52 protein-coding genes and 1 pseudogene (2 of these 53 running past the window's edge) are annotated in these 55,801 nt (G+C 70.1%); 24 read left to right on the forward strand and 29 right to left on the reverse strand.

The genetic code is table 11. The features are described from left to right. From C6Y14_RS14250 to C6Y14_RS14260, 3 genes are all read right to left on the reverse strand, one after another. On the reverse strand, positions 1-484 hold the 5' portion of the coding sequence (locus C6Y14_RS14250; RefSeq protein WP_107017025.1) for a sugar ABC transporter permease. Its footprint begins 797 nt before the window's first position; only the first 484 of its 1,281 coding nucleotides appear in the window; the start codon lies at positions 482-484; its stop codon lies off the left edge, out of view. Beyond that, positions 481-1,266 (reverse strand): ATP-binding cassette domain-containing protein, encoded by a 786-nt coding sequence (locus C6Y14_RS14255; protein WP_107017026.1) that lies wholly within the window; start codon positions 1,264-1,266, stop codon positions 481-483. Before C6Y14_RS14255 ends, C6Y14_RS14250 begins: the two co-directional genes overlap by 4 nt. A 150-nt stretch (positions 1,267-1,416) precedes the next feature. Beyond that, positions 1,417-2,523: a sugar ABC transporter substrate-binding protein gene (locus tag C6Y14_RS14260; protein ID WP_107017027.1), complete on the reverse strand. Its 1,107-nt coding sequence runs from the start codon at positions 2,521-2,523 to the stop codon at positions 1,417-1,419. Between the two features lie 422 nt (positions 2,524-2,945). On the opposite strand from C6Y14_RS14260, the gene C6Y14_RS14270 reads away from it, so the two are divergent. After that, complete coding sequence (locus C6Y14_RS14270; protein WP_107017029.1) at positions 2,946-3,470, forward strand: AAA family ATPase; 525 nt, start codon at positions 2,946-2,948, stop codon at positions 3,468-3,470. 538 nt (positions 3,471-4,008) lie between these two features. Here C6Y14_RS14270 and C6Y14_RS14275 read toward each other — a convergent pair. Then, complete coding sequence (locus C6Y14_RS14275) at positions 4,009-5,166, reverse strand: hypothetical protein (RefSeq protein WP_159074245.1); 1,158 nt, start codon at positions 5,164-5,166, stop codon at positions 4,009-4,011. A gap of 553 nt (positions 5,167-5,719) precedes the next feature. On the opposite strand from C6Y14_RS14275, the gene C6Y14_RS44510 reads away from it, so the two are divergent. Both C6Y14_RS44510 and C6Y14_RS14280 read left to right on the forward strand, forming a co-directional pair. Further along, positions 5,720-5,905, forward strand: coding sequence for a hypothetical protein (locus C6Y14_RS44510; protein WP_199854732.1), 186 nt, complete (start codon positions 5,720-5,722; stop codon positions 5,903-5,905). After that, positions 5,902-6,657, forward strand: a complete 756-nt coding sequence (locus C6Y14_RS14280; protein WP_199854733.1) for an ABC transporter permease — start codon at positions 5,902-5,904, stop codon at positions 6,655-6,657. Before C6Y14_RS44510 ends, C6Y14_RS14280 begins: the two co-directional genes overlap by 4 nt. A 24-nt stretch (positions 6,658-6,681) precedes the next feature. Here the strand turns inward: C6Y14_RS14280 and C6Y14_RS14285 are convergent, their stop codons facing one another. Next, entirely contained in the window at positions 6,682-7,719 is a 1,038-nt protein-coding gene (locus tag C6Y14_RS14285; protein ID WP_107017031.1) for an aldo/keto reductase, read from the reverse strand. 221 nt (positions 7,720-7,940) lie between these two features. Here C6Y14_RS14285 and C6Y14_RS14290 point away from each other — a divergent pair, with 221 nt between their 5' ends. After that, a complete protein-coding gene (locus C6Y14_RS14290) occupies positions 7,941-8,720 on the forward strand; it encodes a sulfurtransferase (protein ID WP_225891069.1) in 780 nt (259 codons plus the stop codon). A 122-nt stretch (positions 8,721-8,842) separates the two neighbouring features. On the opposite strand, the gene C6Y14_RS14295 is transcribed toward C6Y14_RS14290, so the two are convergent. The 7 genes from C6Y14_RS14295 to C6Y14_RS14325 are packed head-to-tail and all read right to left on the reverse strand — an operon-like array spanning position 8,843 to position 18,014. After that, on the reverse strand, positions 8,843-9,856 hold the full coding sequence (locus C6Y14_RS14295) for an aldo/keto reductase (protein ID WP_107017033.1): 1,014 nt from the start codon (positions 9,854-9,856) through the stop codon (positions 8,843-8,845). A 15-nt stretch (positions 9,857-9,871) separates the two neighbouring features. Further along, on the reverse strand, positions 9,872-11,239 hold the full coding sequence (locus C6Y14_RS14300; protein WP_107017034.1) for an NtaA/DmoA family FMN-dependent monooxygenase: 1,368 nt from the start codon (positions 11,237-11,239) through the stop codon (positions 9,872-9,874). Further along, positions 11,236-12,693: an NtaA/DmoA family FMN-dependent monooxygenase gene (locus C6Y14_RS14305; protein WP_107017035.1), complete on the reverse strand. Its 1,458-nt coding sequence runs from the start codon at positions 12,691-12,693 to the stop codon at positions 11,236-11,238. Before C6Y14_RS14305 ends, C6Y14_RS14300 begins: the two co-directional genes overlap by 4 nt. Then, positions 12,693-14,519, reverse strand: a complete 1,827-nt coding sequence (locus C6Y14_RS14310) for a dipeptide ABC transporter ATP-binding protein (protein ID WP_225891070.1) — start codon at positions 14,517-14,519, stop codon at positions 12,693-12,695. The genes C6Y14_RS14305 and C6Y14_RS14310 overlap by 1 nt, the downstream gene beginning before the upstream one ends. Beyond that, positions 14,506-15,450, reverse strand: coding sequence for an ABC transporter permease (locus tag C6Y14_RS14315; protein WP_107017036.1), 945 nt, complete (start codon positions 15,448-15,450; stop codon positions 14,506-14,508). The genes C6Y14_RS14310 and C6Y14_RS14315 overlap by 14 nt, the downstream gene beginning before the upstream one ends. Before the next feature lies 1 nt (position 15,451). After that, positions 15,452-16,381: an ABC transporter permease gene (locus tag C6Y14_RS14320; RefSeq protein ID WP_159074246.1), complete on the reverse strand. Its 930-nt coding sequence runs from the start codon at positions 16,379-16,381 to the stop codon at positions 15,452-15,454. 4 nt (positions 16,382-16,385) lie between these two features. Next, positions 16,386-18,014, reverse strand: coding sequence for an ABC transporter substrate-binding protein (locus C6Y14_RS14325; RefSeq protein WP_159074247.1), 1,629 nt, complete (start codon positions 18,012-18,014; stop codon positions 16,386-16,388). A gap of 267 nt (positions 18,015-18,281) precedes the next feature. Here C6Y14_RS14325 and C6Y14_RS14330 point away from each other — a divergent pair, with 267 nt between their 5' ends. Genes C6Y14_RS14330 through C6Y14_RS14340 form a run of 3 tightly spaced genes read left to right on the forward strand, consistent with a single transcriptional unit; the run spans position 18,282 to position 20,192 of the window. Beyond that, positions 18,282-18,815 carry a hypothetical protein gene (locus C6Y14_RS14330; RefSeq protein WP_107017039.1) on the forward strand — a complete coding sequence of 178 codons (534 nt, stop codon included), beginning with the start codon at positions 18,282-18,284 and terminating at the stop codon, positions 18,813-18,815. A gap of 10 nt (positions 18,816-18,825) precedes the next feature. Continuing rightward, on the forward strand, positions 18,826-19,272 hold the full coding sequence (locus tag C6Y14_RS14335) for an OsmC family protein (RefSeq protein ID WP_159074248.1): 447 nt from the start codon (positions 18,826-18,828) through the stop codon (positions 19,270-19,272). Then, on the forward strand, positions 19,269-20,192 hold the full coding sequence (locus C6Y14_RS14340) for a sulfurtransferase (RefSeq protein ID WP_107017041.1): 924 nt from the start codon (positions 19,269-19,271) through the stop codon (positions 20,190-20,192). Before C6Y14_RS14335 ends, C6Y14_RS14340 begins: the two co-directional genes overlap by 4 nt. Before the next feature lie 45 nt (positions 20,193-20,237). Here C6Y14_RS14340 and C6Y14_RS14345 read toward each other — a convergent pair whose 3' ends face one another. Continuing rightward, positions 20,238-20,657, reverse strand: a complete 420-nt coding sequence (locus tag C6Y14_RS14345; protein ID WP_107017042.1) for a winged helix-turn-helix transcriptional regulator — start codon at positions 20,655-20,657, stop codon at positions 20,238-20,240. A 112-nt stretch (positions 20,658-20,769) separates the two neighbouring features. On the opposite strand from C6Y14_RS14345, the gene C6Y14_RS14350 reads away from it, so the two are divergent. From C6Y14_RS14350 to C6Y14_RS14370, 5 genes are all read left to right on the forward strand, one after another. Continuing rightward, positions 20,770-21,120 carry a DoxX family protein gene (locus C6Y14_RS14350; protein ID WP_107017043.1) on the forward strand — a complete coding sequence of 117 codons (351 nt, stop codon included), beginning with the start codon at positions 20,770-20,772 and terminating at the stop codon, positions 21,118-21,120. A gap of 177 nt (positions 21,121-21,297) precedes the next feature. Continuing rightward, positions 21,298-24,438 (forward strand): discoidin domain-containing protein, encoded by a 3,141-nt coding sequence (locus C6Y14_RS14355; protein ID WP_107017044.1) that lies wholly within the window; start codon positions 21,298-21,300, stop codon positions 24,436-24,438. A gap of 60 nt (positions 24,439-24,498) precedes the next feature. Continuing rightward, positions 24,499-25,299 (forward strand): alpha/beta fold hydrolase, encoded by an 801-nt coding sequence (locus C6Y14_RS14360; RefSeq protein WP_107017045.1) that lies wholly within the window; start codon positions 24,499-24,501, stop codon positions 25,297-25,299. Positions 25,300-25,301: 2 nt separating this feature from the next. Further along, positions 25,302-26,588: a PP2C family protein-serine/threonine phosphatase gene (locus C6Y14_RS14365; protein WP_107017046.1), complete on the forward strand. Its 1,287-nt coding sequence runs from the start codon at positions 25,302-25,304 to the stop codon at positions 26,586-26,588. Further along, positions 26,585-26,938, forward strand: a complete 354-nt coding sequence (locus C6Y14_RS14370) for an STAS domain-containing protein (protein WP_107017047.1) — start codon at positions 26,585-26,587, stop codon at positions 26,936-26,938. The genes C6Y14_RS14365 and C6Y14_RS14370 overlap by 4 nt, the downstream gene beginning before the upstream one ends. Positions 26,939-27,034: 96 nt before the next feature. Here C6Y14_RS14370 and C6Y14_RS14375 read toward each other — a convergent pair whose 3' ends face one another. The 3 genes and pseudogenes from C6Y14_RS14375 to C6Y14_RS14385 all read right to left on the reverse strand — a co-directional run bounded on the left by C6Y14_RS14375 (position 27,035) and on the right by C6Y14_RS14385 (position 29,588). Then, positions 27,035-27,811 (reverse strand): polysaccharide lyase family 7 protein, encoded by a 777-nt coding sequence (locus C6Y14_RS14375; RefSeq protein WP_404828789.1) that lies wholly within the window; start codon positions 27,809-27,811, stop codon positions 27,035-27,037. A gap of 48 nt (positions 27,812-27,859) precedes the next feature. Further along, positions 27,860-28,723, reverse strand: a pseudogene (locus C6Y14_RS14380) (chitinase); the annotation flags it as partial. Between the two features lie 430 nt (positions 28,724-29,153). After that, positions 29,154-29,588, reverse strand: a complete 435-nt coding sequence (locus tag C6Y14_RS14385; protein ID WP_107017049.1) for a Rid family hydrolase — start codon at positions 29,586-29,588, stop codon at positions 29,154-29,156. Between the two features lie 148 nt (positions 29,589-29,736). Between C6Y14_RS14385 and C6Y14_RS14390 the strand changes: the two genes are divergently transcribed. Beyond that, the gene (locus C6Y14_RS14390) at positions 29,737-30,225 is read left to right on the forward strand and encodes a MarR family winged helix-turn-helix transcriptional regulator (protein ID WP_225891071.1); all 489 of its coding nucleotides are present in this window, start codon (positions 29,737-29,739) and stop codon (positions 30,223-30,225) included. 364 nt (positions 30,226-30,589) lie between these two features. Here the strand turns inward: C6Y14_RS14390 and C6Y14_RS14395 are convergent, their stop codons facing one another. The 5 genes from C6Y14_RS14395 to C6Y14_RS14415 all read right to left on the reverse strand — a co-directional run bounded on the left by C6Y14_RS14395 (position 30,590) and on the right by C6Y14_RS14415 (position 36,626). Beyond that, positions 30,590-31,351: an isocitrate lyase/PEP mutase family protein gene (locus tag C6Y14_RS14395; RefSeq protein WP_107017051.1), complete on the reverse strand. Its 762-nt coding sequence runs from the start codon at positions 31,349-31,351 to the stop codon at positions 30,590-30,592. Positions 31,352-31,402: 51 nt separating this feature from the next. After that, on the reverse strand, positions 31,403-32,731 hold the full coding sequence (locus C6Y14_RS14400; protein ID WP_107017052.1) for a glycoside hydrolase family 125 protein: 1,329 nt from the start codon (positions 32,729-32,731) through the stop codon (positions 31,403-31,405). A 115-nt stretch (positions 32,732-32,846) separates the two neighbouring features. Then, positions 32,847-33,890 carry a LacI family DNA-binding transcriptional regulator gene (locus tag C6Y14_RS14405; protein WP_107017053.1) on the reverse strand — a complete coding sequence of 348 codons (1,044 nt, stop codon included), beginning with the start codon at positions 33,888-33,890 and terminating at the stop codon, positions 32,847-32,849. A gap of 55 nt (positions 33,891-33,945) precedes the next feature. Next, positions 33,946-34,908, reverse strand: a complete 963-nt coding sequence (locus C6Y14_RS14410; RefSeq protein WP_225891072.1) for an ROK family protein — start codon at positions 34,906-34,908, stop codon at positions 33,946-33,948. Continuing rightward, positions 34,905-36,626 (reverse strand): class I mannose-6-phosphate isomerase, encoded by a 1,722-nt coding sequence (locus tag C6Y14_RS14415; protein ID WP_107017054.1) that lies wholly within the window; start codon positions 36,624-36,626, stop codon positions 34,905-34,907. Before C6Y14_RS14415 ends, C6Y14_RS14410 begins: the two co-directional genes overlap by 4 nt. Before the next feature lie 292 nt (positions 36,627-36,918). Here C6Y14_RS14415 and C6Y14_RS14420 point away from each other — a divergent pair, with 292 nt between their 5' ends. From C6Y14_RS14420 to C6Y14_RS14440, 5 genes are all read left to right on the forward strand, one after another. Further along, complete coding sequence (locus tag C6Y14_RS14420) at positions 36,919-38,232, forward strand: ABC transporter substrate-binding protein (protein WP_107017055.1); 1,314 nt, start codon at positions 36,919-36,921, stop codon at positions 38,230-38,232. Then, complete coding sequence (locus tag C6Y14_RS14425; protein WP_107017380.1) at positions 38,229-39,185, forward strand: carbohydrate ABC transporter permease; 957 nt, start codon at positions 38,229-38,231, stop codon at positions 39,183-39,185. The genes C6Y14_RS14420 and C6Y14_RS14425 overlap by 4 nt, the downstream gene beginning before the upstream one ends. Then, positions 39,182-40,003, forward strand: coding sequence for a carbohydrate ABC transporter permease (locus tag C6Y14_RS14430; protein ID WP_107017056.1), 822 nt, complete (start codon positions 39,182-39,184; stop codon positions 40,001-40,003). The genes C6Y14_RS14425 and C6Y14_RS14430 overlap by 4 nt, the downstream gene beginning before the upstream one ends. Before the next feature lie 89 nt (positions 40,004-40,092). Continuing rightward, the gene (locus tag C6Y14_RS14435; protein WP_107017057.1) at positions 40,093-41,319 is read left to right on the forward strand and encodes a glycoside hydrolase family 76 protein; all 1,227 of its coding nucleotides are present in this window, start codon (positions 40,093-40,095) and stop codon (positions 41,317-41,319) included. Positions 41,320-41,379: 60 nt separating this feature from the next. Then, the gene (locus C6Y14_RS14440) at positions 41,380-44,565 is read left to right on the forward strand and encodes a glycoside hydrolase family 38 N-terminal domain-containing protein (protein ID WP_107017058.1); all 3,186 of its coding nucleotides are present in this window, start codon (positions 41,380-41,382) and stop codon (positions 44,563-44,565) included. Between the two features lie 46 nt (positions 44,566-44,611). Here the strand turns inward: C6Y14_RS14440 and C6Y14_RS14445 are convergent, their stop codons facing one another. After that, positions 44,612-45,418 (reverse strand): siderophore-interacting protein, encoded by an 807-nt coding sequence (locus C6Y14_RS14445; RefSeq protein ID WP_107017059.1) that lies wholly within the window; start codon positions 45,416-45,418, stop codon positions 44,612-44,614. Between the two features lie 130 nt (positions 45,419-45,548). Between C6Y14_RS14445 and denD the strand changes: the two genes are divergently transcribed. After that, on the forward strand, positions 45,549-46,577 hold the full coding sequence (gene denD / locus C6Y14_RS14450) for a D-erythronate dehydrogenase (RefSeq protein WP_107017060.1): 1,029 nt from the start codon (positions 45,549-45,551) through the stop codon (positions 46,575-46,577). Between the two features lie 161 nt (positions 46,578-46,738). On the opposite strand, the gene C6Y14_RS14455 is transcribed toward denD, so the two are convergent. Further along, complete coding sequence (locus C6Y14_RS14455; RefSeq protein ID WP_159074249.1) at positions 46,739-47,212, reverse strand: hypothetical protein; 474 nt, start codon at positions 47,210-47,212, stop codon at positions 46,739-46,741. Between the two features lie 383 nt (positions 47,213-47,595). Between C6Y14_RS14455 and C6Y14_RS14460 the strand changes: the two genes are divergently transcribed. The 3 genes from C6Y14_RS14460 (at position 47,596) to C6Y14_RS14470 (ending at position 49,355) form a co-directional block, all read left to right on the forward strand. Next, complete coding sequence (locus C6Y14_RS14460; RefSeq protein ID WP_107017062.1) at positions 47,596-48,417, forward strand: DUF6461 domain-containing protein; 822 nt, start codon at positions 47,596-47,598, stop codon at positions 48,415-48,417. A gap of 123 nt (positions 48,418-48,540) precedes the next feature. After that, positions 48,541-49,098, forward strand: a complete 558-nt coding sequence (locus C6Y14_RS14465; protein ID WP_225891073.1) for a GtrA domain-containing protein — start codon at positions 48,541-48,543, stop codon at positions 49,096-49,098. 62 nt (positions 49,099-49,160) lie between these two features. Next, positions 49,161-49,355, forward strand: coding sequence for a hypothetical protein (locus tag C6Y14_RS14470; RefSeq protein WP_107017063.1), 195 nt, complete (start codon positions 49,161-49,163; stop codon positions 49,353-49,355). Between the two features lie 263 nt (positions 49,356-49,618). On the opposite strand, the gene C6Y14_RS44515 is transcribed toward C6Y14_RS14470, so the two are convergent. The 3 genes from C6Y14_RS44515 to C6Y14_RS14480 form a co-directional block, all read right to left on the reverse strand. After that, positions 49,619-49,780, reverse strand: a complete 162-nt coding sequence (locus tag C6Y14_RS44515) for a hypothetical protein (RefSeq protein WP_199854735.1) — start codon at positions 49,778-49,780, stop codon at positions 49,619-49,621. 95 nt (positions 49,781-49,875) lie between these two features. Next, complete coding sequence (locus tag C6Y14_RS14475; RefSeq protein WP_107017064.1) at positions 49,876-50,592, reverse strand: hypothetical protein; 717 nt, start codon at positions 50,590-50,592, stop codon at positions 49,876-49,878. After that, positions 50,593-51,105: an RNA polymerase sigma factor gene (locus tag C6Y14_RS14480; RefSeq protein WP_225891074.1), complete on the reverse strand. Its 513-nt coding sequence runs from the start codon at positions 51,103-51,105 to the stop codon at positions 50,593-50,595. A 686-nt stretch (positions 51,106-51,791) separates the two neighbouring features. On the opposite strand from C6Y14_RS14480, the gene C6Y14_RS14485 reads away from it, so the two are divergent. After that, positions 51,792-53,066, forward strand: a complete 1,275-nt coding sequence (locus C6Y14_RS14485; RefSeq protein WP_107017065.1) for a prolyl oligopeptidase family serine peptidase — start codon at positions 51,792-51,794, stop codon at positions 53,064-53,066. Positions 53,067-53,150: 84 nt separating this feature from the next. Here C6Y14_RS14485 and C6Y14_RS14490 read toward each other — a convergent pair whose 3' ends face one another. Both C6Y14_RS14490 and C6Y14_RS14495 read right to left on the reverse strand, forming a co-directional pair. Beyond that, positions 53,151-53,678, reverse strand: coding sequence for a hypothetical protein (locus C6Y14_RS14490; protein WP_225891075.1), 528 nt, complete (start codon positions 53,676-53,678; stop codon positions 53,151-53,153). A gap of 44 nt (positions 53,679-53,722) precedes the next feature. Next, positions 53,723-54,502 (reverse strand): inositol monophosphatase family protein, encoded by a 780-nt coding sequence (locus C6Y14_RS14495; RefSeq protein ID WP_107017066.1) that lies wholly within the window; start codon positions 54,500-54,502, stop codon positions 53,723-53,725. 55 nt (positions 54,503-54,557) lie between these two features. Between C6Y14_RS14495 and C6Y14_RS14500 the strand changes: the two genes are divergently transcribed. Then, positions 54,558-55,457: a LysR family transcriptional regulator gene (locus C6Y14_RS14500; protein WP_107017067.1), complete on the forward strand. Its 900-nt coding sequence runs from the start codon at positions 54,558-54,560 to the stop codon at positions 55,455-55,457. Here the strand turns inward: C6Y14_RS14500 and C6Y14_RS14505 are convergent, their stop codons facing one another. After that, positions 55,458-55,801, reverse strand: the 3' portion of a protein-coding gene (locus tag C6Y14_RS14505; protein ID WP_107017068.1) for an NAD(P)-dependent oxidoreductase. Its footprint extends 265 nt past the window's final position; only the last 344 of its 609 coding nucleotides appear in the window; its start codon lies off the right edge, out of view; it ends in the stop codon at positions 55,458-55,460.

Below are 55,801 nucleotides of genomic sequence, written 5' to 3' on the forward strand. Positions count from 1 at the left end.
CCAGCGTGACCACGAACGAGGGAATGCCGACCTTCGCCACCAGCAGGCCCAGCAGCAGGCCGATGACCGTGCCCGTGAGGATCGCCGCGCCGGCCGCGCCGTACCAGGGCCAGCCGTGGTCGGTGAGCAGGATGGCGAGGACGGCGGCGCAGACCCCGCTGGCGTACCCCGCGGACAGGTCGATCTCGCCGAGGAGGAGGACGAAGACCAGCCCCATGGCGATGGCGATGCTGCCCGCGCCCTGGGTGAGCAGGTTGGCGAAGTTCAGCTCGGACAGGAAGACGGGGCGCAGGGAGGCGAAGAACACGCACAGGACGATCAGGCCGAGTACGGCGGGCAGGGCGCCCAACTCGCCGCCCCTCACCCGGTCCACGTAGTTCCTGGCGACCGAGCGCAGACTCGCCGCTGTGGCCGCTCCGTTCTTCTTCGGCGTACCGGGACCGTGGGGCAGTTCCGGCTTCTCGGGGACGACGGCGGCGGTCATGCGGTGACTCCGTTGCTCCGGGCGAGGCCGAGGTCTCCGCTGCGGCCCGAGGTGATGAGTTCGACGACCTGGGAGTGCGTCACGTCCGACGTGCTGACCTGGGCGGCCATCCGGCCCAGGTAGAGGGCGGCGATCCGGTCGGACACCGCGAAGACGTCGTTCATGTTGTGCGAGATCAGGACCACGGCGAGGCCGTTGTCGGCCAGCCGCCGGACCAGTTCGAGGACCTGTGCCGTCTGGGCGACACCGAGCGCGGCGGTCGGCTCGTCCAGGACGACGACCTTGCTGTTCCACAGCACGGCCTTGGCGATCGCCACGGTCTGCCGCTGACCGCCGGAGAGGCTGGAGACCTGCTGGCGGATGGACTTGACGGTGCGGACCGACAGCCCTTCGAGGGTCTGCGTGGCCATCTCCTCCATCGTCGTGTCGTCCAGGACGAGCCCCCGGCGCTTCTCGCGGCCGAGGAACATGTTCTGCACGATGTCGAGGTTGTCGCAGAGCGCCAGGTCCTGGTAGACGATCTCGACGCCCAGGGCCGCCGCCTCACGCGGGCTGTGCACCTGGACCTGTGCGCCTTCGAACCAGTACTCGCCGCCGTCCATCGGATGGATGCCGCCGATGCACTTGACCAGGGTGGACTTGCCCGCGCCGTTGTCTCCGACGAGCGCCGTCACCTCCCCCGGGCGGACGTCGAAGGACACGTCGTGCAGGACCTGCACGGCGCCGAAGCTCTTGTCGATCCCGCTCAGTCGAAGGATCGGGGTCGTCGGGGTCGCTGTCATGGAGGACGGCTCCTTGAGGTCGTCATGAGGTCGCGGGTCCCGGGGAACGCGGAGCCCCGGGACCCGCGGTCGGGCCGGTCGGCCCGGTGGAACCGGTCGCACCGGTCGCACCGGTCGGCCCGGGTTGGCGGTCCGGTCGACCGCGCAGGGCTACTTGATGCCGGCCTGGGTGCACAGGGCGGCGTACTTGCCCTTGCACAGCTCCTCCTTGGTGACGAAGCCGTCGTCCACGACGTCCTGGATGTTCTCCTTGTAGATGGCCACCGGCGTCTCCAGCACGGACGGGACCTTGCGTTTGCCCTCGGGGTCCTCGACGGTCGCGTTGGTGTCGCCCTTCTCGCCCTTGGCGAGAGAGATGGCGAGCCGGGCCGTGGCGTCGGCCTCCTTCTTGACCGCCTTGTACACGGTCATGCACTGGTCGCCCGTAAGGATGTTCTGCAGGCCCTGCACGCCGGCGTCCTGGCCGGTGACCGGCACGTCACCGTTGCGGTTCTGCTTGCGCAGGACGGCGATGGCCGCGTTGCCGAGAGTGTCGTTGGCGGCGAGCACGCCGCCGATCCTGGGCTGGCTGGTGAGCATCTGCTCGAAGATGGTGTTGGCCTGGGCGCTGTCCCAGTCCGGTACGGACTGGTCCGGGCCCTTCACGTACTCGCCCGACTTGTACTTCGGATCGAGGACGCTGTTGTAGCCCTCGGCGAAGAGAGTGGCGTTGTTGTCGGTCGGTGAGCCGTTGAGGGTGGCGATGATGGGCTTCTTGGCCTTCATGTCCGTCAGGCACTTGCTGAGGCCCTCGCCCTGCAGCTTGCCGACCGCGACGTTGTCGAAGCTCACGTAGTACTGGGCGGAGCCGCCGAGGGTGAGCCGGTCGTAGTCGATCGTGGCGACGCCCTGCGCCTTGGCCTTGTCCAGAACCGCCTTGCCCGTGCCGCTGTCCAGGTTCACGATCACCAGGACGTTCACACCGCTGGTGATCATCTGGTCCGCGATGGTCTGGAACTCCTGCTTGTCGTTCTGCGCGTTCTGGATGTCGTACTCGACGCCCGCCGCCTTGAACGCCTCGGAGAGGTACTTGCGGTCCGCCGTCTCCCAGCGGGGCGAGGACTTGCTGTCCGGGAGGATCACACCGATCTTCGGTTTGGAGCCGGATCCGGAGCCGGAACCGGAGTCACCGTCGTCCGACGAGGAGTCGCCGCAGGCAGTGAGCGAACTGGCCAGCGCCACCGAGGCGGCGGTGAGAAGGAGGAATCCCTTGCGCATGGGAAGGGTCCTTTCTGGTGTCACGACCGGACGACCGGACGACCGGACGTACGAGGGCGGTGAGGAGGAAGCCGAGAAGCGCGCTCTCGGAGGAATTGCCGGGTGTCGGGTGATCCGCCCGGACTGAATGTTGTGAGCGGGAACTTACGACGCTCCGGACTCCGTGCCCAGAGCGCGGGAAGCGCTATTTGTCATCCGCCATAACAATTAGGTGACGCTGCCTCAACGCGGCGACCTGATGGCGTCGTCGAGGGCGTCGGTGCCGATGTCGACGGGCACGTCGTACATCGCCTCGCTCAGCACAGGATGTGGCCGACGGGCGCCACGACGCCGACCCGGCGGTCCGGGCGGTCCGGGCGGTCCCGGCGGTCCGGGCGGGGAAAGCGGTTGCCCTTCAGTGGCTTTCCATGAACCATCCCGGTGTGACCACGTTGTTCTTGACTGTCGGCCTACCGGGGGCCGGGAAGACCACCAGGGCCCGGCAGTTGGCCAAAGAGCACGACGCGCTCCGGCTGACGCCCGATGAATGGATGATTCCGCTGTTCGGCGAGCCGGAGGCGAACGGGAAGCGTGACGTCCTGGAAGGACGGCTGCTCTCGCTCGGCCTGGAGGCACTGAGGCTGGGAACCAACGTGATCCTGGACTTCGGATGCTGGTCACGTGACGAGAGGTCCGCGATCCGCTGGCTGACGCGGTCCGTGGGGGCGTGCTGCCGTCTGGTGTACGTGCCGGTGGATCCTGAGACCCAGCGAGCCAGGATCGCCGACCGTCAGTCGACCACTCCGGAGCAGACCTTCCCGATGAGCGAGGCGGACCTCGCCCGCTGGCGTGCCCTGTTCGAGGAGCCGGACGCTGTGGAACTCGATGGGGATGAGATCGATGGGCCGCCTGCGGATTGGCGGGGTTGGCGCGAATGGGCGGCCCATCGGTGGCCGTCTTTCGTGTGACGTGTGGTCACGGCTGCGCTGCGGCTGCGGGATCGTGTGAGTTCGTGGGGGCGCCGGTTCCTGGACGGTTCTCCGGGCCGGTTGTACAGGCAAGTCGGACGGGCCGACTCAACAGGGCCGGTCCTGCGGGGCGGCCCGTCTGAGCCGGTCCGTGTGGACCGGTCCGTCTGGGCCGGTCCGTCTGGGCCGGTCCGTCTGGGCCGGTCCGTGTGGGGTTGCCGACCGTAGACCTAGTCTCCGGAGAAACCAAAGATTCCCAGGTGAGTAGGCCTGTCCTCGGAGTGCAGGACGACGTAGTAGCCGGTCCACCTCATCCGACACTCACCGAACAGGCTCCGCTCGTACTGCTCCTGGAACACCCGGGCCTGCAAAGATATGGCCGAACAGTAACCGCGGGGACCGACAACGCCGGCCGCGACGTCGAGTCGGAGCCACGGACCGTCGGAACCGGACGAGCCGGCCCCGCGGGCGTGAGGGCCGAGCTGAGCCGCCTGGCTCGTGTCGCCGCGTCGCGCGCGCCCCAGGCCGCGGCATCCGGCTACGTGTAGCCGCCCCGGCGCGGCATGTAGTGCTCGTCCCGCAACTGGTCCTCCGTCGTCACGCGCATCCCCTTGCCCGCGTGCAGCAGCTTCGACGACTCCGTGCCGGAGACCGTCGCGGTCTCCTCGTCGTCGAAGGCGGCCACATTGATGCCGTGCTTGTTGTGCTGAGCGTGGATCAGTTCGTGGCCGTAGAGCAGGAAGAAGGGGGAGACGGCCTCACCCGGCTTGGCGCCCTCGCTGTCCTTGAAGTCGTGCGGCGCGCTCACCGTGGTGCTGGAACCGGCGCTCGGCCGGTCCACCGAGGCGGCACGCGCGTCGGGCATCGAGTTGGAGTCCGCCTGCGCCGCGAGGTCGGTCTTCCCTATCGCGTCGACGACCTCGGGGTGGTAGGGAACGACACTCACCATCGGCGAGTGGGCGTTCGACGTCGAGGTCAGATCGCTCACCAGGGCGCGGCCTCGCTGCCGGGAGAGCAGCCGGGCGTGCGCGGACAGCATCTGGGTGCCGTACCCGGGCAGCGCGGCGGGATCCGGGTCGTCGCCCACCGGGCGGGGCTTGTCCGACGTCGCGATGCCCTGCCCGCCGACGACCCTCGACCAGGTCTCGGACAGCTCGGCCTGGGCCTCGGTGTCGTCGGCGTCGACGTCCATCCCCACGGGCCGCGTGCCGTTGCTGCTGCGCAGGATCTCGACGTAGGAGAAGTGCCGCTTCTGAACGGCGTCGAGGAGTTCCTTCAGGCCGGTGTTCTTCGCGTTGTCCTCTTTGCCGCCGGGATCGTCGCGGAACTGCCGGTAGACCATGTGCTCGGCACCGTCGAGCGTCTGGCCGATCTTGTCGAGGTGCGCCTGCCGGGCCGGGACCGACTTGAAGCGCCAGGCAAAACTCTTGGCCTCGCCGATGAGTTTGTCGGCCGCGCCGAGCATCTCCGTCACGAAGTCGTGGATGTGCTTCACCTCCTCGGCCGGCTCGGTCGCCGTGACCATGCGCTGCACCGGCATGAGTGTCCGGGCGACAGCGTCGTTGCCCGCCATCCGCTGCAGGGCCAGCACCCCATGAGGGCTCCGCTCCCGCGGCGACACGCGATGCGCCCTGGGTACCGGACGCTGCCCCGGACCGGCCTCCGTGGTCCGCTCGGACTGCTTGTGCGCACGCATGTCGCTCCCATGACAATGACTGATCTTCGAGCTGAATTTTGTAGGTCATCATGGGGCGTCCGGCAGCCGGAAGGACCACAGGGGCACACTCCGGGGCAACGAGCCCTCGCCCCGGGCGCAGGCCATCCGGACGGCGCGTCGGCGCGGGCACCTGCTGCAGCTTCCGGCGCGTCGGCGCCTGCCGCGGGTTGCGCACCCCGGCGTCGGTTCGCGTGCGCGCGGGCTGCCCCGCCCAGTGATCGTCTCGAATGCCGGAGGCGCGTTGACGCCCTCGGGCCTCCGTCCTTGCATCGTCGCATGCCGCGCCAGTCGCTGACCTGCCGCCGCTGCGTCGATCTCGTACGGGTCGCAGCCGCGCTCTGTTGCGCCGCCACTCTCTGATCGCCGCTCACTCCGTGCACTGAGGCCTTCGCCTCGGGCGTCGATCGGGCTGTCGACGCTTGTCGTTCCGAGGGACTTTCCCCGCAGCAACTCTTCCCGTCGGAACCCTTGCCGTTCGAACCCTTGCCGTTGGAAATCTTGCTGTCGGAAATCTTCCCGTCAGGAGATGCCCATGCCCCTGTCCGCGCCGACCCACGGTCACATCTCGCCCGTACCCGGCACCGCCCAAACCAAGGTGCTCGAACGGATCGCTCCCCTGCTGGTCTCGGAGAACCTGGTAGCGGACGCGAAGCATGTCGACGAGGCCCTCGACAGCCTCTACGCACCGGAGTTCGCCCGCAAAGCCGCGGCATCGTGAGCCGCACGGTGCTGCGCGCCGCCGCCGGTCTGCTCCTGCCCGCCGTGCTGCTGCTCGGCTGGCAGGAGGCCGCGACGTCCGGGGCGTACACGCGCAGCCAGCTTCCGCCGGCCGAGGCCGTCCTGGACGCCGCCCGAACCCTGTTCGACCGGGGCGAACTGCAACACCACATCGCCATCAGCGTGCAGCGGGTGGCGATCGGCTTCGCCGCCGGTGCCTCGCTCGGTCTGCTCCTGGGCAGTCTGGTCGGTTTGTCCCGGGCCGCTCGGGCCGTGTTCGCTCCGACCGTTCAGGCGATACGTGCCGTGCCCTCGCTGGCCTGGGTCCCGCTGCTCCTGCTCTGGCTCGGTATCGGCGAGACCCCGAAGATCACCCTCGTCGCCATCGGGGCCTTCTTCCCCGTGTACACGACCGTCTCGTCAGGCCTCGACCACGTCGACCCACGTCTGAGGGAACTGGGCCGCGCCTACGGTCGGCGCGGCCCCGCCCTCCTGGTCCAGGTCCTGATTCCGGCCGCGGCGCCCGCCGTGCTGTCCGGGCTGCGACTCGGCCTGGCGCAGGGCTGGCTGTTCCTGGTCGCGGCCGAAAACATCGCCTCGTCCATGGGGTTGGGCTTCCTGCTGATCGACAGCGAGAACACCGGCCGCACGGACATCCTGCTGCTCGCCATCGTCCTGCTGGCCGTCCTCGGCAAGGCGAGCGACGTCCTGCTGGGGGTGGCCGAGCGCCAGGTCGTACGCCGGTGGAGCTGAGCGCTCCACCGGCCGGTACGGGCCTCAGACCTGCACGGCGGTTCCGTGCACTCCGTACCTGTCCATCAGGGCCAGCTCCTCCTCGGTGAGCGGCGGGAAGTCCAACGCCCTTACGTTGTGGTCCAGTTGCCAGGTCGTACTGGCTCCGATCAGCGCGCTGGTGACCTGCGGCAGCCGCAGTACCCACTGCAGGGCGAGCTGGGCCAGGGACTGCCCGCGCTCACGGGCCAGTTGATTGAGCGCCGTCGCCCGCGTGCGGTAGGTGTCGTCGATGACGTCGGGTGACAGGAAGGAGCTGTTCTGGGCCCGCGCGCTCTCGGGGACGGTGCCGGTGAGGTACTTGTCGGTGAGCAGCCCCTGGGCGAGCGGGCTGTAGACGACGAGACCGAAGCCGTCCCGGGCGGCCACCTCGATCAGGCCGTCCCGTTCGGGGCGCCGGTCGAAGAGGGAGTAGCGCGGCTGATGGACGAGCAGCGGCACCCCGGCCCCGCGGAGCAGTACGGCGGCCTCGTGCGCCAGTTCGGCGGGGTAGTTGGAGATGCCCACGTACAGCGCCTTCCCCGAGGTGACCGCGCTCGCCAGGGCGCCGACGGTCTCCTCCAGCGGGGTGGAGGGGTCGGGGCTGTGGCTGTAGAAGATGTCGACGTGGTCGGTGCCGAGGTCGCGCAGGCTGTGGTCGAGCGAGGTCAGCAGCGACTTGCGGGAGCCGCCGCGCTGGTAGGGGCTGGGGCCGATCGGGTTGCCCGCCTTGGTGGACAGGATCAACTCGTCCCGGTGGGCGGCGAGATCCGTGCGCAGCACCTGCCCGAAGAACTTCTCGGCGGCCCGGTGCGGCGGGCCGTACCGGTTGGCGTTGTCGAAGTGGGTGATCCCCAGGTCGAAGGCGTGCAGCACGATGTCACGCCGGGTCTCGTGCGGGTAGTCCGTGCCGAACTTCTGCCACAGCCCGAAGGAGAAGGCGGGCAGGTCCAGGCCCGAGGTCCCGGCGCGGCGGTAGGCGAGGTTGTCGTAACGGTCGGCTGCCGCCCGGTACGGGCCGCCGGGGGTGGTCAAGGCTGACATCCGGATTTTCCATTCATGGTGGTGGTAGTGGTGTGCTGCTGGGCAATTTGGTCAGGGTGTAATAAAAAATATGTAGAACAAAGCCTCTCGCGATGTATCTTCAGAGAAAATTCCAGCGAAGAGGAGCTGTAATGTGCCCGGCCTCCGTCAGGAACGTCGTCATTTCGGCGAGCGAACTCGATGCCGTGTTGCGGGAAGGCGGACCTGTCACAGTCCTCGAAGTGGGACGAGAGACAGGGGACGGCCCTGACCCCCGGCTCCCCTATGCGTCCGGACACATACCCGGTGCTCATTACGTACCGTTCGACCCGGACCTCGTCGGACCGCGCACCGGAACCAGCGGCGCCGGGCCGCTCCCGCGCGCGAGCGACCTCCAGGAACGGTTGCGCGCCTGGGGTGTGGACGACGGCAGCACCGTCGTCGTCCACACCCGGCAGACTCCCGCCGTGGCCGCCCGGGCCTGGTGGATCCTGCGCTGGGCCGGCGTGCGGGACGTGCGCTGCCTGGACGGCGGCCTCGCCGCCTGGCAGGCGTTCGGCGGACCGCTCGACACCGCCGTTCCACCGCCGGCCAGGGGTACGGCCGTCGTACGGCCGGGTTCGCTGCCCGTCCTGACCGCCGAGGACGCCGGTGGGCTCGCCGTCTCGGGGCACCTCGTCGACGCGCGCGCCCCGGAGGCGTACACCGGCGATCCGCGGCGGGCGGGGACCGGGCACATTCCGGGCGCGCACAGCGTCCCCGGGTCGGACAACTTCTCCGGCGGCGAGCTGCGCGACGCCACGGAGCTGCGGGCCCTGTACGCCTCTCACCTGGACGGACGCGTGGTCGGCGCGTACTGCGGCGGCGGGGTGTCGGCGACCACGACGGTGCTGGCCCTCGCGTCTCTGGGGGTCGAGGCGGCCCTGTACCCCGGTTCGTGGTCGGCGTGGACCTCCGATCCCACGCGGCCGACGGAGACCGGGAGCGGGCCCGGCGGTGACCCGACGGCCGCAGCGCGGTGACGCCGGGGGCCGGGAGCGACGCGCTCCCGGCCCCCGGCCCCCGACCTCCGGCTCCGGCTCCGGCTCCGGCCCGTCGCCCCTGGCACCGACAACCCTCCCGACGTCTCTCGGCGTTCGGCGCCTCACCCCCGGTCGACCACACCGGGGCCGCCCGAGAGGTCGCCGGTGAACAGGCCGCGCAGCTCGGCCTCCTCCTCCGCCGTCGGGACCCACCGGGAGCCGCGGACGTTCTCGTCGAGCTGCTCGGGCACGGTCACCCCCGCGATGACGCTGGTGACCGTCGGCTGGGCGAGCAGCCAGCCGAGGGCCGCGGCGCTCGGAGTGATGTCCCGGTCGCGCGCGAACTGCTCGAACTTCGCCAGTGCGGCCCAGGGCGCCGAACGCAGCAGATAGCGTTTCAGGTTGGTTATCTTCGCATTCTCCGGAGCCCGTTCCGCCGAATATTTCCCCGTGAGCAGTCCATTCTGCAGGGGGAAATAGGGAATGAATCCGAGGCCGTGCTGACCGAGCGCGGGAATCAGTTCCTCCTCCGGCTTGCGCCACAGGAGACTGTATTCGTCGGTCGTCGACACGAACCGGGTCAGGCCTTTCGCGCGGGCCGTGTGTTCCGCGTCGACCAGCTGCCAGGCCCTGAAATTGGATGCGCCGATGTAGCGCACCTTTCCGGACCGCACCAACGTGTCGAGCGCGGACAGCGTTTCGTCGATCGGGGTGAGGGGGTCCGGGAAGTGGATCTGGTACAGGTCGATGTAGTCGGTACGCAGTCGGCGCAGCGACTCCTCCACCGCGGCGACGATGTACTTGCGGGACCCTGGCCTGCTGTACGGGGCGCCGCGTTCCTTGTTGAGGTTCAGGCCGAACTTGGTGCCGATGACGACCTTTTCGCGGCGGTCGCCGAGTGCGGCGGCGAACAGTTCCTCGCTCTGGCCGGGCCGGTCGCCGTAGCCTTCGGCGAGATCGAAGTAGGTGATGCCGAGGTCTATCGCGCGGTCGACGATCGCGGTGACCGCCTCCTGGCGGGTCGCGCGCATGCCCGAGCGGCCGAAGGTGCTGGCGCCGATGCCGATCTCGGACAGGACCAGGCCCGACGAGCCGAGCCGGCGGTGTCCGTCGGGGAGTTGCGATGCGGGGGGCACGGTCGTCCTCCGTCCTCAGTAGGTGTCGTCGGTGTCCAGCAGGCCCTGGAGCGTGGAGGCCTCGTACTCGGTGCGGAAGATGTCCCGGCGCTGGAGTTCCGGTACGACGAGGTCGACGAAGAGGTCGGCCGGTCCGCGGTGGTACGGGGGGAACAGCTGGACGCCGTCGAGCACCTCCTCCTCCAGGTTCTCCTCCAGCCAGTCGGCGATGGTCTTCGCGTCGCCGACGACGGCCGGCTGCTGTGCGTGCCGGGCGCGCTGGACGTAGTGGTACAGCTCGCGCAGGGTGGCGTCCTCGCCGATCTGGGTGGCGAGGATCTGCCGCAGCAGTTCCCGGTCGTCCTTGGTGTCGCGCGCGCGGTCGCTGAGCAGCGGCTTGAGCGCGTCGTCGGCGAGCGTGTCGATGTCGACGACGTCGAGGACGCGCTCGCTGTCACGTACCCGTGACAGGTCGATGCCGAAGGCCTGGGTGAAGGCGGCCGGCAGAGCCTGCGTCAGCTGCAGGGCGTTGATCTCGTTGAACTTCGCACGCGCTTCCCGGGCGGTGCCGCCCAGGTAGAAGGTGATCCCCGGGATGATCTTGAACTTCTCGGGGTCACGTCCGTTGGCCGCGACCCGCTCCTTGAGCCTGCGGTACTCCTCCTTGCCGCGGCTGATGCCGAAGTACGGGGAGAAGCGCACCTGCGCGAAGTCGGCGCCGTACCGCAGGGACTCCTCGGAGAGGCCGACCTGCACGATCGGGATGTGGGACTGCACCGGTGGCGATACGTTCAGCGGTCCGCGGACCTCGAAGTGATCCCCGTGGTGGTCGATCTGGTGCCAGGAGTCCGGCTTGACGAGCGTGCCACCGGTTCTGTCGTCGAGCAGGAGGTCATTGTCCCAGCTGTCGTACAGCAGCCGGTTGACGACCTCGGTGAACTCCCGGGCGCGGGCGTACTTCGTCTCCTCGGTCGGTACCGGGTTCCTGCCGAAGTTGCCGACCGGGTCGCCGTCGCGGTCGATGCCGAAGACGACGTTCAGCGCGGTGCGCCCCTGGTTGAAGTTGTCCAGTGTCGCCAACTGCCGGGCGACGCCGTAGGGGTGCTCGAAGGAGGAGTTCACCGACATCACGAACCCGAGGTTCTTCGTGAGGGCCGCGGCATGACCGGCGTACACGAAATTGTCCCAGCGGAAGATCCGGTTGAGGCGTTCGGGCTCGCTGCCGAGCGCGCTGCCGGCGAAGACGTAGTCCAGTTTGCCGCGCTCGGCGGTACGGGCGATGTCGAGGATGACACTGGGGTCGCGCAGGCCGGCGTTGGTGGCCTCCGGCAGCCGCCAGGCGTCCAGGTCCCAGCCGGTGCCGTAGGCGGCCAGGCCCAGGCGGAGCTTGCGTCGGCTGCTCATGCGGATCGTTCCTCCGGGTCGTTCGTGGCGAAGCTGTTGGGGGGTGTGTCGAGGCCGAAGTGGCCCCGGAAGGTGTCGGTCGTGTAGTCGGCGCGGTACACGCCGCGTTCCTGAAGGATGGGGACCACCTCGTTCGCGAAGCGCTCCAGGGGCTCCCACAGGTAGGGCACGCTCACGTTGAACCCCTCGGCGGCCCCGCGGTCGAACCAGTCGATCAGGGTGTCGGCGACGTGTTCGGCCGTGCCGATGACCAGGGGGAAGTTCCCCGCGATCGAGGCGCCCAGCACGTCCTTGACCCGTACAGCGCCCTGGTCCACGGTGCGGCCGGTGCGCCGGGCCAGCGCCGTCAGCAGGGTGCGTCCGTAGTCGTTGAACCGGTCGGCGGTGTCCGGCTTGACGGTGCCGTCGATGCCCAGCGGGCGCAGATCCACACCGACGCGCTCCGACAGCGAGCGGACGCTGCGGACACCCTTGGGCAGCGGGAACCGGGAATCGCGGATCCGGGCCCAGTCGGGCCCCGACCAGTACGACTCGTCCTGGTCGCCGTCGACGAGGTCGTCGTCGAACGGCAGCAGGTCGTTCAGCTCCTCGTACAGCTCGACCGCCTGTGCCCGGGTGTCGGCGACGAGGGGGGTGATGCCGGGCAGGAAGAAGATCGGGTCCACCCGGCCGCGCAGGCGCTCGGCGCGCCGGCGTACGTCGGTGTTGAACGCGATCGAGTCCTCCGGTGTCGCCGGACCGGTGAAGTTGACGTCGGCGTACTTCGCGGTCAGCTCGCGGGAGAGCTCGGACGCACCGGCGTACAGCAGCGGTACGTGGCCCTGCGGCGGGCGCTCCAGCGGCAAAGTGCCGGCGACCTGGAAGTGTCTGCCCTGCCAGTCGAGCCGGTGGACCTTGGTCTCGTCGATGTAGCGGCCGGTCTTCTTGTCCTGGAGGTAGGCGCCGTTCTCGATGCTGTCCCACAACCGCCGGACGACGTGGATGAACTCGTCGGCGCGCTCGTAGCGGTGGGCGCCGCCCAGGTCGGGGAGGCTGAAGTTGCGGGCGGCCAGGTCGGAGGCGCCCAGGACGACGTTCCAGGCCAGCCGTCCGCCGCTGAGGTGGTCGAGGGACGCCGTCAGCCTCGCCAGGATGTACGGCTCGTAGAACGTCGGGTGCGCCGTCACGACGAGCCCGATCTTCGAGGACTTCAGGGCGAGTTGGGAGGCCAGGGTGAAGGGTTCCAGGCGTCCGGTGTTGTGGGTGGTGACCCACTGCTCGCCGACGATGTCGCCCGGGAGGGTGTCCCCGAGGAAGAGGAAGTCGAACTTCGCGTCCTCGACGATCCGCAGGGCCCTGGTCGCGTACTCCAGCTCGAAGGCCTGCGCCGTGGGCGCGTCGGAGTGGCGCCAGCCGCCCCAGTGGGTGCCGTTGAGCCAGTGCATGTAGCCCAGGTGGAGTTGTCGCTGAGGCATCAGGTGGTCCGTTCTGTTGCTGCGGATCTGCCGGGTCCCACGAGGACGGCCGGGTCGTGTGGCGTGAGGACGGCCGCGTCGTGTCGCGCCTCGGCGGCCGGGCCGGGCGCGGCGGCACCGGGGATCGACGCCAGCAGTTCCTTGACGTAGTCGGTGCGCGGCTCGGTGAGGATGCCGAGGGCCGGTCCGCGTTCGACGATGTGCCCGTGCTGCAGGACGACGATCTCGTCGGACACCTCGGCGATGACACCCAGGTCGTGCGAGATGAAGACGTAGGTCAGGCCCAGTTCGCGCTGGAGCGAGTCGAGCAGGGCGAGGATCTGGCGCTGCACGGTCACGTCGAGTGCGGAGACCGGTTCGTCCAGGACGACGACGTCGGGCCGGGGCGCGAGTGCGCGGGCGATGGCGACGCGCTGCCGCTGGCCGCCGGAGAGTTCGGCGGTGTACCGGTCGGCCAGCTCGGCGGGCAGGCCGGTCACCTCCAGCAGTTCGGTGATCCTGCGCGCACGCTCCTGCGCCGTCCCGTACCTGTGGCCCCGCAGGGGTTCGTCGAGGATCGCGCGGACCGTCGAGCGCGGGTTGAGGGAGGCGAACGGGTCCTGGTAGACCATCTGCACCTTGCGGTACAGGGCGGCCTGTCCGGCTCCCCTGCGGTGGTGGACGACCGGTTCGCCGTCGATCTCGACCGTGCCGCTGTCCGCCGGGGTCAGCCCGGCGAGGATGCGTACGAGGGTGGTCTTGCCCGATCCCGATTCGCCGACGATGCCCAGCGTGGTCCCCCTGCGCACCTGGAACGAGGCGCCGGCCACGGCGGTGACCGTGTCCGGACCACTGCGGGCAGCACGGAAGGGACGGGACGCCCGGGAGGCGCGGGAGGTGAAGGTCTTGCCGACCTCCTTGGCCTCGACGACCACCGGGGAGTCCGCGGGCACGGTACGGGCGTACTCCAGCCGGTGGGCCGCGGCCTGCCGGCCCGAGAAGCCGAGAGAGGAGGAGCGCAACAGGTCCTCGGTGTACGGGTCCCCCGGGTCGGCGATCACCTCGCCGGTCCGCCCGCCGCGTACGATCCGGCCGTCCTTCACGACGGCGATCTCGTCGGCCCGTTCCGCGGCGACCCCCAGGTCGTGGGTGATCAGCAGGATGCCGAGATCCTCGCTCTCCACCAGCTCCGACAGGAGGTCGAGGATGGTCCTCTGCACCGTGACGTCGAGCGCGGTGGTCGGCTCGTCGGCGATCAGGAGCCGGGGCCGGGTGCTCATCGCGGCGGCGATCAGCACCCGCTGGCACATCCCGCCGGACAGCTCGTGCGGATGGCGGCCGTACAGGCGGGCGGGATCGCGCAGTCCGACCTTCGCGAACAGGTCGAGGACCCGTTCGCGGCGCTCCGCGCGGGAACCCACGCCGTGCGCGCGCAACGGCTCGGCGGCCTGGACGCCCACCGGCAGAAGGGGGTTGAGACCCAGGAGCGCGTCCTGGGGGATGTAGCCGATCTCCTTGCCGCGGACGGCCCGGTACTGCCGTTCGGACAGTCCGGTGAGCGTACGGCCGCCGAGGACGACCTCGCCCGCGGTGACGCGCCCGTTCTCGGGGAGGGTGCCGGTGACGACCCGTCCCAGGGTGGACTTGCCGGAGCCGGACTCGCCGACGACGGCACGGATCGAACCGGCCTCGACGTCCAGGCTCACTCCGTCGAGCACGGGCACCGGGGCGCGGCCGGGGACGGTGAACTCGGCGCTCACGTCCCGCAGGCGCAGCAGCGGCGTGCTCTGCCGGCCGGGCGCGGACGACGAGACACGTTCGGTCGACGGCACTTCAGGCGACGACACGGGTCCTCCCTCGGTTGAACGACCTGCCGACGCGGTAGACCGCGAGGACGGTCAGCACGATGACCAGGCCGGGCAGCAGACTCAGCCACCACTGGACGCCGATGAAGGTGCGTCCCTCGGCCACCAGAAGGCCCCACTCGGGCGTCGGCGGGGGTGCGCCGAGGCCCAGGAAACTCAGTGCGGCGACGGTCAGGATCGCCGTGCCGATGTCCATGGTGGCCGCGGCGAGCACCGACCTGGACGCGTTGGGCACGACATGCTTGAACAGGCGGCGGACATACCCGTGCCCCGCGAACACGGACGCCTCGACGTACTTGGCGTTGCTCACCTTCAGCACCTCGGACCGCATCAGACGGGCGAACCCGGCCGTGCTGTTGATACCGATGGCCACGGCGATGTTGAGCGTCCCGCGCCCCAGCGCGGAGATGATCGCGAGGGACACGATCAGGCTCGGCACCGCCAGCATGATGTCGATGATCCGCATCAGGATGCTGTCGGCCCTGCCGCGCAGCGCGCCCGCGACGAGACCGATCAGCGAGCCGCTCACCAGCCCGATGGCCACCGCGACGACCGCCGCCTGGAGGGACAGCCGGGTGCCCCACACGGCGCGGGTGAACTGGTCACGGCCGAAGTCGTCGGTGCCGAAGAGATGGTCGGCGCCGGGCGCCAGCAGGATCTGCGACCCGTCCTGCCGCAGCGGGTCGCCGGCGGCGAACAGGCCCGGATGGATCGCGGCGAGCAGGATCACGGCGATCCACAGGTACGCGGCGAGGAGCCCGGGTGAGCGCAGCGGCGCGGCCCACCGGCGGCGGTCACCGTGCCCGGGCGGACGGGGTCGCAGCCCCACCCGCCGGCGCAGCCGCGCGGACGGCGACATGGGTGTCGCGGCTTCGCCCGCCTCCGTCGCTCCCTCGGTTTCGAGAGTCGTCATGTCACCCGTCCCATTGGATCCGCTTGTCGAGCAGCGGGTGGACCGCGTCGACGACGAGGTTCACCGCGACGAAGATCACCGCGCTGATCGTGACCGCGACCAGGACGACGGGCATGTCACGGCCGTCGACGGCGTCGACCACCAGCCGCCCCACCCCGAGCCGGGAGAACACCGTCTCGGTGAGGACCGTCCCGCCGACCATCACGCCGACGGTGGTGCCCAGCGAGGTGATGACCGGCAGTGCGGCGTTCTTCAGGGCGTGCCGGACCACGACGTCGAACCTGCTGAGCCCCCAGTTGCGGGCGGTCTCGACGTACGGGGAGGTCAGCGCGCCGCGGAGATTGGCTGTCAGGAGCTGGGAGATGCTGCCGCCGCCGGCGACCGCGAGGGCCGCCGAGGCGATGAGCAGTCCGCCGAAACTCGGATCGTTGACCGCTTTGATCCAGTGCAGCTGGAAGGCGAACACCTGGAGCAGTACGAGGCCCACCAGGAAGGGAGGCAGCGACACTGCGACCGGTGGCAGCGAGATGAGCAGCTCGCGCGCCCACTTCCAGTTGGTCAGTTCGATGACCACTGACAGTGTCACCCCCAGCACGACCGCGAGGAGCAGCCCGAGGAACGCGAGCTTGAGCGTCTCGGGGAAGGACTCGAAGTACACCTCCACCGCCGGCCGGCGCTGGTAGATGCTCTCGCCGAAGTCGCCCTGGAGGGCTCCTGTCAGCGCGTCCCAGTACTGCACCCACACGGGGCGGTCCAGGCCGAGCAACTCGCGCTGCTCGGCCAGGAGCTGCTTGACGTCGGCGCCGTCGGCACCGGCCGTGAGGCCGCCCGCCGCGTCACCGGGTACGACGTACAGCAGGAAGAACGCCCCGGTGAACGCGCCCCAGACCACGATCACGCCGTACAGGAGTCGAAGACCGTATCGTGCCATCGTTCTACTTCTTCGCCAGCCAGGCATTGATCAGGTACTGGTCGAGTCCGACCGGCGTGATGTCGTGCAGCCGGGGCGAGTGGGCCCAGATGTCGACGTCGTTGGACACCGGCACCTCGTAGGCCTGCTCGACGAGGATGCGGGCCGCGTGGTCGACCAGTTTCTGACGCTTGTCCTTGTCGATCGTCTGGTTCTGCTCCTGGAGGAGCTTGTCGAGTTCCTTGCCCGTCTTGTCGTCGTCCGCGACGAAGCTCCGGTCGGAGCCGTCCGTGGTGCCGTAGTTGGCGCGCAGGACGTCGGGGTCGGGCGAGGAGGCGTACCAGTAGGCGACGTCGTACTTGCCGCTGAGCAGTGCCTCGTTCGCCTCGGCGGCCAGCGGCGGGTCGAGGACGAGTTCGATGCCGAGCTTCTTCCACTGGTCCTGGAGGACCTGCAGGGGGGCGTCGTCCCGCGGGGCGCGCAGCGACAGCCGTTCGCCGTCGGCGTTGCGGCGGATCCCGTCGGAGCCCACCTTGGTCCAGCCGGCCTGCTCCAGCAGCGACCTCGCCTTCTTCGCGTCGTACTTCAGCAGCTCGCTCTGGTCGGAGTAGAACGGGTTGTCCTTGCTCAGCGGACCGGTCGCGGGCTGGTCCACGCCGCCCGAGGCGATCTTGACGAACTGCTCCCGGTCGACGCCGATCTGGAGTGCCTGGCGTACCCGTACGTCCTTGAGGATCTTGGAGGAGGTGTTCAGCGGCAGTTCGAGCCCGGTCGCGGGGTTGAGGGTCTTGGAGATCGTCATCCCGGAACCCTCCAGCTGGGAGACGTACTTGGCGTTCACCCAGTAGATGAACTGGAGCTCGTCGTCACCGATGACCGCTCCGTTGCGGACCGAGTCCTCAGGGATGATCTTGTAGACGACCTCGTCGAGGTAGGCGGACCCGCTGTGCTCGAAGTACTTCGGCGCCCAGTCGTAGTCCTTGCGCTTCTTCAGCACGATGCGCTGGTTCGGCGTGTACTCCTCCAGGTAGAAGGGGCCTGATCCGTCCAGCCACTTCTGCCGCTTCTCGACGGGGAGTTCGGCCGTCTTCTGCGAGACGATGCCGACGTACGCACGGGACAGGGACGTCAGGAAGGCGGCGTTCGGCTCCGCGAACTGGACGGTCACCTTGTGCTCGGAGGGCGTGGTGATCTTGCTGATGCCCTGCACGATGGTCTTGGCGCTGGAGTGGATGCCGGGCCGGTTCAGGCTCTCCAGGTTGGCCTTGACCACCTTCGCGGTGAGTTTGGTCCCGTCGTGGAAGGTCACGTCGTCACGCAGCTCGAACGAATAGGTCCGCGCGTCCTTGCTGACCGTCCAGCTCGTGGCGAGCCACGGTTCGACCTTCTTGGTCTTGGGGTTGTAGAAGACGAGCGAGTCGGCGAGGGCGCGGGCGACCGTGCGCCAGACCTGGTTGACGACGGCTGCGTCGACCCCGCCGGGGTCGGCGCTGAGCCCTATGTTGAGGGTGCCTCCGTAGCGGTCCTTCTTGGCCACGTCGGCTGCTGCCTCGCTCTGCCCGCCGCCGCCGCTGCCCGAGCAGGCGGCGGTTGCGAGAAGCGCCAGCGTGGCCCCTACTGCGGTAAGCCAGTGCCGCGGACGGTAACTGAACACGACTTGTTGTTTCCTCTCGATCGGCTCAGGGGCGAGCGGTAGCGGCTGCATGTCGTCGGTGACCGGTCGGCGCTACGTAGGTGCACTTGCCTCAGGCGAAGGTGTGGCAGTGATGGCAGCGATACATAAAACTTCCCGCATCAAGGCCAACTTGCGATACGACTGGGCGACTTCTGGATATAGCCGCCCCGTAACCGATATGTTTACACGGGTGTGCGCTAAGTATCGTGACGACAGTGTTGCAGTCTCCTGAACGGGGAAACCGGCATGGTGTTCGACAAGAAGTACGGCGACGAGGTCCGGCAGCGGGCGGTCGAGCGCGTACGGCAGCGGCGTCTCGCGGAGCCCGAGAACCGCTCGATCGTGCGGGAGGTGGCCGAGGAGTTCGAGGTCGGCCCGCAGTCCCTGCGCAAGTGGCTGACCCGCTACGACGACGGCAGTTACGACTACGACGCGGCCCCTGCCACCGGCTCGGCGTCCACCTCTGTCTCCGGCCCTCCTGTCTCCGGCGCGCTCTCCGGCTACGGGCCCGGGGCCGGGCCTGCCGCCGACGGTCACGGGCACGGCCACGGGGACGGGTGGGAGCCCCGCGCCGCTCCGGCAGCCCGGCCGGAGCGCGGCACCGGCCGGCGCGAACTGCTCATCCGGATCTCGGAGCTGGAGCACCGGATCGCCGTCCTCCAGGAGGACAACCGCTCCCTGACCCGGGTCGTCTCGCTGCTGGCCGACCAGCTGCGGGTGGCCACCACGGGCGGTGTCCAGATTCCGGACCCCACGGCCCGCCACGCACCTCGTGCCTAGACTTCCCGGGGTGAGCGACAGAATGACCGTGGTCAGCAACCTGCACGGGCGGACCACCGACGTCCGCGGCCGTTACGCGATCACCGGACCCGGATTCGAGATCACGTCGGACGGATCGGTACGCAGTGGCGGCCCGGGGGAGGAAGCCGGCTCGCTCGATCTGCTCGTGGCGTCCCTGGTCTCCTGTGCGCTCAACGCGTTCCGGCACGACTTCGTCGAGGGCGGACAGCCGGAGCGCCGGGTCGAGATCTTCGCCCGTATCGAGCGCAGGACCGAGGGCGACTATCTGGGCACGCTGGTCATGGAGTGCTTCATCGACGGCGTCGACCACGTGACGGCCGCGGAACTCGTGGCCGAGTACAAGAAGCGGTGCCGCATCTACAACGCGCTCAAGGACAGCCTTCCGGTGGTGTTCGTCCCGCACACCTCGGGATCGGGACCGGAAGGCACAGCGTGACGGCGACCGGCTCGCCCCACCTCATGGACGCGCGGACCGCGTGTGCGCGAAGGAGACGGTCGGTATTCATCGAGGTCGCGCCGTGGCGGGTGATGGCGACGGGTCCGGATCCGATCGCGGGAAGCGTCCCCGGTGCGATCCTGACCTCGGTCAAGTCCGACTTCGCGGGCCGCCCGACAGCCAGTGGCGGCCACCTGCCGCTGCCGGAACCCGCCGCCGTGCACGCCACCCTGCTGGCCCACGGCGTCGGCCCCGGCGACGACCTGGTCCTCTACACCCGCCGTATCGAGGAGCTGTCGTCCGCCGCACGGGCGTGGTTCGTCCTGACCTGGGCGGGCTTCCGTTCGGTACGCGTCCTGGACGGCGGACTGCCCGCCTGGACGCGTGCGGGCGGCTGGACGGACCGTGCAGCACAGACGCGGCCCCCCGCCCCGACGCAGGACAGCCACGCCGCACCCTCGTTCGAGATCGGTGGCGGCGGCAGTAGCGGTATCGGAATCGGTGGCCGACGCGTACTCGGCATCACGGACGTCCAAGAGGTCGCGGACTACGGCACGCTGCTCGACTCACGCCCCATGAGTGCCTACGACGGGGCGCTGGACGATCCCAGGACCGGTCATGTCCCGCACGCGGTCCACGCCCCCTCGACCGAACTGGTCGCTCCCGACGGCCTCCTCCGGTCGCCCACCGAGATGCGCAAATGGTTCCTGTCCCGTCGGGCGATCGGCAGCCACGAGGTCGGTGCCTACTGCGGCGGCGGAGTGTCCAGCGCGCTGCTGGTGTTCGCCGGAGCCCTGCTCGGTCAGCAGGTGGGACTGTTCGTGGATTCCTGGTCCGCCTGGGCCCGTGACGATTCCCTGCCCGTCGAGCAGGGCGCGGCACCGACCCGTTCGACGGTGGTCGACACCGACTGTGCATGAGGGCCCGCTGGGTGCCGCGACCGAAGAACCGTAGCCGCCCCCGCGCTATACGTCCTTCTCGCCGGCCGCCTCTTGAAAGGCGGCGACCGCCTCACCGTTGGCCCTCGCCCACTCGGTGAGCTTTCTGATGGGCTCCTCCAGGGTGCGCCCGAGTTCCGTCAGGCCGTATTCCACCCGTGGCGGCGCCTCGGCGTACACGCGCCGCTCGATGAGCCCGTTGTCCTGCAGACGGCGCAGCGTCTGCGTCAGCACTTTGCGCGAGACACCTCCGATGAGCTCGACCAGGTCACCGTGGCGCACGGGGCCGTCGGTCAGAGCGAACAGCGTGACCACGGCCCATTTGCCGGAGATGATCTCGATGGCCGCACGGGCGGGGCAGTCGGCGAGGAACACGGTTCCGGGACGGAGGCTCACAGGCCGAAGGTTACCTTTTGGTACCTGACGGATGCCTAACGTCGAAGGCATGCAGCGCGCAACAAGTCCGCGCAACCGGGACCGGATCTCGGGCGGACGTGCCGGTACCACGGCAGAGCGCATGCCCAACCACTCCACCGCGTCCGACAGTTGAGGTCTCACCATGTTCATCACCTATGCCATCGTCGCCGCGCTCATGTCGGCGGTGCTCCTGGCCTCGGCCGGTGCCAAGTTCACCCGGCCGAAGCGGCTCGTCGACCAGATGTCCACCCTCGGCCTGCCCTTTGGCATGCTGCCGTTCCTGGGCCTCGCGCAGGTCGCCGGCGCCGGTGGCCTTGTCATCGGGCTCTGGTGGGGACCCCTCGGAATCGCTGCCGCCGTCGGTCTGGCGCTCTACTTCGTCGGCGCGGTCGCCACCCACCTGCGCGTCGGCGACCTCAAGGGAACACTCCCGGCAGCCGTCCTCACGGCTGCCGCCGTCGCCCTCGTCGTACTCCGCTCCGCAAGCCTGTGACGCGCGCCGCGACCGGGATCGACCGGCAACACCGATGCACCGGCACACCGACGCACGACGGACCGCCGCACACGTCACACCCCTTGACGCATCCCGCCGCCAGGACGAAAGATTGCCGCTGCCGCTTGACAACGTTGTCCGGCCCGCCCGCTCAGAGAGGCGCCGATCGTGTCCCACATGCCCCCTTCTCCGGTCGCCCGACGCCGGTTCGTCCAACTCCTCGGCGTCTCCGCTGGCTTGGCGGCCCTGCCGCCGGCACTCGAACCCGTCGCCGCTCACGCAGCGGAGCGATCCGGCGGGCTCGCGGGGCGATCCGGCGAGGTACCGGACGAGGTGGCGGCCGTCTACCATCGCGTCCTGCTGAACCACACCCGCTGGTCCGAGCAGCAATGGGACCAGGCACGCGGGTACTACACGGACAAGGACTTCGGTTTCGCCGTGGTCCTGGGCCACGCGGTCCTCCTCACGCACGGCACGTACGACAGCGAGCGGGCCGGTGTCGACGAGCAGACGCTGCGGACCCGGACCCTGGCGACCATCAAGCACTTCGCCGCCTCCAACCGGCTGACCGGCGGCACCCAGTGGGGCCGCAAGCTGTTCTTCGACACCACCTTCCAGTCGTACTTCGTCCTCGCCGCACGACTCCTGTGGGACGAGCTCGACGCAGTGACCCAAAAACACGTCGACACCATCGCGCGCGAACAGGCGGCCTACACAACCGCCCTGGGCACGAGCGACGACCCGGACTCCGGCGACTGGACCCCGCACGGCCTGTCCGGCGGATACCGGAAGGACACCAAGCTGGAGGAGATGGGCGTGTACGCCCAGTCCCTCGCCCCCGGTGCGGCCTGGGCCGCGGACGACCCCCGGCACGCCGACTGGCTGGCCGCGTACGGCACCTGGTCGCGCAACGAGGCGGGGCTGCCCCCGGCAGACCTCGCCAACCCGGTCCGCGTGGATGGCGTTTCCGTGTCCGCGAACACGGCCCGCAACCTGTACGACACGTTCATCGTCGAGAACCACGGATCCTTCGGCCCGCACTACCAGCAGGAGCTGTGGCGTACGTCGGGACGCAACGCCGCGCACTTCATCGCCGCCGGGCGCCCGATGCCGCAGGTACTCACCCGGCAGCCGAACGCCGACCTGCTGTGGCGCACCCTCCTCGGTGTGATGAGCGACGCCGGAGAGCCGCTGATGCCCATGGTGGCGGACCGCGAACACCTCTACGGGCGGGACGTCATCCCGCTCGCCTTCCTCGCCCAGGTCGGCGGCGCACGGGCCGCGGCCCGTGCGGAGCGCTCGCTGGCGTCTCGGCTGGAGGCGTACCAGGCCTACCCTCCGGAGTACCGGCTGGCGAAGTTCTCGGGCGAACCGAAGTACGAGCCGGAGGCCAGGGCCGAGTTGGCCATCAGCTACCTCCTGCATGTGTGGGCGGCCAGGCAGGGGCGTACCGTCCGCCCGCTGTCCGAGGCCGGGCTGTTCGCGCGGGCCTCCGGGGTCACCGACTTCGGGACCGAGCCGGGTCTGGTCTCCCACCAGTCGCCCGGGGCCTGGGCCGGTGCCGTCTCCAAGCCGGGGTTCGTGAAGTTGGCCTGGCAACCGGCGCACGACGACTGGCTGTTCAGGATCAGCGGAGCCACTCCCATGTTCCTGCCGGCCGTGTCGGGCCAGGTCGACGGCCGCCAGGTGCAGACGTACAGCCGGGTCCGCGACGGGTTCGACGCCAGCGCGACCGTGCTGCGGCTGGGCGCCGAGTACGCCGGCTGGACGACTCTGCCCTCGGGTGCCGTCGTCTACGCGACCACGGGTGTCGCCGCCGGTGAGGGCCATCTGGAGGTGCACAACCTCACGATGCCCGGCGTGTCCGGGCTGACGGGCTCCCGTACCTACCGCTTCGCGGAGGGCAGCGTCAAGGTCACGGCGCAGGACGCCCGTCCGCCGGTGCCCTCCCCACGCGTGGACGACCTCGTCTTCACTCGGACCGAGATACGGCATCTGCGGATGACCGGGGTCCGGCCCGATCCGGCGTACGGGTACTCGCTGTTCGCGTTCGAGGCACGCGACGGGGTGGCGGGCACCGACCTCGCCCGGGGTGCGACGGCCACCGCGTCGTCCTTCGATCCCGGCAAGGAGCCTGCCCTCGCGGTGGACGGGAACGCGGCGAGCAGATGGGCCGTCTCGCGGGCGGAGCGCCCCCGCCCGGACAGTTGGCTCGCCGTCGACCTGGGCGGATCGCACTCCGTGGACCGGGTGACTCTGCGCTGGGAGGCCGCCGCGGGGCGCGCCTACCTTCTGCAGGGCTCCCAGGACGGCCGGGAGTGGACCGACCTGGTGTCCTGGCCGGTCCCCGACGCGGCGAGCCGAGGCGGCTGGCTCGACGTGGACGGCCGTGCGGGACTGGTCGTGCGGGGCTCGGAACACCGGCTGGCCGTGTACGGCGACACCGTGATCCTGGCGGACGGACCAGCCGCCCCGCTGCTGGTCGAGGGACTGCCCGACGCCTCCCCCGCCGCCCTGCGTGAACTGGCCGGCCGCCCCGCCCCGCACACGACGGACGGTGCCGTGCGTGCCGCTCTCACCGACGGCCATCTCAGCCTGTTCAACCTCTCCGGCGGAGCGGTCACCACACAGGTCGCGATCCCGCAGTCCCGGTCGCGCCTGACGCTGTTCGAAGGCACGCAGACGGTGAGCGCGGCCGGCAGTTCCTACGAGGCCGCCCTCGACGCGGCCACGGCCCAGGTCCTCGCGCCGCGGCTCTCGCTGCGCCCGCTGTCCGGCGACCGGCTGCCCGAGGGCCTGCGCGCGGAGGTCGTCGATGCCTCCACGGTCCGGCTCAGCGGCCCCTCCTGCCGCCTGCAGGTCGTCGGCCCGGACTCCCGCGAGGTGGTCGTGGTGCGCTCGGGACGGGTCACCACCTGTACGCTGCGGGACACTCCCGCGTATCCGCACGACGACCTCGCTCTGGGACGCACCGTCTTCCCGACATCGCCTCTGCCGCAGGGCATGTCGGACCCCTCCGCGGCCGTGGACGGCGACCCGGCGACGGCGTGGACCCCCGGCCCCGACGGCCGGATGGTCGTCGACCTCGGCGCGACGCGGCGGATCCGCGACATCCGCACGCGGTGGACGAGAGGGCGGGTGCCCGGGGTCCGGGTGGAGGTCAGCACCGACGGGCTGACGTACACGCGGCTCGGGCGGCCGGCCGGCTCGGGACGGAGCCGGTGTCTGAGCACGGACACCGACGCGCGCTACGTCGCCGTCGTCACCGAATCCGGAACGGGGACGGGTGCGCGGCTCGTCGAAGTCTCGCTGCGCTGAGAGCGGGCGGCAGCCGGGCCCCTGCGGAGGGCGGAGGACGGTGATGGGAAACTGACCGGTATGGATATCGGTCGCAGGAACAACGTCACCGTCACCGGCCGTGCGGGCGGGCCGGTGCTGGTGCTGGCGCATGGGTTCGGCTGCGACCAGAACATGTGGCGCCTGGTGGCTCCCGCGCTGGCCGAGCAGTACCAGGTGGTGCTCTTCGACTACGTCGGCTCGGGACGGGCGGACCCGTCGGCCTGGGACGAGCGGCGTTACAGCTCCCTGGAGGGGTACGCGCTCGATGTGACGGAGATCTGTGAAGAGCTGGACCTGCGGGATGTGACGTTCGTGGGGCATTCGGTCAGCGCGATGGTGGGGGTTCTGGCGGCGGCGAAGGCACCGCGGCGCATCTCCCGTCTGGTGATGGTCGCGCCCTCGCCCCGCTACATCGATGACGACGGTTATCGGGGCGGCTTCAGCGCCGAGGACATCGACGAGCTGCTGGAGTCCCTGGAGTCGAACTATCTGGGCTGGTCGGCCGCGATGGCCCCGGTCATCATGGGCAACGTGGACCGGCCGGAACTGGGCCAGGAACTGACCGCCTCGTTCTGCGCGACCGACCCGGACATGGCCCGCGTCTTCGCGCGCACGACGTTCCTGTCCGACAGCCGCGAGGACCTGCGGACGGTCACGGTACCGACGCTGATCCTGGAGTGCAGGCAGGACGTCATCGCTCCCCGGGAGGTCGGCGCCTACGTCCGCGACGTCGTCCCGGGCAGCCGGCTGGTGACGCTGGAGGCTACGGGGCACTGCCCGCAGCTGAGCGCGCCGCAGGCCACCGCCGGGGCGATCACCGACTTCATCGCAGCGGCCTGATGATGGGCCGCACCGACCGGTCGGGGTCCGAGCCGGGTGAGGGGCAGGACATGGACGCCGCGGACGCGGCGTTCACCTCGCTGCTGGAGGACAGTGCCGAGGAACTGTACGAACACGCCCCGTGCGGATATCTGTCGACGCTGATGGACGGCACCGTCGCGAAGATCAACACCACTCTGCTGGACTGGCTGGGCCTGGACCGGTCCCAGGTGGTGGGGCGGATGCGGTTCACCGATCTGCTGACCGTGGGCGGCAAGCTGTACCACGAGACGCACTTCGCGCCCCTGCTGCAGATGAAGGGCGAAGTCAGCGGGATCGCCCTGGACATCAAGGCATCCGCAGGCCGGCGGATGCCGGTGCTGGTCACCTCCAAGGTGAAAACCAGCGAGGACGGCGCGCCGCTGCTGATCCGCACCACCGTCTTCGACGCCCGCGACCGCCGCGCCTACGAGCAGGAGCTGCTGCGCGGCCGCCGGGCGGCCGAGGAGGCACGCAGGCAGTCCGAAGCCGACCGCGAACGGCTCCAGGAGGCCCTCGCCGTCCTTCAGCAGAGCCTGCTGCCCGCCGAACTGCCCGCGGTCCCGGGCCTGGAAGCCGGCTCCTACTACCACACGGCCTCCCCCGATCTGCTGGGCGGAGACTTCTACGACCTGTTCCCCCTGGACACCGGACGGTGGGCGTTCTTCCTCGGTGACGTGTGCGGCAAGGGCCCCCAGGCCGCAGCCGTCACCTCGCTGACGCGTTACACCCTGCGCGCGGCGGCCCTGCACGACGCCGACCCCGTCTCCGTCCTCACCACCCTGAACACCGTGCTGCACGAGCGGTACCGAAGCGGAGAGGGCCGCTACTGCACCGCCATATTCGGCGTCCTCGAACCCGCCGACGGCCACGCCGATGTGCGCCTGGCCTCCGGCGGGCACCCCTCCGCCCTGATCCAACGCGCCGACGGCGGCGCCGACTACCTGCCCACCCCCGGGGGACTCCTCATCGGCGTCCTGCCCGAGGCCCCGTTCGTCGCAGCCCGCACTCAACTGCTGCCCGGCGACACCCTGTTGCTGTACACCGACGGCCTGACCGAAGCCCGTACCGGACCGGACCGCGCGCTGTACGGCGAGGACGCCCTGCGCACCTTCACCGCCACCCGGCCGTCTGCGGGCCCGCAGGCCCTGGTCACCGCCCTGACCGGACTGCTCGCGTCCTTCGGCGACGGCCTGGACGACGACACCGCGCTGCTCGCCCTCGGCGTACCCGCCGCCCTTCCCACCACCACGAGCGAAAACCCGACATGAGCCCACTGACGATCACCGCCCGCGACGCCGCCACCGGTCCCGTACTGGAGATCACCGGCGACCTCGACCACGAGACCGCGCCCGAACTGCGCGACGCCGTCAACGACCTCGCCCTTGCCGCAGGGCTCGTGCTGGTCCTGGATCTGGCCCGGCTGGATTTCTGCGACTCCAGCGGGATCAGCGCTCTGCTGTCGGCCCGGAGCAGGGCCGTCGAACAGGGTGGCGGCATAGCGCTGGCCGCGGTCCCCGCCAACACCTCCCGCATTCTGCGCATCACCGGCCTGGACCGGGTCTTCCCCATCCACCCCGACGCCGCGACGGCCACCGCCCTCAACTCCGCCGCCCTCTGACCCCGTGGAACGAGGCGTACGACGGCGACTCGCCGGAGTCCGCTCCGCCGTGCCCGTCCTGGGGGTGCACACCTTGGCGCGCACCCCCGGCCGGGGTCAGTTGTGGGAGACCGTCAGGCCGTAGAAGGCGACACGGGCCCCCTTGGTGGTGCTGTCCGACGAGGACTGGTTGTAGGAACCGGCCTTGAAGTACTGCTTGTACGGGTCGAACGACGTCGGGATCGTGTAGTGGGTGGTGCTTCCGTTCACGGTCAGGTCGATGGTCCGGCCGCCGGAGACGGCTATGGAGTACGTCCAGGTCTTGCCGAGCGAGACGTGGCCGACGGTGTGCGTGGTCTGGCCGCCGGCGGGCGAGTTCTCGATGCCGGCCACGATGTCGCCGTTCGCGCGGTAGTACAGCTCGACGAGCGGCTTCGTGGAGGACCCTCCGGAGCCGAGGTGGATCTGGCCCACGCACACGTTGGAGGTCACCGACACCACGCGCAGGGTCGCGTTCATACGGTGGTTGCCGCTGAGCGACCAGTCGGCGGCGCTGCCGTTGCGGTTCATCTCCCGCAGTTCGGAGCGCGCGTACTTCGAGTTGGGTGTGGTGACACCTTTCTCCGGGGCCCAGAAGGTCATCGCTCCGTCCCGGGTGTCGGTGTAGAAGTACGAGTCCTGGAAGCCGTTCGCCCCCTGGAGCCGGGACGAGGAGATGGTGGTCGGCGAGCCGGGTGAGCCGACGGGCTCCTGCAGCTGCCAGACGGAGAGGTCGAAGTTGCCGCCCGGGGCCTTGTTCGGGTCGGCCGCGGCGGCGGCGCCGGTGCTCAGGACGGCGATCGTACCGACGAGGCCCGCGACGGTGGCGGTGGCCAGGGCTTTGAAGCGCATCATGTGAGGTCCTTCGAGAGATCCTTCGGCGACGAGGAGGAACGGCGGGGGTCAGCCGGTGTACTGGGCGAAGACACGGGTGTAGTCCCAGGCGGCCTGGGCGACACCGGAGCAGCTCTCGGAGTCGCCGCCGGTGCAGGGCCGGTCGCGGTTCGCGGACCAGAAGGTGAGCCGGGCCAGGTGGTGCTGCTGGGCGTAGCCGAGGATGGTGCGGAAGTCGGCGACGGTGACCTTCTCGTTCTGGTCGGTGACGCCGTTCATGGAGGAGATGCCCATGGTCCGGTAGGACTGGTCGTCGCTGTAGCCGTAGGCCTGCTTCAGTGCGGTCTTCAGGCCTTCGGCGGCGCGCAGGGTCAGGGTGCCCATGTTCTGGCTTCCGCCGTCGAAGTCGAAGGGCATGATGGTCCAGCTGTCGGCCGACAGGCCCGACGTGGCGGCGCGTCTGATCAGGCTGGTGTCGGGGCCGCTCTGCCCGGTGCCGATGGTGATGTGGACCTTCAGGCCCGGGTTGCGGGACTTGACGGTCTTCAGGGCGTCGACGGTGCGCTGCTGCACGGTGGGGCTGTCGTACGCGGCGGCCTCGATGTCTATGTCGATGACCTTCAGCGTGTAGGCGTCGATCACTTTCTGGTAGGCGGCGGCGAGTTCGCTCGCGCTGGAGCAGGAGCTCTCCAGCTTGTTGCCGCTGTATCCGCCGAACGACGGGATGGCGTCGCCGCCGCCGTTGCGGATCGTGGTGATGGTGCGCTGGTCGACGCCGCCGGTGAGCGGGCGGCTGCCGTCCCACTGCGGGTTGCAGTAGCCGTTGCTGAGGATGAAGGCGAGGGTGAACGACTTCACGCCGGTGGCCTGGGTGATCGTCGTCGGGCTGGGCGGGTTGCCCCAGCCGTTGTAGAGGTACGGGGCGACGGCGGTCGAGGTGGCCGCCGGGGCGGCATCGGCGTGCGGCGCGGCGAGGAGACCCGCTGTCAGGGGCAGGGCCGCCAGGGCGAGTCCGCCGCGCAGGGCATGGGAACGAGTACGGGTTCGCACGGTCATGGGGGTGATCGCAGCCTTTCGTCAGAAGCAGACGGTGGGGGAGGCTGGTTCATGTCAGTGAACGCTAGGTTCACCTATGAACACGCGCTGTGCGGAAGAACGTAAAGGTCTGAACCAACTACGTCAAGAGGTTCGGAGCCGCACGGCAACGGATCAACAACGGACGGCAGCAGGATGCACGGCGCGGCGCGTCAGGCGAGCGGGCCGGGTGGAGGTGAGCTCCGGCGCGGCCCGGGCGGCGGACCCGGGGCTGCGCACGCCGGTCGTACAGCCCGAGCCCCCGCCGGCGGTCGCCGAAGGTGACGGCTCAGTTCCCGGAGTCCCCGGAGCCGACGACGGCCGTGACCCGGATCTCCACGCGCATGGCGGCGAGGCCGAGCACGGTGACGCCGGTCTCGGTCCAGATGGGGGCGCGGCCGTCGAGGCGACGGCGGAACTGCTCGGCCATGACCGCGTTGTGGTCGTCGCCGATGACGTCGTCTCCCGGCGCGACCTTGTGGTACGAGTTGACGTGGATGACGTCCTTCCATGTCGCGCCGACCGTGGCGAGCGTGCGCTCCACGTTGTCGAAGGCCTGGATGATCTCGTCTTCCAGCGAGTCGGGGATGACGAGATCGTCATTCACTCCGGCCTGACCGGAGATCTCGACCCGGTCGTCGACACGGACGGCCCCGCTGTAGCCGAGGGCCGAGTGCAGCTTCTCGCCGTAGCCCGGAGTGATGCCGAAGGTGACGGTACTCATGATGCTTCCTCTTCCTGTCCATAGGGGCGCGTTTCCTCATCCATGAGTTCACGCGTAAAGTGAAACTAGCACGCAATGACTTCAAGCGTAAAGTGATGGCGGGTTTCGCCGGAGGGCAGGGAGGGTCATGACCAGCACGGGAGGGTCCATGAGCGCCGCGGATGGACACGAGGACGACGAGGAGCTGCGGTGGCTCGACGAGCAGGAGAAGGCGGCGTGGACGGGGATGATCTCCCTCGTCCTGCTGCTGCCCGGCAAGCTGGAGTCACCGCTGCGGCAGGAACACGGGCTCACCCTGTTCGAGTACCTGGTGCTCAGCCACCTCTCCGAGGCCCCGCAGCGCAAGCTGCGGATGGGAGAACTCGCCTTCCTAGCCAGTGGGTCGCTCTCCCGCCTGTCCAACGTCACCAAACGCTGTGAACAACGGGGCTGGATCGTACGGACCCCCGACCCGGCCGACGGCCGTTACACCCTCGCCGAACTCACCGACGCCGGCTTCGACATCGTGCGCCTGGCGGCGCCCACACATCTGCGAGCCGTACGCCGCATGGTCCTGGACTCGCTCAACGCCACGGACCAGAAGGCACTCGCCCGCATCGCGCAGAAGCTCCGTATCGTCCCCGACGACTTCGGCTGACAGCGGCCCCACGCACGACGAACCGGGACGATCAGCCAACCCTTCGGTTCAGTTCAGTTCAAGTCGTCGGCAGGGGCACGAGACCCAGCGTGCGTGCCGTGTGTTCGTAGACCTTCGCCGCCAACGCCGCGTCCCGAGCCGGCGGCGGTCACCAGGTAGTCCGTCATCCCCGCGACCCGGCCGTCACGATCGCTACTAGCACGCGGGCCGGTATGACGCCGACGACGGACGACCTTGGCCCCGCCGGGACCCACGTACGAACACGGACACGACCGGTCGCGTGACAGCGGTCGCGCCCGGAGCGTGGGGCGCCCTTCTCCAAGGGTGAGAGGTGAACAAGGGCGTCCCACGCTCGATCAACCCGTCAGGGCGCCCAGGGCCCGAGCATGTCCTTGATCGTGTCGGTCAACGCGATCTGCAGCAGCGGACCGTAGGTGATCCGGCCGACGCCGAGCCGGCGGAAGCGCTCAAGGTCGTGCTTCACGGGATGGGCCGTGGAGTTCACGGGAATGGCCACGGCGCCGATCACCGCCGTGAGCAGCTCGTCGTTGTCCTGGATGCCCACCGGGTAGACGCTGTCGGCACCGGCCTGCTCCAGGGCCCGCAGTCGCTCGATCGCCTCGTCGAGGACACCGGCGGCGTCCTTCGCGTGCAGGAAGAGATCGGTGCGTCCGTTGACCCACACCGGGACGCCCGCGTCGTCGGCCGCCGCGCGCAGGCCGGCGATGTAACTCGCGTGCTCCTGCGTGCTGCGCACGCGTCCGCCGTCCGAGTGGACGGTGTCCTCGACGTTGAGACCGACACCGCCGACCTCGATGAGTCCGGCGATGAGATCCGCGGGCTTCTGTCCGTATCCGGCTTCCAGGTCCACGGACACGGGGACGTCGACCGCGGCGATGATGGGCCTGACGGCGGCGAGCACTTCCTCGAAGGTCTGCCCCTCGTGGTCCTCGGCCCCCCGGGAGTCGGCAAGCGGATGGCTGCCGATCGTCAGTGCGGGAAAACCGGCGGCGACCGCCGTGCGCGCCGACCAGGCGTCCCAGACGGTCGGCAGCACGAGCGGCTGGTGATCGGCATGAAGCTGCTTCAGGCGCTGAGCGCGCTCAACTTTGGTACGGAAGTCCATGTCGAGAACGCTACCTCCGGATCGCCGCCGACCACGAGCGGGCGGGCAGGTTCACGCCGGGGGCGCGGACAGGCGCGGAGAAGGGTGGGCCCACAGGGAGCGGGTCCCGAGGCCCGCCACGTCCAGGGCCAGCTCCGCGTACATCGCGTTGGCCCAGGAGAACCAGTGCCGGGTGAAGCGGCCCGGATCGTCCTTGTGGAAGGACTCGTGCATGGCGCCGGTGCCCGCGTCGGTGTCCGCCAACAGGCGCAGCGCGGCGAGCCGCGACGCGTCGTCGTCGCAGGTCAGCCCCTCCACGGCGATGGCGATCGGCCAGATGTGGTTCTTGGGAGTGTGCGGGCTGCCCACTCCTTGTGCCGCGCTCCCCCGGTACCAGGTCGGGTTGGCCGGGGAGAGGACGAATGCGCGGGTGGCGCGGTACAGCGGGTCGGCGGTGGGTACGTTCGCGACCAGGGGCAGGGACAGGAGGCTCGGCATGTTGGCGTCGTCCATCAGGAGGGCGTTGCCGAGTCCGTCCACTTCATAGGCGTAGATCGTGCCGTGTTCGGGGTGGTCGACCGTTCCGTGGCGGGCGACCCCTTCCCGCAGTTCGGCCGCCAGGGCCGTGGCGTCCTCGGCCAGGGCCGTGTCCCCGGCCTCGTGTGCCATCTCGGCCGTACCGTCGAGGGCGGCTGCCGCGCACAGGTTCGCGGGCACGTTGTACCCGTACGTGCAGGCGTCGTCGCTGGGCCGGAATCCGCTCCAGGTCATTCCGGTCCGGGCCACGGGCGTTCCCCGGCCCTCGCCGGGCAGTGTGTCGCTCGCCGGTCCCGAGGACCGGAGAAAGCGGTAGGCGGACCGGTGCTCGTGGTCCTGTTCGGTGCGCCACACGGAAAGCACGGCGTGGGCGGTGCGCACCGCCCCGTCGAGGTGGTCGGTGCGGCCGGTGGCCCGCCAGAAGCGGTGGGCGAGCAGGAGCGGGAAGGCCAGGGAGTCGACCTCGTACTTCTCCTCCCACACCCAGGGGTCCTCGCACAGGTCGTCACCGTCGTGGGCGCGTCCCGAGGGTTCGGGGTTGAAGGCGTTCGCGTACGGGTCGCGCCGGATCTGGTCGAACTGGCGCTCCAGTACGGCCGCCACCAGGTCCTGCAGGCCCTTGTCGTCCTTCAGGAGCGCGAGGTAGGGCATCAGCTGGGTCGACGAATCGCGCAGCCACATGGCGGGGATGTCGCCGGTGACCACGAACGCGCTGCCGTCGGGCATCGGCCGGATGGTGTGCGCGAGGGTGTCGTCGAGGCAGCGCACCAGCAACTGTCCGTGGCGCGGGTCGCCGAGCGCGTCGAGATGGCGCACCGCGCGCCGAACCAGCGGATGGTCCTCGACACTCGTGGGGAACTGCATGGTCGGCCCTTCTTCTCATGTGCCGTGTCACGCGACTCGCACGCCTTGTCATGTGACTCATATGTCCTGCGACGTGACTCGTGCGCCTTGTCACGCGGCTCGCTACGCGACTTGCTCACGTGTCGGTCCGCGGTGGGCCGAGGGGACGGCCGTCGGCGTGGACGCCGTGCCGGACGACGCGCGTGGGGATCGTGACGCGGCGGGAAGGGGGCTGCTCCGCTTCCTTGTGGCCCAGGCGGTCGATGAGCAGGCGTGCGGCTTCCCGGCCGATCTCGTCGGCGTCGTAGGAGACGAGGGTCAGCGGCAGGCCGAGGACGTCGGACAGGTCGAAGTCGTCGAAGCCGGCCAGGGGCAGGGTGACATCCGACTTGAGCAGGGCCCGGATGGCGCCCTGGCTGATGCGGTTGTTGGTGCAGAACAGCGCCGCGGGGGCGTCGGGCCGGCCCAGCAGTTCGAGGGTCGCCGCCTCGGCTGTCGCCGCGTCGACGAGGCCCTGCCGGATGAGGGCGTTGTCGGGCTCGACACCGGCCTCGTCGTGGGCCGCCCAGAACCCGCGCAGCCGCTCGGCCCCGGTGTAGAGCGAGGGCGGATTGCCCAGGAAGGCGATACGGGTGTGCCCCTCGGCCAGCAGGCAGGCGGTGGCCTCGCGGGCCCCGTGGAAGTCCTCGACCAGTACGCAGTCGGTGTCGAGTCCGGCGGGCGGCCGGGCGGCGAGCACGACGGGTACGTGGCGCATGGCGGCGGCCAGGTGCTGCTGCCTGCTGCCCGCGGGGACGACGATCAGCCCTTCGACCTGATGGTCGATCAGGCCGTCGACGAGGCCGGGCTCCCGGTCCGCCTGCTCGGCGGAGTTGCTGAGCACCATCCGGAAGCCGTACTCGGTGGCGACCTCCTGGACGCCGAGCGCGAGACGCGAGTAGAAGGGGTTGGCGAGGTTGGTGACGACGAGGCCGATCATCCCGCTGCCGCCGAGCCGCAGGCTGCGCGCGGTCTCGTTGCGGCGGTAGCCCAGCCGGTCCACCGCGGCGAAGACGCGTTCCCTGGTCGCTTCGGACACACCGGGGTCGTTCTTCAGTACGCGGGACACGGTCATGGCGCTGACCTGCGCGAGCTTCCCGACGTCATGCATGGTCGGCCCGCCGGCTCGACGAGCGGTCATGCCCGTTCCCCCTTCTCCGTCGGCCTGCGGTGGCGACCTCGCCCCGGACCGGTCCTCATGAAGTGCCCGCCGCGCTCCGGACCCAGTGCGCGGCCCCGATCAGCGGTGCCGACGCGGGCTGCCGGGCCGGCAGAACCCGTACGGGCGCCCGGTCGGCCCGAGCCAGTCCCCGGGCGAACGCGGGATGGATCAGATCCCACGACTGCGCCATGGAACCGCCGATGACGACCGCGGTGGCCTGGAAACGGTCGATCCACGGGGCCAGGGCCCTGCCGAGGGCGTCGAAAGCGTAGCGGAAGGCCTCCGCAGCGGCGGTGTCGCCCTGCTCGGCCGCCGCGGCGATCTCGTGGACGTCCGGCAGGGCGAACTCCTGGCGCGGGTCCGGCTCCCGGTGCGAAGCGGCGAGCCGGGCGTGATGGAGGCGGATGGCACGGCGCGAGACCGTGTCCTCCAGCGGACGGCCGTCGATGTCCAGCCGGTGCACATGCCCGCAGGGCGGCACGTCGGGGCCGTCGTGCACGGGCAGTCCGGCCCGCAGGAAGGAGGAGCCGATGCCCGTGCCCAGTGTCAGGCACACCACGCGGTCGTGCCCTTGGGCCGCCCCGGCCCGGTGCTCACCGAGGGCGAAGGCGTCGGCGTCGTTGAGGAAGCACAGCCGCTCGGCCCGGTCGTCCAGCCTCCGGCGCAGTCCGGCGCCCACGTCCACGCCGGACAGGGACTCGAACTTGCCGATACCCGTGAAACGGCCGATCCCGGTGTCGTAGTCGAAGGGTCCGGGCATCGCCACGCCCCAGAACGGGCCGTGTCCGACCGGCAGTCGGAGCGCGGTCAGGGCGATGTCGTCGAGGATGCCGTCGGCGTCGGCGTGCGAACCGAGCGGTCTGCGGATCACCGAGGACGGGACGGGGTGGCCGGTGGCGGGGTCGACGAGCGCGGCGGTGACGTGCGTACCGCCGACGTCGAGGACGGGGACCGGCGCGGCCGACCGTCCCGTGAAGGCCACGGAGGCTGCGGTCACGGCTCGACCACCAGCGCCTTCACGATCTGCACCTCGTCGCCGCCCACGGAGCGCACCCGGTAGGAACCCACCGCGGCGGGGACCGTGAGGGTCTCGGCGAAGGCCAGGAAGTGGCTGCGTCCGTCCTGGGTCTCGACGACGGCTCCCTGGCCGGCGGCGACGTTGAGGATGTGGAAGCGGCCCGCGGTGTCGTCGGTGATGCCGGCCTGAGGGGCGACGACCAGCCGGTGGACGGCGTAGAACATCTCGGGCAGCGCGCCGATGACCTCCTCGCGCCAGCCGTCGCCCGCGCGCAGCGTACGCGGCTGCTGGATCAGGTCCTTCACCACGTCCTCCCCCCGCCGGGCCGTGTCCAGGTTGGCGAACCCGTGCTCGTAGGGCAACGGCCGGGACGCGCCCGCGGCGTCCTTGCGCAGCCAGTCGTACAGGCGCAGCGAGTACAGGTACGGGGTCGCGCTCACCTCAAGGACCAGGTTGCCGGCGCCGGAGGCGTGCGGGGTGCCCGCGGGGATCATGAACAACTGGCCCTGGGCCGACTCGTGCGTCTGGATGTGGTCCTGGACGGGCAGCGGGGTGCCGTCGGCGATGGCGTCCTCCACCTGGCGGCGCATGACCTCGGGGTCCGCGTCCTCGGTGAGCCCGAGCAGCACCTGGGCACCCTCCTCGTTCGCCGTGACGTAGTACGTCTCGTGCTGGGTGTAGGGCCAGCCGAACACCTCCCGCATGTACTGCTCCCGCGGGTGGAGGTGCAGGGAGAGGTTGCCGCCGCCCATCGTGTCGAGGTAGTCGAAGCGGATCGGGAAGGAGGTGCCGAACCGGCGGTGCACCTCCTCGCCGAGCATGGCCTCGGGGTGCTCGACGCACAGCAGCTGGAACGGAATCTCGACCTGCGCCCCGTCCTTCTCCCCGACGAGCACCCCTGCCTCGGGGGCGATCAGTTCGTAGCCGAGGGCGGTGTTGCCGGCTTGCGGGGTGAAGCCCAGTTCGCTCGCCGCCCACTGGCCGCCCCAGGGCGTGGAGTTGAAGTAGGGGCGGGTGCGGACCGGCCCGCGGGCCAGGTGGCGCAGCGTGCCGCGCAGCGCGGTGCCGTCCAGCGACGCGGGGGCCGCCGGGTCCTGCGTGTCGATCCACCGGTCGACCCGGCCGGCGATGGTGTCGCGGTGGCGGTCCGCCACCGGCCAGTCGGTGTAGAAGAGCCGCACGAGGTCGCCCGGCTCGCCGGGCCGCCCCAGGTTGGCGCCGACCGGCAGCTCACCCTTGGCCACAGCGGCTTCGGCATACCGCTTGGGCAGGTCGGCGTACCAGAGCAGGTCCACTGCGCAGAGCGCCGCGCCCGGCCCGAAGACCAGCAGCACACCGTCGTCCGCGGGCTTTCCCGGCCGGGGCACCGAGTCGAAGAGGTCCGCGACACCCGCCTGCGACAGCGGCGTGAAGAACGGGTCGTCGGCGGGCTGTGGCCGGGCCGCGACGCGTTCGGCGGCTGAGGGTGCGTAGTGATCGCGTATGTCCGACCGCTGTGCCTCCCGGCCCGCCAGGCGCAGTGCCGTCGTGAGGCCGTCGGCCAGGGCGTCCCAGTCCAGCGCGGCAGGACCGTCCACGGCCAGGACGAGCGGACCGGGCGGCAGCGCGGCGACCGCGGCCGGCCACCCCGCGGTGACCTGCCCGTCGACCGGTTCGTAACTGGGGTGGGGGTCGTACGAACGAGACGCGGACTGCACATCTGCTCCTCAGTAGGCTCTGTCGGTGCGTTAACGATAACAATGCTTGTCCGAGAGAGTCCATCCTCGATCCACGGTCAATTTTTTCGACACAGGCTTCTGCGAACTGGCCTTTTAGCAGGCCGTAAGTTCGTTTCCGCTTCTTCCCGCCGACAGACCCTTGCCACTGCGGGAATGTTGTCGTTAACTTCCACGCAACAACCACTCGGCAATGCCGGGCGTTCCCGGACACCTCTGTGCCCTGTGGTTCACATCCGGCCATGCACATGGCTCGCTTCCGTGAAGGTGATCAATGTCAGCATCGGGCAGGACCCGGAGTGCGGCCGCGCCGCTCGCCCGGCGCCGCGTTCTCGCCGGGATGGCCGCGGGCGCGGCCACGCTCGCCGCGGGAGGCTGCGCCCGCGGAGACAGCACGTCGGCGCAGCCGGGGACCACGAGCATCTCCAACGACAACGCGACCTGGGACGACGGCTACCGGGCGGCCGGACGCGAACTGGAGAAGATCACCGGCTACGCGCTGCGGCCGTTGTCGAACCCCTCGGTGACCTCGTACCAGCAGGTCGTACAGATGACACTGCAGACGTCGAAGGCCACCGACCTGGTCAAGTGGGCCTCGGGTTACCAGCTCAAGCGCCTCGCCCGCGCCGGCGGCCTGACCGACCTGTCCGGCGTCTGGGGGAAGTACCAGGCGAAGGGATGGGTGCGCGGCGCCTCACGGGACGCGGTGTCGTACCGGGGGAAGGTGTACGGCATCCCCCTGTACGAGTCGTACTACGTGCTGTTCTACAGCAAGCCGGTCTTCGAGAAGCTCGGTCTTTCCGAGCCGCGGAGCTGGGACGAGCTGCTGCACTGCGCCGAGGTCCTCAAGCGCAACAAGATCACGCCGTTCCTGGCCAGTCAGGTGGGCGGCTGGCCCGCGATCGAGTGGTTCCAGGAGCTGGTCACCAAGGTCGATCCGCGCTTCTACCAGAAACTGGTCGCGGGTGAGGCCTCGTACACCGATGATCCCGCCCGCGAGGCGATGGACATCTGGCACGACTTCATGCGCAAGGGCTGGATGACGTCACCCGACTTCGACCAGGCGCGGGGTCCGGGCGCGCTGAAGGCCGGGACGGTCGGCATGTTCCTGCACGGCACCTGGCAGGCCCAGGGAATGACCGCGGCGGGCATGAAGCCGGGCGCGGACTACGGGGCGTTCATCCTGCCCACCGTGCGGTCCGCGACGCCGAAGAGCGTGATCGCCGAGTCGGGCGTCTTCACCGTGCCGGCCCGCGCCTCCTCGCACGACGCCGCCCTGGCGAACGTCGGCTCGTGGCTCGCCCCGCCCGTCCAGCGCGTGTGGAGCGATTTCCTCCAGGACAGCTCCGCCAACCCGACGGTCCGCTCGGACAACCCCGTCGTGGCCGAGCTGCAGCGTGACGTCGCCAAGGAGCGCCGGATCCCGCTGATCCGCTACTGGGAGGCCAGCCCGCCGAGCCTCATCCAGGGCAACACCAACGACCTGGGCGGGTTCATGGCCGGGCAGACCTCACCGGAGACCACGCTGCGCCGGATGCAGGAACGTGCACAAGACGAATGGGCAGCCTGGAGGCGCGACGAGGCATGAGCACTTCTACGACCGACCGACCCGCCACCGGCGGGAGCAGACGGACACCACCCGTCGGCGGGGATCCGCGGCCCGCGGAGCGACACGCCTGGATCGGCAGGCGCGAGCGCCTGACGGCCGGGGGGTTCATGGCGCCGTCCGTGCTCCTCGTCGCGGTGTTCCTGCTCGCCCCGTTCGTGTGGACCATCCACCGCAGCTTCTTCGCCGACACCCGGACCTCCCCCTTCAGCTGGTTCGACAACTACACCCGGTTCGCCTCCGACCCGGCGCTGACCCGCTCGATCCAGAACACGCTGCTGTGGGTGGTGGGCACGGTCGTGCTCCCCTTCGTGCTCGGGCTGGCCATCGCCTGCATGACCGACGCCACCCGCTTCTCGCGTCTCGCGCGGCTGTGTGTCGTCCTTCCCTACGCGCTGTCGGGCTCCGCGGTGGCGGTGGTCTGGAACTTCATGCTCACCACCGACGGGGCCGTCAACCAGGTACTGACCTCGGTGGGTCTCGACTCGTTCGCCCAGGGGTGGCTGCTGACCTGGCCGGGCAACACCCTCGTGATGATCCTCGCCAACGCCTGGCAGGCGACCGGTGTGGCCGTCATCCTCTTCCTGGTCGGACTGCAGTCCATCCCGCCGGAAACCCTCGAAGCCGGCTCCCTGGACGGGGCGGGCAGCTGGCAGCAGTTCCGCCACATCGTCCTGCCGCAGCTGAAGCCCGTGTCCATCATCGTGATCGGCATGAGCCTGGTGAACGGCCTCAAGTCGTTCGACCTGATCTGGGTGCTCACCCAGGGCGGTCCGGGACGGGCCACGGAGACCCTCGCGGTGTCCATGTACAACGAGACCTTCCTGGAGCTGCGGCCCGGCGCGGGAGCGGCGATCGCCGTCGTCCTCACCGTCATCGTCCTGGCAGCCTCCTGGCTCTACCTGCGCCGTCAGCTCGACGTGAAAGGCGAATGACCATGTCCCTCGGCCGCGTCCTGCGCACCGGCACCGTCGCGGTGCTCGCCCTGCTCTGGCTGGTCCCGACCTGGCTCCTGGTGGTCAACGCCCTGGTGCCGGCCGAAAGTTACTCGGGCAGTCCGCACTGGCTCCCGACGGAGTTCGGGCTCTTCGACAACATGTCCCAGGCCTGGGACAAGGCCAACCTGGGCCCGGCGTTCGGCAACAGCCTGCTGTACTCCGTGGTCAGCGCGCTGGCCGCCGCCGTACTGGCCGCGGGCGCCGCCTTCGCCACGATCATCATGCCCGTGAAACACCGGGCGCTGTGGTTCTGGGTGATCTACTCCGGCACGCTGCTGCCCCTGCAGGTCTTCATCCGCCCGCTGTTCCTCTCGTACGCGGAATCGTCCCTGTACGACACCCAGTTCGGGCTCCTCCTCATCTACACGGCGATCGCGATCCCCTTCGCCTTCTTCGTCATGCGCAACTACGCCCTCACCCTGCCCAAGGAGGTCGTGGAGGCAGCACGCCTGGACGGCGCGTCCTGGTGGCGGCTGTTCTGGCAGATCCATGTGCCCCTCACCAGGTCCGCCATGGTCGCCGTGTTCGTGTTCCAGTTCGTGGCCGTGTGGAACGACCTGATGTTCGGCATCACGCTGACCACGAGCCGCAACATCCGGCCGGTCATGGCCGCCCTCGCCGACCTGCAGGGCAACTACTCCAACGTCGGTCCCCCGGTCGTGCTGGCCGGAGCCCTCCTGGTCTCCCTGCCGACCCTGGTGCTGTTCTTCTCCGCCCAGCGCTTCTTCATCAGCAGCCTCAAGATCCACCGCTGATCCCGTACGTCTCACCTCCGTACGCCGCACCTACCTCCGTCTCTCTCCGTCCGCCTCCTCTCCCTCCTCCTCTTCGTGAAGGGTGAACCATGCCGCGAACGCTGCTCCGCCGTGCCACCGTGACCGCCGTCTGCGCGGGCCTGCTCTGGACCGCCGTCCCCGCACACGCCGGGTCCGCCTCTCCTGTCCGCCCCCACCCCGTCCCGCAGTCCCTGTGGGCCGACCGCGCCACCGCCGCGTACCGGTCCCTGCAGACCCATCTGTACGAGGGTACGGACCAGCACGGTCTGTACCTGGAGCACACTCCGCGGCAGGCGGCCGACCCGGCGCACTCCTACCTGTGGCCGTTCCGCGAGGCCGCGGCGGCGGCCGTCGACATGCAGGAGCTCCCCGGCAACGGAGGGGACTTCCGCCAGGACGCGGCGGAGCGCTTCGACACGTTCGAGCTGTACTTCGCCGGCGGCGACCGGCCGGGCTACCAGTCGTATCTGCCCGCGCCGCTCGGTTCGGGCGGCGACGTCTACTACGACGACAACGCCGTGGTCGCCCTGAGCCAGCTCGACCAGTACGAGTCCACCGGCGACCGCGCCTTCCTGCGGCGGGCCGAGAACGTCGTACCCGTCGTCAGCCGCGCCTGGGACGGCGACACCGGCAAGACCTGTCCGGGCGGCATGGACTGGGTCGACTCCCCCGGCAACAACATCCGGGCCACCAACGTCACCGCGCTCTCGGCCCAACTCGCCGCCCGCCTCTACGAGCACACCCACAAGCGCGCCTACCTCGAAAAGGCCGAGCAGTGGTACGGCTGGGTGTCCTCGTGCATGCGCAAGGCACCGGGCCTGTACGTCAACGACCGCAACGACGACGGCGGCACCAACGAGACGCTGTGGACGTACAACTCGGGTGCCATGATCGGCACGGCCACCGCCCTCTATCGCGGGACCGGCAGGAACAGCTGGCTGACCAAGGCCGTCACCGACGCCGACGCCTCGCTCGCGTACTGGGGGCAGGGCACCCGGCTGCACGACCAGCCGGCCGTCTTCAACGCCTTCTACTTCAAGGACCTCCTCGACCTGGACGCCGTCCGCCCGAACTCCGCCTACCGGCAGGCCATGAGCGGCTACGCGGACAGCACGTACCGGACCAACAGGGACACCGCCACCGGGCTGTTCCGCTTCCAGCCGTCGAACGGCGGCGACTACGACCCGCAGGCACCGGCCGCGACCCTCAACCAGTCGGCCATGGTGCAGATCTTCGCCACCCTGGCCCAGAGCGACCGGCGCGGCCATGGGAACGGGCCGAAGCAGGCCCCGTAACCACCCGCTTGCGATCCTGACCGCGCCCCGCCCTCCCGACACGAAGGACGATCACGCACCATGCCCAAGCCACCGCTGACCCGGCCGTCCTGGTGGGACTCCGACCTCGCGCGCGACATCCTGCGCGACCGTGTGGTCACCTCCACCGTCGGCGTGGGTGACCTGGAGGTGCGCCTGTCGGGCGAACCCCTGTTGCGCCACGACGGCTCCGGCGGACTGCTGCAGTCCATCCGGGTGGGACTGCACCGGGGAGGCGCGGCGGCCGGCACCAGGGCGCCGCGCGTCACAAGAGTCCGGGTCACCACCGCCGGTGGCACGCCCGTCCGCAGCGAAATCCTCTCCGGCCCCGGGACGGACCTCCGCGTCCTGGTGCCGGAGGTGGACGCGCCCACCGCCCTGCGGATCGAACTCCCCGACCTGGCGGAAAACACCTGGCTCGACTTCGAGGCCCGCCCGCAGCGCCACTGGACGCTGCACCTGGTGCAGCACTCCCACCTCGACATCGGCTACACCGATCCGCAGGGCCGGGTCATGGCCGAGTCCCGCGCCTACCTCGACTCGCTGCTCGAACTGTGCCGGGACACCGACGACTGGCCGGAGCCCGCCCGGTTCCGCTGGGCCGTCGAAGGGTTCCACTCCTTCCAGGACTGGAGCGCCAACAGGCCCGCACGCCAGGTGGAGCACTTCCTGGACCGGGTGCGCGAGGGGCGCGTCGAGCTGACGGCGATGCCGTTCAACCTCCACACGGAGACCTGCTCCACCGACGAACTGCACGAACTGCTGCGCCCGGTCACGGAGTTGCGCGACCGCCACGGCATCGACATCACCACGGCCATGCAGACCGACGTGCCCGGGCAGGTGGTCGGCCTGCCCGACGTCCTGGCGGACAACGGCATCCGCTATCTGTCCGTGGCGCACAACTGGGCCGGGCGGGCCGTCCCGCACCTCGTCGGCGGAGAGCACCTGCCGCGGCTGTTCCGCTGGCAGGCGCCCAGCGGCAACAGCGTGCTGGTGTGGCGTACGGACACACCGCACGGTCTGGCGTACATGGAGGGCTCGATCCTCGGTTTCGACGAGTCCTACGCCAGTGTCGACGACCTGCTGCCCGCCTACCTGTCCGCCCTCGCCCGGTTCCCCTATCCGCACGAGGGCCGTGGGATTCCCGGCTTCCCCATCCTCGACGGGACCTCCGCCGCCACTGCCGGCGTCGAGCCGTACCCGTGGGACGTCCTGCACCTGCGCGTGCTGGGCAAGTTCGCCGACAACGGGCCGCCCCGCCGGATCATCGCCGACACGGTACGCCGCTGGAACGAGCAGTGGGCCTACCCGCAGCTGCGGGCCTCCCGCAACGAGGACTTCTTCGCGGACGCCGAACAGCGCGTCGGGGACCGCCTGGAGACCTACCGCGGCGACTGGAGCGACTGGTGGGTGGACGGGGTCGGCGCCGGAGCCGTCCCGCTCGCCGCCACGCGCCGAGGTCAGGCGGCCCTCGCCGAGGCCCAGACCGTGGCCGGGTACGCGCACCTGATGGGCGTGCCCGGCAGCACGGCGGTCACGGCGAAGGCACCGGCCGTCTACCGGGCCGCCTCGCTGTTCAACGAGCACACCTGGGGCGCCGGCGACCCCTGGACCCACGGAGACCACGGCCACGGGTCCGGGGAGCGGCAGTGGCACTGGAAGTACGCGCAGGCCATGCGTGCCCACGACGACGCGGAGACGCTCCTGGACGCCGCTTCCGCGCTGCTCGGGGAGGCCTTCGCCGCCCCCGCCGACGCGCTCGCCTCCTTCCACGTCGTGAACACCTGCAGCTGGCCGCGGTCGGAGACGGCACGGCTCTTCCTGCCGGAGAGCACGGTCGCGCTGCGCGACGCGGTCCAGGTCCTGGATGCCCGTACCGGCGCGCCCCTGCCGTTCGTGGAGGAGGCGCAGAGCAACGACCGTCACCGGGCGGCCGGGCGGTTCCTGCATGTGCCGGTCGCCGACGTACCGGCCTGCGGGTCGCTGCGCCTCGACATCGTCCCCGACGTGGGCGGCGACCGGGCGGACGCGTCCTGGACGGAGACGTCCACGGACCCGGTCGTCCTGGAGAACGACCACCTACGGGTCACCGTCGACCTCCGCGAGGCGTGCATCGGCTCCGTCGTCGACAAGCACACCGGACGCGAACTGGTCCGACAGGACGCCGTCACCGGCTTCAACGCCTACCTGTACGACGAGTACGCCACGGCCGGCGCGTTCAACCATCAGTCCAGCAAGACCGTCGCCGACGACTCGATGCACCTGCTCGCCTCGCGCAGCACGGCGCCGCCCGCCGCGCTCGTCGACCGCATCACGGACGCCACCGGCCAGACCCTCGTCTACGAATGCGCCCCTGCCGGGACCCGCCGGCTCCGGGTGAGGGTGCACCTCCCGCACGACGCGGCCCGCATCGACGTGGAGAACCGCGTCGACAAGACGGCGACGCTCACCAAGGAGAGCGCCTTCTTCGCCTTCCCGTTCGCCCTGGACGACCCCACGGTGCGTACGGAGGCCACCGGCGGGATCCTGGGCACCGACCGGGAGACCGTGCCGGGGTCCGCCACCCACATGCGCGCGATCCGCCGCTGGATCAGCCTGAGCGACGCCGGCCACCACGCCGCCCTGGCGACGGCCGACGCCCCCCTCGTGCAGCTCGGCGGGATCGCGATCCCGTACGCGCCCTACCCGCAGTCCCTGCCGCAGGAGGAGCCGGGCACTGTCTTCTCCTGGGTGCACAACAACATCTGGGACACCAACTTCCCCTCCCAGCAGGCGTTCCACCACACGTTCCGCTACAGCGTCGCCTTCACCGGGGCCGACCAGAACGCCCCCGACGGCGTCGCGGAACAACTGGCCGTGCGTACCGCGGCCGTCACCGGCCACCCCCTGGTGCCGGTCCGCGCCCGCGCCGTGGCCCGCGCCGGAGCCGAGGCGCAACCTCCGGCGCAGACACGGCTGTTGACCCTGGACGACGCCCGGGTGCGACTCGTCGGGCTGACCGTCCCCGGTGAGGGACGGCTCATGATCCGACTGCAGTCCCTGGCCGACACTCCGGTCACCTGCCGCGTCGGCACCCCGCTCGCGGTCGGGCAGGCGTTCCGCACCAACTACCTCGGCCTGGACCCGCACGCGATCGACGTGGAGCCGGAGGGAGGCATCCCGGTCACCGTCCCGGCGCTCGGAACGGTGGCGGTCGTCCTCCACCTGCGCCCTTCGCCGGACAAGTGACGTCCGCGGTAGGCGGGGGCGGCGGATCCGGCGCCCCCGCTGCCGGTCAGGCGGCAGCAGCGGCCTCGTGCACCTCACGCTTCCAGAAGCCGGAGAAGGTGATACGCGACTTCGGCAGTCCCGAGCGGTGCAGGTGCCGTCGGCCCTCGGTGGCGAGGGTCGACTCCCCCACGACGAAGGCATAGCCCTTCGGGTCGGCGGACACCTGCCGGCGCAGCTCCGCGAGTGCGGCGGCACCGGGTACCGCGGACGGGTCGTCGCGCACCACCCAGGTGACGGTCATTCCGGCCGGGGCGTCCAGCTCTCGGCGGTCGCCCGCGGTCGGGATCTCCTGGATGACACGGCCGACCGCTTCACGCGGGAGGGAGCGCAGGATCCCGGCCGTCGCGGGCAGACCGCTCTCGTCGGCGACGAGCAGTACCTCGGAGGCGTCGTCGGGGCAGTCGAACAGCAACCCCTGGTCGAGGAGCGCGAGTTCCTCACCGGGGCTCACTCCGCAGGCCCAGATCGCCGCGGCGCCCTCCGGTTCGCCGCCCGGACCGCAGTGCACGACGAAGTCGATGTCGAGCTCCGCCGCGTCGGGACGGAACTCGGCCACGGTGTAGTTCGCGCAGTGCGCCCGCTCGTCCTCGGGGGTGGCGAGGAACGGCTTCCACCAGACCGGTCCGGAGATCTCCGGCAGGACGAACTCCTCCTGGTGCGGTTTCCGCAGGAACAACCGGAACCACTGATCGTAGCCTTGCCACGGGAACGAGGAGAGGTCGGGTCCTGTCACCGTGACCCGTTGCATCGAGGACGTGTACCGCTCACTGCGCACGACGTGACAATGGAACAGCCGGGGCTGCCGGGGCATCAACTTCGGATTCTTCGCCACGCGGTAAGGCTAGCCTTAGCTTACTTCGATGCCAACCCCGGTCCCGTACGCCGGTGAGCGAGCGGCCTGGCCGAGTGACCTGGCGAGCGGAACGGACGAGGAGGACCGTATGAGGATCGTCATCACCGGTGGCTTCGGTTTCCTGGGACGGCAGGTCACCGACGTCCTGCTCGCGCGGCGGACGCTGTGCGGTGCCCCCGTCGACAGGTTGGTTCTCCTCGACCGGTACGTGCCGGCCTCGGCGCCGGTGGCGGACGACCCGCTGGTCGATGTCGTCCGGGGCGAACTGAGCGAGCGCCTCGACGACGTCTTCAGTGAGCCCGTGGACGTGGTCGTCCATCTGGCGTCGGCCGTGTCGGCCGAGTGCGAGAGCGACTTCGACCTGGGCATGACCGCCAACCTGGACACGACGCGCGCGCTGCTCGATGCCGCCCGCGCCCAGTCGGCCGCGGGCGGGCCGACACCCCGGGTGGTGTTCTCCAGCAGCGTCGCGGTGTACGGCTCCGACCCCGCGGCGCCCCTGCCGCCCGTGGTCGACGAGTGGACGCTGCCGACGCCGCAGTCGAGTTACGGAACACAGAAACGCGTCTGTGAGCAGTTGATCGCCGAGTACACGCGCCGGGGATTCATCGACGGCCGCGTGGCCCGTCTCATGACCGTCGTGGTACGGCCGGGCGCACCGAACGCGGCCGCCTCCGGTTTCCTGTCCGGCATCATCCGCGAACCCCTCTCCGGACTCCCGGCCACCTGCCCGGTCGACCCCGCCCTGCGCGTCGCGCTGGCCTCACCCCGGCGCACCGTCGAAGGCATCCTCCGCATCACCGAGGCCGGGCGCGACGACGGCCCCGGCTCCCTCGAAGGCAGGCTTCCGGTCAACCTGCCGGCCCTCACGGTCACGGTCGCCGACATGCTCGACGCGCTGCGCCGGGTGGCCGGAGACGCCGTAGCCGACCTGGTGACCGTCGCGCCCGACCCCGCGATCGAGGCGATCGTCGGTTCGTGGCCCGCCTCGTTCGACACCACACGCGCGACGGCACTCGGCCTGCGCCCCGACGACACCTTCGAGTCGGTCGTCAGGGCGTACGTCCAGGACCACCCTGACGCCGTCACCGGCACGGTCGGGACGAGCGGTCCCTGAGGGAGGGAGCACGACGAGCGGGGTGAGGGCGACACCGATGGCGGGGTCGGCGTGTGGGGCTGTGCCGTCGGGGGAGTTTTCGGCCGCGGGTGCGTCGTGGCTGGTCGCGCAGTTCCCCGCGCCCCTTGGAAGCGTCGGCGCGGCGGGTGCCCTGCGTGAGGCTAGGTTGCGCCGGGCAGGCCCAGGGCTGTCAGGAGGGTCGAAGAGAGTTCTTCCGCGAACAGGGCCGACGTGGTGAGCGTACGTCGGACGGCTTTCTCGTCGGGTGTCAGTCCGGCGGCGGCCGACCACGCGAGTGCGCCGGCCACGGCGGGTTCGAGGGGGAACTGCTCCAGCGGTATCTCGTAACTCTCCGCGATCTCCCTGTTGAGCAGGCCCTCCCAGCTGTTGCCGTCCGGTGTGAGGGCCTCGATGAAACCCACATCGCTGTCGAGGAAGGACACCATGAGGGCCGGTGTCCTCATCTGCCGGACGAGGTTCGCCAGGCTGCGCGGGCCGGCGTCGGCGAAGTCGGTGACCTGCCAGCCCTCCGCCAACGCCTTCGTCTCGTCGATGTCCGTGAATCCGGCTGCCCGCATGAACTGGTGCAGTTCGCCCGAACACCGGGTCGTCAGTGATCCGCCCGAGTTTCCCATGACGCGCAAGGTAGCCGATGCCTCTGACAAGCCGGCTGTCGTCCACGGCTGCGGTCGAAGCGCGTGGCGTCGCAGCGCCCGGTGAGCCGTTCAGCCGGTGGTCGCCACGGTCGTCGATGTCGCCGGGGCGGTGCGCCACGCCCACGAGGTCGCCGGGGTTCCGGTGCTCGTGACCGAGCACGGCCCAACTCGGCCTCCACGAGGTGGACGGCGCCGCCTTCGAGCGCCGCCCGAAGCCGAGCCCGCAGGCTTACGCGGACGTGGTGCGCGCCTGTCGCGGCACGCTCGCCGACACCAGGAACTGAGCCGGTCGGCGAGCCGGCCGGCGGGCCGGGCACCGCTGCGGGCAGGCGTTGTCAGAGGCATCGGACACACTGCGCTGTATGAACTCGGTCACCGCGCACGACTACGCCTGGATCCGCCCCTCGCTGATCTTCCGTCACATGATGGAGAGCGGGTACACCCTGACGCTGATACGGGGGCGGACCCCGCGCGAGGTGCTGCGAGCGATGGAGGCGGAACCGCGCGGCACCGGGGAGGGGACGGCCGGACTCATCGAGGCGGAAGCCGCTCACCGTACCGAGTCGGGCGACGACTACTGGGACGAGTCCTACGTCGCGGGTGCCTTCAGCGCTCCGGGCGAGGACGGCGACTGGACACTCGTCCTCGGCTTCGACGGTGGCCTGGGGATCGCGGCGACGGCCGTGGAGACGCTGTCGCAGGGCGGCCGGATCGTGGCGCACTCGGCCAACGGAGGCAAGCCCATCCACCTCTTCCACTGGTTCGAGGACGGTGAGCTGCGTACGACGTTCGAGGACCCTTCGTCGCGCGACGGCAGCACCCCTGATGAACTGGTCCCCCTGCTACGGGAGATCGGCTTCCCTCTGACCCCCGAGGGGGAGCACGACGAGAGCGCCCCGGACGTCGACCGCAAGGCGGCGGTCCTCGCGCTGGCCGAGAGGCTCACTGGGGTACGCGTCACCGAATCCCTCCTCCAGGACGCCGTGTTCGAGCTGGGACTCGTCCCCGAACAGCCCGCCGAGGAATGGACCGGCGTGGTCATCGACATCACCGACGCCCACGGGCAGCGGCTGTACAAGGAATGGACCTATGACGAGATAGCGGCGGTGTCGGACCGCGCACGGGCGGGGGCCGACGCACCGGTCGAGATCACCCATGACGAGCCACCGGCCACGAATGCCTAGCAGTGCACCTCTCGCCCATTACCTTACAGATGAAAACTCACACCCGCTCCCCCTTGAATCGGCGAACTAACGTCCGTATCCTTACATGCGTTATCACTGTGGAGCGAGCAGATCGGAAGCAGCATGAGCAGCGTCACGAGCACGGAAGCAATGGGCGTGGCCGCTCCCGGGGCGTTCGTCTCCTTCGTGCGGTTCGTGGTGTGCGGTGGGGGTGTCGGGGTTCTCGCCAGCGGGGCGGTGGCGCTGCTGGCCGGGGTGCTGCCGTGGGTGGTGGCGAACGCGGTGATCACCGTGGCGTCGACGGTCCTGTGCACCGAGTTGCACGCGCTGTTCACCTTCGGGACGGGGCAGCGGGCCGGGTGGCGGCGGCACTGGCAGTCCGCGGGGTCGGCGACGGCCGCGTACGCGGTGACGTCCCTGGCGGTGCTCGTCCTGCACCTGCTGCAGTCGTCACCCGGGCTGCTCACCGAGCAGATCGTCTACCTCGGCGCCTCCGGGCTCGCGGGGGTGGGGCGGTTCCTGGTGCTGCGACTGTTCGTCTTCACGGGTGACCGCGAGCGGGCGGGGATCAGCGAGGTCTCCCGGCCGCGTCCCGCACGGGCCATGGCCCCGGCGGCCGTCACGCGCGTGTCGCTCACGCAGGTGTCCCACTCCCGGCTGGTACTCGCAGCCGGGGCCTGATCGACCGACTCGACCTCGCTGCGCTGAACAGGCCGGAGACACTGCTGTGGGACACCTGGGGCGTGGGAACGGGCGGCAACAGGGAGTTGACGGACGCGATCCGCGAACTGTACGACCGTGCCTCGCTGGTGGCGTGCGACGACGTACCCTTCGATGCGGCGCGGAAGCTGTTCGGGGAGAACGAGGGGCTGCGGACACCGAAGACGGTGCTGTCACTGGCACCGTTCAACGGTCCGAGCGAAGTCATACTCCGGTGACACGCCTCCCCGTCCCTCGGCAGGAGACCGGCACGGTGGAAAGCGTCGGCGCGTCGGCGCGTCGTCCGGCGACTGGCGGGCCGCCACCCTGACCGACCTGGCCACCGACGCGTCCGCCGCGCGAACGAGCCGGCACCGGGCTGTCTCGACAAGCTGACCCGGTGGCTTCTCCGGTCCCCGCCCTCCACTTCAGCGCAAGAAGCGTCTATGGGCGCGCCGTCAGGTCTTTCGTTCGGTTCCGCAGGGCGGTCGCGGCCGGAGGGTCACAGGTACGACTGGAGCCAGTACAGGAGCAGCCCGGCCGCCCCCGTGCCGAGGCCGTACGCCATGCCGCGCAGCAGAGCGAAGGTGGCGGCGTCGCGCAGGCGGCGGCTCCGGCGGCGCGATCCCGTGCTGGAAACGACGTTTCGGGGCTTACGCTTCATGGTGTTGTACGTCCTTCCGGGCGTGAGGAGGAGCCTGCCGGCGGTCGATGGCCCAGTAACCGGGACCGCGGGCGGGCTTCTCGTCCGTTCGGGGGTCAGAGGGAGCCGGTGCAGTCCTGCAGGCGCCGGGCGAGACCGGCGTCGGGGCGGCACACGAGTCGGTCGGCGTCGTCCTGAGTCGCAAGGCGGCGCACTTCGGCGTCCAGGGCCGGCGTGACGGGGGCCGGCGGCCGGTGGCGCCGGGTGTAGGCCGCGAACCTGCCGACCGTGGAAACGAACGTCGCCTTCACGGCGACATCGTCGTCCAGGTCGACGACGAGGAGCAGCATCTCGCGCCAGTGCTCGGCCTCCGCGGTCTCACCCCGGGACCTGTGCAGCAGTTGCAGGCACAGGGCGCTGGCCCCGATGCCGGCGCCGGCCGTGAAACGCCACCAGAACTGGGCGCTTTCGGGGTGACCCGCCAGGTACAGCATGCAGGCGAAGACGTGCGCGCCGTCCAGGTCGATCTCCTCCGTGTCCCGGTCACGCGTCAGCAGACGGTAGGCGTCGCTCTCGCCGAGTGTCGCGGCGTACCGCTCGACGTGCGTGGTGGCGCCGGGCTGGTCGAGGCTCCAGCTGACGAACTCCTTCAGATGGCGCAGGGCACGGGAGACGGACGGGACGGTGTCCGGGACCGGGCTGTAGCCGGCGTCCCGGGCCAGGCGGAGCAGTCCGGCGGGAACGTCGAACGCGGGCTGCCGGGCGCGCAGGCGCAGGCCTGCCGCGGCCAGCACCTGTTCGGTGTGCGAGACAGATCCCTTCTGGGCGCTCATTCAGTTGCTCCTTCGGATACGGGCGGGCATGGCCTGCTCAAGACGGTGCTTGGCCTTGCGGCCGTGGTAGTCGACGGTGCTGGCCGACACGCCGAGATACCAGGCGATGTCGGCGGTGGCACAGCCGCACAGGTACCGCAGGACCATGACGTCGAACTGCCGCGACGGCAGGGTGCACAGGGCACGCGCCACGTCGTTGTCCTCGGTCAGTTCTGCCAGGTTGTCCCGGTAGCTCGTCAGCTTCTCGGAGATGACGGTGCGCCGCAGGATCGCCCACGTCTGCTGGTGGACGTTGCCGTCGGCAAGGAGGTCCGGCCAGTGCGCGAGGATCTCGAAGTAGGCGCGGTGGACGGCGTCTTCGGCGTCCTGCCGGTCGTTGAGCACGGCTAGCGCGAACCGGTGGTAGTGCTCCTGGTTCTTCAGGTAGAGCGCCTCGAAATCCAGCGGGAAGGGCAGCACTCCGGTGGCTATCACCGGGCTGCCGCCGGCCCCCGCTCGGGCATCGTCAGTCATGGATCCTCTTCGTTGAGGCAAGATGCGAACGGCTCCGCGCTACGGGATGCGCACCTGCGGCGCCTTCTGACGACGCCTATGAAACTCGGCCGAACGGGCGAACACGCATGCGCGCCAGGGTGAACATGACACAGCGATACTTGAAGAATGCACAAGGCTGCCGCATACCGATCGGTAACGCAGAGTGGCCAGCGGTTTCCCCTGGAGGGCCAACAGGTGGTCTACGCCTCTTCTGACCCAACTGTGTTGCAGTTCACTCGCGGAACCAGCGAATCCACTCACGTGGCTTCACTCGAACAGGTGGATATATGCAGTGTTCGCACATGAAGCAGCCTGCATACGATCCGTCATGGAGGCGGTGAGCGCTGCCTGTTCGCGAACGGACGGGCTCGACGGATGCGCGCGCCAAACGACTTCGCCACCCGGCCTCCACCGACCTCGATGTGACGTTCCGTGTGTACGTCAGCCTTCGAGGCGCAGGGCACGGCCGTCGCCGTCAGGAGAAAAGCCGAAGCGGCACCTGTCCGCTACGCGGTGGCGCCGGTAACGTGCCGACGGTGCTCGCTTCTGTGCTGCTCATGACACCGGCCGTCCTGATCCGGTACGGCGAGCCGCCGTCAACTCCTCAGCGGCAACGCCGGATTCGGTGAACAGGCCGCGATGAAGCCCCCACTCAAGGAGTCCGCATGGCAACACCGCTCAGCCGTCGCACCCTTCTGGCCGCAGGCACGGGCGCCGCCGCCGGCCTGTCCCTGCCCGGCGTCGCCGCGTACGCCGACGACCGTGCGACGAAAGGCATGAGATTCACCCTCGACGCCCAGGTGCTGGACGGCGGTGAACAGGTCACCTCGGTCACGCTCGATGCCGCCCGGCTCGGCCCGATCGACCCCGCCAGCCTGACCACCGGCACCTTCACCGTGCACGCCAAGGCCACCAGCCCGCTCCCCATCGCCGACGGCGACGCCATTTTCAGCGAGTACGACCTCGACCGGACGGTGACCGCCGCCCGGCTCGACCGCCGCGGCAACATCGTGCTCGATCTGAGCCATGCCGAGGGCCAGATCAGCGGCAGCACCCTCGGGTACATCGCCGGCAGGGGCCGCAACGTCATGCTCGACCTCACCTACACCATCACCCAGCAGGCCCCGTTCGCCTTACGCGATCACCGATCGATCACCATCAAGGACTTCGTGCAGAGCCGTCGGCTGTCGGACCCCGAGGTCGACGCCTTCAGCTCCCACGTCTCCGGATCCGGCATGAAGTACCGGCTGTACTCCCCCGCCGGCGCCCACTCCTCCGGGCGGAGCAAGCGCCCGCTGATCGTCTGGCTGCACGGCGGCGGCGAGGGCGCCTCGCTGCCCGACTACTACGACAACGAGACCACGCTCCGGGCCAACCGCGGCGCACTGGGCTTCGCCACCCCCGAAGCACAGCGCATCTTCGGCGGCGCCTATGTCCTGGCCCCCCAGAGCACCTCTGCCTGGATGCAGGACGGCCCCCGCTTCGCCCCGCTCATCCGCGAGATCATCGGCGACGTCGTGCGCGGTGGCCGCATCGACCGCGACCGGATCCACGTCGTCGGCTGCAGCAACGGCGGCTACATGAGCATGAAGATGACCACCGTCTATCCCACTCTGTTCGCCGCTTCCGTGCCGATCTGCGGCGTGGTCGGATCCTTCCCGCCCGGCGGCCCGCCGCTGATCCCCGACAGCGAACTGGCGCAGATCAGCACGCCCAGCTGGCTCGTCACCTCCCGCGACGACCTCACCGTGGACCCGCAGGCCAACACCGTCCACGCGCACGAGCTCATCCCCGGTTCGCTCGTGACGCTCTACGACCATGTCGTCCGGAACGGCCACCAGTTCTCCGGTCACTGGTCATGGATCTACGTCGCCCGCAACGACCCGAGCATCGACGGAACCCATGTCTGGCAGTGGATGGCCGCCCAGCGTCGCCCCTGATATGGGGGTGTGCTGAGCGGTGTGCGGCGAGTGGTTCTCGGCTGTCCCGCGCTGCGCCTCCGGCGGGCGCCGCGCGGGCGGGAACTACGTGCGGACCCGGCCCCACGGCTTGAAGACCGAGAGCACCATCGCGAAACTCAGCAGCACCATGGCGGTGGCGGCGAGGAACGCGACGAACCAGATGTCGCGCAACGGCTGTTCACCCGAGGCGAGTTCGGTGATCGGGCCCAGGAACAGCAGCAGCATCACGCACGCGATGCCGTTGAGGGCCAGCTTCACCGACACCCACCAGTAGCGGACGAGCCCCCACTTGGTCGCCAGCCCCAGCAGGACACCGGTGACGAGGCACACCACCCCTGCCGCGAGGGCAGACAGCAGCAGGGGGACGACGAAGAAGTCCGCGAGGGCCCGGTACACGGCGGTGCGGTCGTCGCCCGCGCGTACCCAGCCGACCACCACCAGAACGGTGGCGACGACGTCGATGCCGATCCAGGCTCCCGCCGACACGACATGCGTGACGAGGATGCTCTTGCGCAGCCGGGCCGGGATGCGCCAGCGGACTCGGTTTCCCCGTGGGGGCGGAGTGGTGCGGGGCGCGGTGAGGGTACTCATGGTCGTCCTTGTCTCCGGAGGGCACGGGTCGTCCTGAGCGGGTTTCAGTCGGTCAGGACTGCCAGCGCGGCGGCGTGCACACCCGGCGCGGCGGCAAGGTAGCTTTCGGCGGCCAGTTCCCACGGCTTGCCTTCGAAGTCGGTGACGACGCCTCCGGCCTCCTGGACCAGCAGCACACCTGCCGCGTGCGACCGGACGTTGTCGAACTGCCAGTGCAGGTCCATCCGGCCCGCGGCGACCTGGGCCAGTTGATGGGTCACCGGTACGGACACCCGCACATACAGGGCGGAGTTCGTCATCGCGGCGAAGGCGGAGCCCATCCGCCGCGCGAGTTCGGGGTCATGGCCCGGCTGTGCCTGGCCGGTTCCGGCGAGTGCGCCGTCCAGCGACGTCTTGGCCGAGACCCGCAGCCGTACACCGTTGAGGAACGCCCCGCCGCCCTCGGTCGCGGTGAACATCTCGTCGAGGACCGGGAAGTGGACCACCGCCAGCACCGGGCGGCCGTCGCGGACGAGGCTCACGCCGATGTTCCAGTCGGGCGTGCCGTGTACGGCGTTGACGTTGCCGCCGACCGGGTCGATGAGCCACCACTCGCCCGTGGCCATGGGCCCCGAGCCGTGCTCGTCGTTGAGCCAGCCCCCGCTCGGCAGAGCCTCGGTCAGCGCGGGACGCAACACGTCGACCACAGCCGCGTCATTGGCCTGGAGGCTCGCCAGCAGTTCGGGGAGAGCGGGCGGACGGGACTCGGTGGAGTAGCGCGTCATCATCCGGGCGCCGGCGGCGCGGACGGCGGCGACGGTCGCGGCGAGAAGTTCCTGGCTCATGGGATGCTCCTGAAGTTGTCCGGGACGGATCTATGACTTGTTAAGGTTTACTGTCATGCAATTGGACTTGAATCTGCTGACCGTGCTGGACGCCCTGCTCGAAGAGGGCAGCGTGATGGGCGCGGCCGAGCGGTTGCACCTGTCGTCACCCGCGGTCAGTCGCACCCTCGGCCGGCTTCGCGCCGTCACCGGGGACGACATCCTCGTACGCACCGGTCACTCGATGGCCCCGACCCCGTACGCGGTGTCGGTGCGGGAGGACGTGCACCGGCTGGTCCGGCAGGCGCACGAAGTGCTGTCGCCGATCCGGGAGTTGGACCCGGCCGAGATGGAGCGGACCTTCACGATCCAGTGCCATGACGCGGTGGCCGCGTCCCTGCTGCCCGTACTGGTCGGGCGGATCCAACAGCAGGCTCCAGGCGTGCAGTTGCGGGCGCTGGCGGAGAACTCCGTCGACACCGACGACCTGCGACACGGTCGCGTCGACCTGGAACTCGGCGGTGGCAGGCCGAGCATGCCCGAGTTCCGGTCCGAGCCGCTCGGCGACGATCGGTTCGTGGTGGCGATGCGCGCGGACCATCCGTGCGCCGCCGGACTCGATCTGGCCGCCTACGCGGCGCAGCCCCATGTGGTGATCTCCCGGCGTGGCCGCCTCACCGCGCCGATCGACGACATGCTGGCCGCCGAAGGCCTGCATCGCCGGGTGGTCGCTGCGGTGGCCACGGTGTCGGCCGCGCTGCAGATCGCCGCCCGTGGTGACGCGCTGGTCACCTGCACGGCGATCCTGGGCGGCCCGCTCATCGAGGCTCTGGGGCTCGTCGCCCGGCCGCTGCCGATCGATTCCCCGGTCGTGACGATCAACTGCAACTGGCACCAGCGCTACGATTCCGACCCCGCTCACGCCTGGCTCCGCGAGCAGGTCCGGGCGTCGGTCGAGGAGATCACCGCGGGCTGACTACTCCGCCAGCGGCAGGGCCACGGCGCCCGGGTGGGCAGGCTCCTCGGCTTCGTCGAGCATCGCCGCGGCCACGGTCTCCCGGCTCACCTTGGCACCGAGGTCGAAGGGAGGCCCGGCCGCCAGGCCGACGGTCCGCCGACGGGGGCTCTCCGGTCCGTCGGCGAGCATCCCCGCGTGGAAGACGGTGCCCCCGGCCGCGAGCACGGCGTTGTCGGCTTCGACCTTGTCCGCGAGGCGGTCGCCCAGCACCTTGGCGAGCATGCCCGCCCCCTCCCCCGCCACTTCGGCCGACTCGCCCGTGCCGTAGGCACCGAGCCAGATCACGCGCCGCGGACCTGCGG

This window comes from Streptomyces dioscori (genome assembly GCF_003024195.1).
Taxonomy (GTDB): domain Bacteria; phylum Actinomycetota; class Actinomycetes; order Streptomycetales; family Streptomycetaceae; genus Streptomyces; species Streptomyces dioscori.

Bases quoted from the DNA above. Each gene is read 5' to 3' on its own strand.
- C6Y14_RS14255 (WP_107017026.1), bottom strand. From the start codon at position 1,266: ATGACAGCGACCCCGACGACCCCGATCCTTCGACTGAGCGGGATCGAC.
- C6Y14_RS14260 (WP_107017027.1), bottom strand. From the start codon at position 2,523: ATGCGCAAGGGATTCCTCCTTCTCACCGCCGCCTCGGTGGCGCTGGCC.
- C6Y14_RS14275 (WP_159074245.1), bottom strand. From the start codon at position 5,166: ATGCGTGCGCACAAGCAGTCCGAGCGGACCACGGAGGCCGGTCCGGGG.
- C6Y14_RS44510 (WP_199854732.1), top strand. From the start codon at position 5,720: ATGCCCCTGTCCGCGCCGACCCACGGTCACATCTCGCCCGTACCCGGC.
- C6Y14_RS14285 (WP_107017031.1), bottom strand. From the start codon at position 7,719: ATGTCAGCCTTGACCACCCCCGGCGGCCCGTACCGGGCGGCAGCCGAC.
- C6Y14_RS14300 (WP_107017034.1), bottom strand. From the start codon at position 11,239: ATGAGCAGCCGACGCAAGCTCCGCCTGGGCCTGGCCGCCTACGGCACC.
- C6Y14_RS14305 (WP_107017035.1), bottom strand. From the start codon at position 12,693: ATGCCTCAGCGACAACTCCACCTGGGCTACATGCACTGGCTCAACGGC.
- C6Y14_RS14315 (WP_107017036.1), bottom strand. From the start codon at position 15,450: ATGACGACTCTCGAAACCGAGGGAGCGACGGAGGCGGGCGAAGCCGCG.
- C6Y14_RS14320 (WP_159074246.1), bottom strand. From the start codon at position 16,381: ATGGCACGATACGGTCTTCGACTCCTGTACGGCGTGATCGTGGTCTGG.
- C6Y14_RS14330 (WP_107017039.1), top strand. From the start codon at position 18,282: ATGGTGTTCGACAAGAAGTACGGCGACGAGGTCCGGCAGCGGGCGGTC.
- C6Y14_RS14345 (WP_107017042.1), bottom strand. From the start codon at position 20,657: ATGCCTTCGACGTTAGGCATCCGTCAGGTACCAAAAGGTAACCTTCGG.
- C6Y14_RS14350 (WP_107017043.1), top strand. From the start codon at position 20,770: ATGTTCATCACCTATGCCATCGTCGCCGCGCTCATGTCGGCGGTGCTC.
- C6Y14_RS14355 (WP_107017044.1), top strand. From the start codon at position 21,298: ATGCCCCCTTCTCCGGTCGCCCGACGCCGGTTCGTCCAACTCCTCGGC.
- C6Y14_RS14360 (WP_107017045.1), top strand. From the start codon at position 24,499: ATGGATATCGGTCGCAGGAACAACGTCACCGTCACCGGCCGTGCGGGC.
- C6Y14_RS14365 (WP_107017046.1), top strand. From the start codon at position 25,302: ATGGGCCGCACCGACCGGTCGGGGTCCGAGCCGGGTGAGGGGCAGGAC.
- C6Y14_RS14370 (WP_107017047.1), top strand. From the start codon at position 26,585: ATGAGCCCACTGACGATCACCGCCCGCGACGCCGCCACCGGTCCCGTA.
- C6Y14_RS14375 (WP_404828789.1), bottom strand. From the start codon at position 27,811: ATGATGCGCTTCAAAGCCCTGGCCACCGCCACCGTCGCGGGCCTCGTC.
- C6Y14_RS14385 (WP_107017049.1), bottom strand. From the start codon at position 29,588: ATGAGTACCGTCACCTTCGGCATCACTCCGGGCTACGGCGAGAAGCTG.
- C6Y14_RS14390 (WP_225891071.1), top strand. From the start codon at position 29,737: ATGAGCGCCGCGGATGGACACGAGGACGACGAGGAGCTGCGGTGGCTC.
- C6Y14_RS14395 (WP_107017051.1), bottom strand. From the start codon at position 31,351: ATGGACTTCCGTACCAAAGTTGAGCGCGCTCAGCGCCTGAAGCAGCTT.
- C6Y14_RS14400 (WP_107017052.1), bottom strand. From the start codon at position 32,731: ATGCAGTTCCCCACGAGTGTCGAGGACCATCCGCTGGTTCGGCGCGCG.
- C6Y14_RS14405 (WP_107017053.1), bottom strand. From the start codon at position 33,890: ATGACCGCTCGTCGAGCCGGCGGGCCGACCATGCATGACGTCGGGAAG.
- C6Y14_RS14420 (WP_107017055.1), top strand. From the start codon at position 36,919: ATGTCAGCATCGGGCAGGACCCGGAGTGCGGCCGCGCCGCTCGCCCGG.
- C6Y14_RS14425 (WP_107017380.1), top strand. From the start codon at position 38,229: ATGAGCACTTCTACGACCGACCGACCCGCCACCGGCGGGAGCAGACGG.
- C6Y14_RS14430 (WP_107017056.1), top strand. From the start codon at position 39,182: ATGACCATGTCCCTCGGCCGCGTCCTGCGCACCGGCACCGTCGCGGTG.
- C6Y14_RS14435 (WP_107017057.1), top strand. From the start codon at position 40,093: ATGCCGCGAACGCTGCTCCGCCGTGCCACCGTGACCGCCGTCTGCGCG.
- C6Y14_RS14440 (WP_107017058.1), top strand. From the start codon at position 41,380: ATGCCCAAGCCACCGCTGACCCGGCCGTCCTGGTGGGACTCCGACCTC.
- C6Y14_RS14445 (WP_107017059.1), bottom strand. From the start codon at position 45,418: ATGCCCCGGCAGCCCCGGCTGTTCCATTGTCACGTCGTGCGCAGTGAG.
- denD (WP_107017060.1), top strand. From the start codon at position 45,549: ATGAGGATCGTCATCACCGGTGGCTTCGGTTTCCTGGGACGGCAGGTC.
- C6Y14_RS14455 (WP_159074249.1), bottom strand. From the start codon at position 47,212: ATGGGAAACTCGGGCGGATCACTGACGACCCGGTGTTCGGGCGAACTG.
- C6Y14_RS14460 (WP_107017062.1), top strand. From the start codon at position 47,596: ATGAACTCGGTCACCGCGCACGACTACGCCTGGATCCGCCCCTCGCTG.
- C6Y14_RS14465 (WP_225891073.1), top strand. From the start codon at position 48,541: ATGAGCAGCGTCACGAGCACGGAAGCAATGGGCGTGGCCGCTCCCGGG.
- C6Y14_RS44515 (WP_199854735.1), bottom strand. From the start codon at position 49,780: ATGAAGCGTAAGCCCCGAAACGTCGTTTCCAGCACGGGATCGCGCCGC.
- C6Y14_RS14475 (WP_107017064.1), bottom strand. From the start codon at position 50,592: ATGAGCGCCCAGAAGGGATCTGTCTCGCACACCGAACAGGTGCTGGCC.
- C6Y14_RS14480 (WP_225891074.1), bottom strand. From the start codon at position 51,105: ATGACTGACGATGCCCGAGCGGGGGCCGGCGGCAGCCCGGTGATAGCC.
- C6Y14_RS14485 (WP_107017065.1), top strand. From the start codon at position 51,792: ATGGCAACACCGCTCAGCCGTCGCACCCTTCTGGCCGCAGGCACGGGC.
- C6Y14_RS14490 (WP_225891075.1), bottom strand. From the start codon at position 53,678: ATGAGTACCCTCACCGCGCCCCGCACCACTCCGCCCCCACGGGGAAAC.
- C6Y14_RS14495 (WP_107017066.1), bottom strand. From the start codon at position 54,502: ATGAGCCAGGAACTTCTCGCCGCGACCGTCGCCGCCGTCCGCGCCGCC.
- C6Y14_RS14500 (WP_107017067.1), top strand. From the start codon at position 54,558: ATGCAATTGGACTTGAATCTGCTGACCGTGCTGGACGCCCTGCTCGAA.